Annotated in this window: 47 protein-coding genes (1 of these 47 only partly in view); 32 read left to right on the forward strand and 15 right to left on the reverse strand. The window is 57.0% G+C overall.

Annotated features, from left to right (window positions below; all coding sequences use genetic code 11):
* Positions 1 to 1,866, forward strand: partial view of a type I restriction endonuclease subunit R gene (locus C8273_RS02475; RefSeq protein WP_106626236.1) — the 3' portion only. It extends 1,275 nt beyond the left edge of the window; only the last 1,866 of its 3,141 coding nucleotides appear in the window; the start codon falls outside the window, past its left edge; its stop codon occupies positions 1,864 to 1,866.
* 87 nt (positions 1,867 to 1,953) lie between these two features.
* Entirely contained in the window at positions 1,954 to 2,856 is a 903-nt protein-coding gene (locus tag C8273_RS02480; protein ID WP_106626237.1) for an RpnC/YadD family protein, read from the forward strand.
* 83 nt (positions 2,857 to 2,939) lie between these two features.
* Here C8273_RS02480 and C8273_RS02485 read toward each other — a convergent pair whose 3' ends face one another.
* Together C8273_RS02485 and pfkB are read right to left on the reverse strand one after the other, a co-directional pair.
* Positions 2,940 to 4,841, reverse strand: a complete 1,902-nt coding sequence (locus tag C8273_RS02485; protein ID WP_106626238.1) for a PTS fructose transporter subunit IIABC — start codon at positions 4,839 to 4,841, stop codon at positions 2,940 to 2,942.
* A 279-nt stretch (positions 4,842 to 5,120) separates the two neighbouring features.
* Positions 5,121 to 6,029 carry a 1-phosphofructokinase gene (pfkB, locus tag C8273_RS02490; RefSeq protein WP_106626239.1) on the reverse strand — a complete coding sequence of 303 codons (909 nt, stop codon included), beginning with the start codon at positions 6,027 to 6,029 and terminating at the stop codon, positions 5,121 to 5,123.
* Positions 6,030 to 6,193: 164 nt separating this feature from the next.
* On the opposite strand from pfkB, the gene C8273_RS02495 reads away from it, so the two are divergent.
* Entirely contained in the window at positions 6,194 to 7,111 is a 918-nt protein-coding gene (locus tag C8273_RS02495; protein WP_106626240.1) for a YitT family protein, read from the forward strand.
* Between the two features lie 62 nt (positions 7,112 to 7,173).
* Here C8273_RS02495 and C8273_RS02500 read toward each other — a convergent pair whose 3' ends face one another.
* Positions 7,174 to 7,950, reverse strand: a complete 777-nt coding sequence (locus C8273_RS02500; protein ID WP_106626241.1) for a DeoR/GlpR family DNA-binding transcription regulator — start codon at positions 7,948 to 7,950, stop codon at positions 7,174 to 7,176.
* A gap of 533 nt (positions 7,951 to 8,483) precedes the next feature.
* Between C8273_RS02500 and C8273_RS02505 the strand changes: the two genes are divergently transcribed.
* The 11 genes from C8273_RS02505 (at position 8,484) to C8273_RS02555 (ending at position 23,465) form a co-directional block, all read left to right on the forward strand.
* A complete protein-coding gene (locus C8273_RS02505) occupies positions 8,484 to 9,647 on the forward strand; it encodes an iron-containing alcohol dehydrogenase (protein ID WP_106626242.1) in 1,164 nt (387 codons plus the stop codon).
* A 24-nt stretch (positions 9,648 to 9,671) separates the two neighbouring features.
* Positions 9,672 to 10,514, forward strand: coding sequence for a class II fructose-bisphosphate aldolase (locus C8273_RS02510; RefSeq protein WP_102493390.1), 843 nt, complete (start codon positions 9,672 to 9,674; stop codon positions 10,512 to 10,514).
* A gap of 11 nt (positions 10,515 to 10,525) precedes the next feature.
* Entirely contained in the window at positions 10,526 to 11,560 is a 1,035-nt protein-coding gene (iolC, locus tag C8273_RS02515) for a 5-dehydro-2-deoxygluconokinase (protein WP_106626243.1), read from the forward strand.
* Positions 11,557 to 12,348: a 5-deoxy-glucuronate isomerase gene (locus C8273_RS02520; protein WP_106626244.1), complete on the forward strand. Its 792-nt coding sequence runs from the start codon at positions 11,557 to 11,559 to the stop codon at positions 12,346 to 12,348. Before iolC ends, C8273_RS02520 begins: the two co-directional genes overlap by 4 nt.
* A gap of 102 nt (positions 12,349 to 12,450) precedes the next feature.
* Positions 12,451 to 14,403, forward strand: a complete 1,953-nt coding sequence (iolD, locus tag C8273_RS02525; protein WP_106626245.1) for a 3D-(3,5/4)-trihydroxycyclohexane-1,2-dione acylhydrolase (decyclizing) — start codon at positions 12,451 to 12,453, stop codon at positions 14,401 to 14,403.
* Positions 14,404 to 14,483: 80 nt separating this feature from the next.
* Positions 14,484 to 15,371, forward strand: coding sequence for a myo-inosose-2 dehydratase (gene iolE, locus C8273_RS02530; protein WP_106626246.1), 888 nt, complete (start codon positions 14,484 to 14,486; stop codon positions 15,369 to 15,371).
* Positions 15,372 to 15,622: 251 nt separating this feature from the next.
* The gene (locus C8273_RS02535; protein WP_106626247.1) at positions 15,623 to 17,038 is read left to right on the forward strand and encodes a GntP family permease; all 1,416 of its coding nucleotides are present in this window, start codon (positions 15,623 to 15,625) and stop codon (positions 17,036 to 17,038) included.
* Between the two features lie 73 nt (positions 17,039 to 17,111).
* Positions 17,112 to 17,969 carry an Rpn family recombination-promoting nuclease/putative transposase gene (locus C8273_RS02540; protein WP_106626248.1) on the forward strand — a complete coding sequence of 286 codons (858 nt, stop codon included), beginning with the start codon at positions 17,112 to 17,114 and terminating at the stop codon, positions 17,967 to 17,969.
* Positions 17,970 to 18,108: 139 nt separating this feature from the next.
* The gene (locus C8273_RS02545) at positions 18,109 to 19,008 is read left to right on the forward strand and encodes a DMT family transporter (RefSeq protein WP_106626249.1); all 900 of its coding nucleotides are present in this window, start codon (positions 18,109 to 18,111) and stop codon (positions 19,006 to 19,008) included.
* Positions 19,009 to 19,199: 191 nt separating this feature from the next.
* Positions 19,200 to 20,546, forward strand: coding sequence for an MFS transporter (locus tag C8273_RS02550; RefSeq protein ID WP_106626250.1), 1,347 nt, complete (start codon positions 19,200 to 19,202; stop codon positions 20,544 to 20,546).
* Positions 20,547 to 20,549: 3 nt separating this feature from the next.
* Positions 20,550 to 23,465, forward strand: coding sequence for a purple acid phosphatase family protein (locus C8273_RS02555; RefSeq protein WP_106626251.1), 2,916 nt, complete (start codon positions 20,550 to 20,552; stop codon positions 23,463 to 23,465).
* Positions 23,466 to 23,582: 117 nt separating this feature from the next.
* On the opposite strand, the gene C8273_RS02560 is transcribed toward C8273_RS02555, so the two are convergent.
* Positions 23,583 to 24,437 (reverse strand): helix-turn-helix transcriptional regulator, encoded by an 855-nt coding sequence (locus C8273_RS02560; protein ID WP_106626252.1) that lies wholly within the window; start codon positions 24,435 to 24,437, stop codon positions 23,583 to 23,585.
* Positions 24,438 to 24,681: 244 nt separating this feature from the next.
* Here C8273_RS02560 and C8273_RS02565 point away from each other — a divergent pair, with 244 nt between their 5' ends.
* The 14 genes from C8273_RS02565 to C8273_RS02630 all read left to right on the forward strand — a co-directional run bounded on the left by C8273_RS02565 (position 24,682) and on the right by C8273_RS02630 (position 42,650).
* A complete protein-coding gene (locus C8273_RS02565; protein WP_106626253.1) occupies positions 24,682 to 26,070 on the forward strand; it encodes an MFS transporter in 1,389 nt (462 codons plus the stop codon).
* Between the two features lie 2 nt (positions 26,071 to 26,072).
* Positions 26,073 to 26,897: a PI-PLC domain-containing protein gene (locus C8273_RS02570; RefSeq protein WP_199820985.1), complete on the forward strand. Its 825-nt coding sequence runs from the start codon at positions 26,073 to 26,075 to the stop codon at positions 26,895 to 26,897.
* Between the two features lie 5 nt (positions 26,898 to 26,902).
* Entirely contained in the window at positions 26,903 to 29,806 is a 2,904-nt protein-coding gene (locus C8273_RS02575) for a metallophosphoesterase (RefSeq protein WP_106626255.1), read from the forward strand.
* Between the two features lie 426 nt (positions 29,807 to 30,232).
* Positions 30,233 to 31,621: an MFS transporter gene (locus C8273_RS02580; protein WP_106626256.1), complete on the forward strand. Its 1,389-nt coding sequence runs from the start codon at positions 30,233 to 30,235 to the stop codon at positions 31,619 to 31,621.
* 44 nt (positions 31,622 to 31,665) lie between these two features.
* Positions 31,666 to 32,265 carry a cytidylate kinase-like family protein gene (locus C8273_RS02585; protein WP_106626257.1) on the forward strand — a complete coding sequence of 200 codons (600 nt, stop codon included), beginning with the start codon at positions 31,666 to 31,668 and terminating at the stop codon, positions 32,263 to 32,265.
* 193 nt (positions 32,266 to 32,458) lie between these two features.
* On the forward strand, positions 32,459 to 34,048 hold the full coding sequence (locus tag C8273_RS02590; RefSeq protein WP_106626258.1) for a solute:sodium symporter family transporter: 1,590 nt from the start codon (positions 32,459 to 32,461) through the stop codon (positions 34,046 to 34,048).
* Between the two features lie 125 nt (positions 34,049 to 34,173).
* A complete protein-coding gene (locus C8273_RS02595) occupies positions 34,174 to 34,377 on the forward strand; it encodes a hypothetical protein (RefSeq protein WP_106626259.1) in 204 nt (67 codons plus the stop codon).
* Positions 34,337 to 34,894, forward strand: a complete 558-nt coding sequence (locus C8273_RS02600; RefSeq protein WP_159060730.1) for a GNAT family N-acetyltransferase — start codon at positions 34,337 to 34,339, stop codon at positions 34,892 to 34,894. The genes C8273_RS02595 and C8273_RS02600 overlap by 41 nt, the downstream gene beginning before the upstream one ends.
* 200 nt (positions 34,895 to 35,094) lie before the next feature.
* Entirely contained in the window at positions 35,095 to 36,102 is a 1,008-nt protein-coding gene (iolG, locus tag C8273_RS02605) for an inositol 2-dehydrogenase (RefSeq protein WP_106626261.1), read from the forward strand.
* A 13-nt stretch (positions 36,103 to 36,115) separates the two neighbouring features.
* Positions 36,116 to 36,895, forward strand: a complete 780-nt coding sequence (locus C8273_RS02610; RefSeq protein ID WP_106626262.1) for a TIM barrel protein — start codon at positions 36,116 to 36,118, stop codon at positions 36,893 to 36,895.
* Between the two features lie 18 nt (positions 36,896 to 36,913).
* The gene (locus C8273_RS02615; protein ID WP_106626263.1) at positions 36,914 to 38,314 is read left to right on the forward strand and encodes an MFS transporter; all 1,401 of its coding nucleotides are present in this window, start codon (positions 36,914 to 36,916) and stop codon (positions 38,312 to 38,314) included.
* A gap of 103 nt (positions 38,315 to 38,417) precedes the next feature.
* A complete protein-coding gene (locus C8273_RS02620; protein ID WP_106626264.1) occupies positions 38,418 to 40,160 on the forward strand; it encodes a sensor histidine kinase in 1,743 nt (580 codons plus the stop codon).
* A 10-nt stretch (positions 40,161 to 40,170) separates the two neighbouring features.
* Positions 40,171 to 41,115 (forward strand): substrate-binding domain-containing protein, encoded by a 945-nt coding sequence (locus tag C8273_RS02625; protein ID WP_159060731.1) that lies wholly within the window; start codon positions 40,171 to 40,173, stop codon positions 41,113 to 41,115.
* Positions 41,115 to 42,650, forward strand: coding sequence for a response regulator (locus C8273_RS02630; RefSeq protein ID WP_106626266.1), 1,536 nt, complete (start codon positions 41,115 to 41,117; stop codon positions 42,648 to 42,650). Before C8273_RS02625 ends, C8273_RS02630 begins: the two co-directional genes overlap by 1 nt.
* Positions 42,651 to 42,869: 219 nt before the next feature.
* On the opposite strand, the gene C8273_RS02640 is transcribed toward C8273_RS02630, so the two are convergent.
* The 9 genes from C8273_RS02640 to C8273_RS02680 form a co-directional block, all read right to left on the reverse strand.
* Positions 42,870 to 43,475: a cytidylate kinase-like family protein gene (locus C8273_RS02640; RefSeq protein WP_106626826.1), complete on the reverse strand. Its 606-nt coding sequence runs from the start codon at positions 43,473 to 43,475 to the stop codon at positions 42,870 to 42,872.
* A 16-nt stretch (positions 43,476 to 43,491) separates the two neighbouring features.
* Positions 43,492 to 43,671: a hypothetical protein gene (locus C8273_RS12970; protein WP_159060732.1), complete on the reverse strand. Its 180-nt coding sequence runs from the start codon at positions 43,669 to 43,671 to the stop codon at positions 43,492 to 43,494.
* Positions 43,672 to 43,967: 296 nt separating this feature from the next.
* Positions 43,968 to 44,978: a Gfo/Idh/MocA family protein gene (locus C8273_RS02650; protein ID WP_106626267.1), complete on the reverse strand. Its 1,011-nt coding sequence runs from the start codon at positions 44,976 to 44,978 to the stop codon at positions 43,968 to 43,970.
* 249 nt (positions 44,979 to 45,227) lie between these two features.
* Complete coding sequence (locus C8273_RS02655) at positions 45,228 to 46,061, reverse strand: sugar phosphate isomerase/epimerase family protein (protein WP_106626268.1); 834 nt, start codon at positions 46,059 to 46,061, stop codon at positions 45,228 to 45,230.
* Between the two features lie 205 nt (positions 46,062 to 46,266).
* Positions 46,267 to 47,175, reverse strand: coding sequence for a helix-turn-helix domain-containing protein (locus tag C8273_RS02660; protein ID WP_106626269.1), 909 nt, complete (start codon positions 47,173 to 47,175; stop codon positions 46,267 to 46,269).
* Between the two features lie 205 nt (positions 47,176 to 47,380).
* Complete coding sequence (locus tag C8273_RS02665; RefSeq protein WP_106626270.1) at positions 47,381 to 48,769, reverse strand: sugar porter family MFS transporter; 1,389 nt, start codon at positions 48,767 to 48,769, stop codon at positions 47,381 to 47,383.
* Between the two features lie 310 nt (positions 48,770 to 49,079).
* Positions 49,080 to 50,237 carry a Gfo/Idh/MocA family protein gene (locus tag C8273_RS02670; protein WP_106626271.1) on the reverse strand — a complete coding sequence of 386 codons (1,158 nt, stop codon included), beginning with the start codon at positions 50,235 to 50,237 and terminating at the stop codon, positions 49,080 to 49,082.
* Positions 50,238 to 50,258: 21 nt separating this feature from the next.
* Positions 50,259 to 51,185: a TIM barrel protein gene (locus C8273_RS02675; RefSeq protein ID WP_106626272.1), complete on the reverse strand. Its 927-nt coding sequence runs from the start codon at positions 51,183 to 51,185 to the stop codon at positions 50,259 to 50,261.
* Positions 51,186 to 51,335: 150 nt separating this feature from the next.
* Positions 51,336 to 52,073: a sulfite exporter TauE/SafE family protein gene (locus tag C8273_RS02680; protein WP_106626273.1), complete on the reverse strand. Its 738-nt coding sequence runs from the start codon at positions 52,071 to 52,073 to the stop codon at positions 51,336 to 51,338.
* 134 nt (positions 52,074 to 52,207) lie between these two features.
* Between C8273_RS02680 and C8273_RS02685 the strand changes: the two genes are divergently transcribed.
* The 3 genes from C8273_RS02685 (at position 52,208) to C8273_RS02695 (ending at position 55,197) form a co-directional block, all read left to right on the forward strand.
* On the forward strand, positions 52,208 to 53,128 hold the full coding sequence (locus C8273_RS02685; protein ID WP_106626274.1) for a sugar phosphate isomerase/epimerase family protein: 921 nt from the start codon (positions 52,208 to 52,210) through the stop codon (positions 53,126 to 53,128).
* A 44-nt stretch (positions 53,129 to 53,172) separates the two neighbouring features.
* Positions 53,173 to 53,499 carry a PTS lactose/cellobiose transporter subunit IIA gene (locus C8273_RS02690; protein ID WP_106626275.1) on the forward strand — a complete coding sequence of 109 codons (327 nt, stop codon included), beginning with the start codon at positions 53,173 to 53,175 and terminating at the stop codon, positions 53,497 to 53,499.
* 180 nt (positions 53,500 to 53,679) lie between these two features.
* Positions 53,680 to 55,197 (forward strand): CoA-acylating methylmalonate-semialdehyde dehydrogenase, encoded by a 1,518-nt coding sequence (locus C8273_RS02695; protein WP_106626276.1) that lies wholly within the window; start codon positions 53,680 to 53,682, stop codon positions 55,195 to 55,197.
* Positions 55,198 to 55,283: 86 nt separating this feature from the next.
* Here C8273_RS02695 and C8273_RS02700 read toward each other — a convergent pair whose 3' ends face one another.
* The gene (locus C8273_RS02700) at positions 55,284 to 56,117 is read right to left on the reverse strand and encodes a helix-turn-helix transcriptional regulator (protein WP_234343804.1); all 834 of its coding nucleotides are present in this window, start codon (positions 56,115 to 56,117) and stop codon (positions 55,284 to 55,286) included.
* 127 nt (positions 56,118 to 56,244) lie between these two features.
* The gene (iolG, locus tag C8273_RS02705; RefSeq protein WP_106626277.1) at positions 56,245 to 57,270 is read right to left on the reverse strand and encodes an inositol 2-dehydrogenase; all 1,026 of its coding nucleotides are present in this window, start codon (positions 57,268 to 57,270) and stop codon (positions 56,245 to 56,247) included.
* A 190-nt stretch (positions 57,271 to 57,460) separates the two neighbouring features.
* Here iolG (C8273_RS02705) and C8273_RS12980 point away from each other — a divergent pair, with 190 nt between their 5' ends.
* Complete coding sequence (locus tag C8273_RS12980) at positions 57,461 to 57,610, forward strand: secretion protein HlyD (RefSeq protein WP_234343807.1); 150 nt, start codon at positions 57,461 to 57,463, stop codon at positions 57,608 to 57,610.
* The last annotated feature ends 61 nt before the right edge of the window (positions 57,611 to 57,671 follow it).

Genomic DNA, 57,671 nt, shown 5'->3' on the forward strand with positions numbered 1-57,671 from the left:
ATCGGGTTCACGGGGACGCCGCTGCTCTCGCATGATGCGATTACGGCGCGGACGTTCGGCGGCTATGTGTCTGTCTATGACTTCAAGCGGGCGGTGGAGGACGGCGCGACGGTGCCGCTCTACTATGAGAATCGCGGCGAGCGGATTGTTGATCTGCAGAACCCTGAGATCACGGATGAGATTCTGGATGCGATCGAGCGTGCCGATCTTGATGTGGATCAGCAGGACAGGCTGGAAGCCGAGTTTGCAAAGGAGATTCACCTGCTGACGGCAGAGCCGCGTCTGCGGTCGATTGCGCGGGATTTTGTGCGGCATTATTCGGATCTCTGGACGAGCGGCAAGGCGATGTTCGTGTGCCTGAACAAGGTGACGTGTGTGCGGATGTATGACTATGTGCGGGAGTACTGGGAGGAGGCGATCCGAGATCTCGCGGCACGCGTCAAGTCCGCCACGCAGCAGGAGGCACAGGAACTCACACGCCGATTGGAGTGGATGCGGGAGACGGAGATGGCGGTGGTCATCAGTCAGGATCAGAATGAGATCCGGACATTTCAGGCGTGGGGGCTGGACATCCGCTCGCATCGCGTGAAGATGACGAAACGCGCACTGGACAAGGAGTTCAAGGATGCAGGGAATCCTCTGCGCGTAGTGTTCGTCTGTGCGATGTGGCTCACGGGGTTTGATGTGAAGTGTCTCTCGTGTCTCTATCTGGACAAGCCGCTCAAGGCGCATACGCTGATGCAGACGATTGCGCGTGCAAACCGTGTGAGCGAGGGCAAGAGCAACGGGCTGATCGTGGACTATGTCGGGATTGTGAAGGCGCTCCGCAAGGCACTCGCGGACTATACGGCGGATGCGGGCGGCGCGGGTGGTGCTGATCCGACGGTGGACAAGGCTCTCCTCGTGGCGCGTATCATCGAGACGGTGGAGCAGGCGCGTGCACTGCTCGCGGAACGCGGTTTTGCTCTGGCGGATCTGGTCGAGGCGATGGATTTTCAAAAGCTCGCCCGTCTGCAGGAGGGGGCGGATGCGGTCTGCGGCACGGTGGCGGATCGAAAGACGTTTTCGACCTACGCTGCTGCGCTGAACCGCCTGATGAAGTATGCGGATCGGGACGATGTGACGGCGGAGCTGCGGCGGCAGTACGAGGCGATTGCGGCGATCTATGGGCAGCTGTCGGCAAGGCGGCGGCACAGCGACCATCTGGATTTGAGGATTGAGATCGACCATATTATCAGTGCTCATGTTGTGATGGATGGGGCATCACTGGAGGCGGAGGAGGAGAGTCGCCGCTTTGACATCAGTGCGATTGATTTTGATCTGCTCCGCAGGGAGTTTGCCCGTGTGCGGACGAAAAATCTGCTCCTGCGGGATTTGGAGGAGCTGATTCAGCAGAAGCTCGACCGCATGATGTTTCGCAATCCAAATAGAATCGACTACTATGAGCACTATCGGGAGATCATCGAGGCGTACAATGCGGAGCAGGATCGTGCGACGATTGAGAAGACGTTTATGGAGCTCATGGATCTCGCGGGCAAGCTGAGCACAGAGGAACAGCGGTATGTGCGCGAGGGCTTTGCAAGCGATGAGGAACTGTCCTTCTATGATATGCTGTTTCGCGATGATTTGAAGAAGGACGATATTAAGAAACTGAAAGAAGTTGCTGCTGCACTGCTTGAAAAGGTGAAAAGAAAAATCGCCACGCTTGACAAGTGGACGGAGAAGAAGGAGACGCGGGCGCAGGTGGGCAATCTGATCCGTGAGACGCTCTGGAAAGAGCTGCCGGAGTGCTACGATGATGCCAGTGTCGCGTCGTATGGTCAGAAGGTCTATGCGTATGTGTATACGAGATACAAGGTGGCGTAGGGAGGAGGCGCCTTTCGGCGGTTTTTCTTGCGATTTTTTTGAAAACAACGTACAATATAGGAAAGAAATGCAAACGAGGGAGCGGCTATGAGCAGAGGTGAGCACGGACGGCAGTATCAGGACAGTGTTTTTCGTGCGTATTTTAACAATGTAGATCGCCTGCGGGAGTTGGCGGGGGCACTGCATGGGAGAACGTATACAGCAGATGATGCCGTGGAGATTGTGACTCTAGAGGGGACGTTTCTCTCACAGGTCAAAAACGATATTTCATTTTTGCTTGCGGGGCGGCATCTGGTTTTCATCGAGCATCAGAGTACGCCGAACGAGAATATGCCATTGCGTTGCCTCTACTACACCTGTGAGCAACTGCGCAAGGAGTTTGACAGCAAACAGATCTACCGCACCCGTCGGATTCTCCTTCCCATACCGGAGTTTCATGTATTCTATACAGGTGTGAAGGAACTGCCCGAGGAGTTCGATATGCGTTTCTCGGACACCTATCGGCATGAGGGTGATGAGAAGGTGTACCTTGAACTGCTGGTGACCGTGCACAACGTCGCCTATCGCGCACAGAATGCACTGCTCATGAAGAGCCGCGCGCTGCATGACTACAGCTGTTTTATCGGAGAAATCAAAACGAACGTCGCCGCAGGAACGCCATTGCCGAACGCCATCCGTGCAGCGATGCGCATCTGCATCGAACGTGACATTATGAGAACCTTTTTGGAAGAACATGCGAGGGAGGTTGTTGACATGGTGAACTTTGAGTGGAATCAGGAATTGTTCGAGGCGGCGAAATTTGAGGAAGGACTTGAGCAGGGGCTTGAGCAGGGGCTTGAGCAGGGGCGTGCGGAAGGCCGTGACGAGGAGCGAGGGATCATGATCCTCAATATGCTGCGCGAAAAGATGCCGCTGGAAATGATAGCAAAGGTCTCGAATCTCTCTCTTGAGAAGGTACGCGAACTCGGCAGAGTACACAGCCTGCTCTGAGCTTTGCGTCAAAACACGAACAAATGAAAATCCCGTCGTACCTGTGAAGTGGTACGGCGGGATTTTGTTATGTTGTGATTTCGTTACTCCTTGATCGGTTTCTTGAGCAGGGAGAGGATGACGGCACCGACGACGGCGCCGATGAGGATGCTTACAAGGTACATGAGCGGGTTGCCGATGGTCGGGACGACGAAGATGCCGCCGTGCGGGGCACGCAGGGTGCAGTCAAAGAACATGGTGAGCGCGCCCGCGAGTGCAGAGCCCACGACCATGGAGGGGATGACGCGCACGGGGTCGGATGCCGCGAACGGGATCGCGCCCTCGGTGATGAAGGAGAGTCCCATGACGTAGTTCGTAATGCCTGCTTTGCGCTGGCTCTCGGTGAAGCGGTTCTTAAAGAGTGTGGTCGCAAGCGCAATCGCCAGCGGCGACACCATGCCGCCCGCCATGACTGCCGCCATGACGTGATACTCGCCCGAGGCGAGGAGTCCCGTGCCCGTGACGTATGCCGCCTTGTTGATGGGACCGCCCATATCGACTGCCATCATGCCGCCGACGATCAGCCCCATGAGGACGCGCGCCGAGGGATCCATGCCGCCGAGGGTCTCGATCATCCAGTTGTTGATGGCAGAGACGGGCGGCGCGATGATGAAGAGCGAGATCAGCCCCATGATGAGGATACCGAAGAACGGATAGAGGAGAATGGGCTTGATGCCGTCAAGGGAGGCGGGCAGTCCCGCGAATACCTTCTTGAGGGCGTTGACGGCGTAGCCGCCGACGAAGCCCGCGAGAAGCGCACCGAGGAATCCCGTACCCGTCTGTCCCGCGAGTGCACCGCCGACAAAGCCGACTGCAAGTCCCGGACGGTCGGCGATGGACATACCGATGAAGCCGGCGAGGACGGGGAGCATGAAGCCGAACGAGGCACCGCCGACATCCATGAAGAACTTTGCAAGCGGGGTGTTCGAGCCGAACTTCGACGGGTTGATGCTATAGTCGTCAAAGAGGAAGGCGAGTGCAATGAGGATACCGCCACCGACGACGAACGGGAGCATGTGCGAGACGCCGTTCATGAGGTGCTTGTAGATCTGGCGCGCAAGGCTCTCGTTCTCCGCTGCATCCGCTCCCTCTGCCGTGTCGGTACCGCTTGCACGGTAGACGGGGGCGCTGCCGGAGAGGGCGCGGTCGATGAGTTCGTCCGCCTTGTTGATGCCGTCCGCGACCTTCGTGATAACAACGCGATGCCCGTCAAAGCGGGACATGGCGACGTTCTTGTCCGCCGCGACGATGATGCCATCGGCGGCGGCAATCTCCTCGGGGGTGAGGACGTTCTTGACGCCCGCCGAGCCGTTTGTCTCGACCTTGACGGTGAGCCCGCGCTTCTTCGCGTGCTGTTCGATGCTCTCCGCCGCCATAAAGGTGTGTGCGATGCCCGTGGGGCAGGCGGTGACGGCGAGGATCTGGATGTGGTCGGCGGCGGGCTTCGTCTCCTCGGCTGCCGCGTCGGCATCGGGGGCGACAAAGCGGTCATTCTCCTTGTCGTCGATGAGCTTGCGGAACTCATCGACGCTCTTTGCGGCGATGAGCGCTTCCTTGAAGTCGGGATCCATGATCATGGTCGCGAGCTTCGAGAGAATGGCGAGATGTTCGTCGTTCGCGCCGTTCGGAGCTGCGATCATGAAGAAGAGGCGGCTCGGGTTGCCATCCATCGCGGCAAAGTCCATGCCAGCGGGCACGGTCATCGCGGCGAGTCCCGCCGCTTTTACGCCGTCGCTCTTGGCGTGGGGCGTTGCGATACCGTCGCCAAGCCCCGTGGTGCCGCTTGCCTCACGGGCGAGCACGTCTTTTACATACTGCTCTTTGTCGTTGAGATTGCCGCCCTTTTCCATGTAGTCCGCGAGCAGGCGGATCGCCGCCTCCTTCGAGGCGGGAGCTTTAGCGCCGAGGGCGATGCTCTCAGGCTTCAAAAGGTCGTTGATATGCAAGGGAAATCCCTCCTTTTTCATTGTGCTGTGTTTTATTCACCGTGCATACTCCTCGCAAATATCCGTATTGTTTGGAGTGGTGTGAAGTCCCTTAGCAAACCCTAGTGGAGCGAGCGGCGCAGAGTGTGCGACCCGCCCCCCTGCGGATTTTATTCGTTCAAGCGCAGCGCGTTTGGAATCCGCAGGTATTTAGGCGGACGAGCACACGACCGCTTGCGTAACGAGGGTTCTGCGTGGGACTCACGCCACATAGTATTGCACAGCTGCGATGCGTTTATATCATACGATGGTTTTCAGCAGCGCAAGCGCCTCCTCACGCGTGGCGAGGTTCTCCGAGAAGGCGGAGGCGGAGCCGGTTGCAACGCCCATGTAGAAGGCGCGCTCGTAGTCGCCGTCCGACTCCATGAAGCCCGCGAGGAAGCCCGCGACCATCGAGTCTCCCGCGCCCACGGAGTTGACGAGCGTGCCCTTGGGCGCGGCGGAGCGGTAGAAGACGCCCTCCGAAGTGAGGAGGATTGCGCCGTCGCCCGCCATGGAGATGAGCACGTTCGTCGCGCCCTCCTCCTGCAGTTTCTTTGCGTGGAAGATGATGTCGTCGTCGGTCTTGAGTTCGATGCCGAACATCTCGCCCAGCTCGTGATTGTTCGGCTTGATGAGGAAGGGACGGTACTTGAGGACGCGCCGCAGCAGATTCTTCGTTGCATCGACTACGATGCGGATGCCGCGTCCCGCGAGATGCTCCATGATACGCTCATACATATCGTCGGGCAGCGTGTTCGGAATGGAGCCGGCGAGGACGAGCGTGTCGCCGCGCGTCAGGCGGTCGAGCTTTGCAAAGAGTGCGCGCTGCGCCTCCTGCGTGATGACGGGACCCTGCCCGTTGATCTCGGTCTCACGCTCTGCCTTGATCTTGACGTTGATGCGCGAGAATCCGTCGTCTAAGCGCACGAAATCATCGGTGACGCCAAACGTGTGCAGCATCTGCTGCATAGCAACGCCCGTGAAGCCCGCGAGAAAGCCGAGTGCCGTACTGTCGTGCCCGAGGTTTTTCAGCACGATGGAGACGTTGATGCCCTTGCCCCCCGGCAGAATCTGCTCGTAGTTTACGCGGTTGATTTCCCCCGGCGTGAACTGCTCCAACCGCACGATATAGTCAATCGACGGGTTGAAGGTGACGGTGTAGATCATTCATATCCCTCCCTCAAAATTTCCTACAATTATAATTCCTCAAAAACATCATATACGCCACAGCGGGGAAAGTCAAGAAATCCATTCTCATATCAGCGGACTTGTCAGGGCTTTTTCTTTCCACTATAATGGGAACAGAAATTACATTGGAACAGGGGAGTATTATGACTGCAGAAATGGATGCGACGGAACAGGGGAGCGTACCGACGACGGCAAAGCCGAAGAAGGCAGCACCGAAGGGGATCATGTTCTACATCAAGAAGGGGCTGTGGTTGATTCTCGGCGCACTCATCACCGCCGCAGGATTGGAACTCTTTTTGATTCCGAACAATGTCATCGATGGCGGCGTGGTCGGTCTTTCGATCATGTCGCAGACGATCACGGGGATGGGGCTGGGGGTCTTCCTCGTGATCTTCAATATCCCGTTTGTCTACATGGGCTACAAGCAGATCGGCAAGAGTTTCGCACTCTCGACCGTCTTTGCGATCATCATGCTTTCGATCTGGTCGGGCGTACTGCACGACGTGCCGCAGGTGACGAACGATCCGTTCCTTGCCGCGATCTTTGGCGGTGTGGTGACGGGACTCGGCGTCGGCATCGTCATGCGCACGGGCGGCTGCTTCGACGGCACGGAGATTGTCGCCATCATCATGGACGCGCGGACGCAGTTCTCCGTCGGCGAGGTCGTCATGTTCATCAACCTCTTTATTCTCTCGTCCGCAGGCCTGCTCTACGGGTGGGACAAGGCGATGTACTCGCTCTTTGCGTACTTCGTCATCGCAAAGATGATTGATGTCGTTCTCAAAGGTCTGGATGAATCGTACGCCGTCATGATCGTCACGAGCGAGCATGAGGAGATGACGGAGGCGCTCAACGAGCGTCTCGGGCGCGGCGTGACCCTGCTGCACGGCGCGGGCGGCTATACGGGCGAGCCGAAGGAGGTTCTCTACTGCGTCGTGACGCGCCTGGAACTCGACAAGCTCAAGGAGATCGTCCTCGACAAGGACGAGCGCGCCTTCGTCACGATCAACGCCGTGCATGACATCGTGGGCGGCAGGTTCAAGAAAAAGGCAATACACTAAAAAGATGGGCTATTGTACGAAGCCGGAAAGCTTCGTACAATAGCCCATCGTCATCTGTCTGATTATAGGTCGTCTTGTTCGGGTACGATCAGTTGTACGTTGTTTTCTGCAGCGTGGCGTACATACGCTGCAGGCGGCATCTCGTTTGTGACGATAGAGTCAAGATCCTTCAGCGGCGCATAGCTCATCAGCGTCGCATGGTCGAATTTGGAGCTGTCCACGAGCAGAAAATGCGGACAGTCCTTGTGCATCATGCACTGCTTGATCTCACATTCGAGCGGCGAGGTGTTCGTCGCGCCGTGTTTGATGGAGAGTCCCGTGCTTGCGAGGAATGCCTTTGTGACGTTGTAGCGGTGCAGGCACTCGATGACCTGCGGTCCGACGAATGCCATGGACGGCGCATAGAAGGTGCCGCCCGTGGAGATGACGTTCAGACGGTTGTAACTCGCCGCCATATTGATGACGTGAACGCTCGCGGTGACGATGGTCAGCCGCTTCCGTTCGAGCAGATACGGGATCATGTGCACTGTGGTCGTGCCGGAGTCAATGTAGATCACGTCGCCATCCGTGACCTGCGCTGCAGCAAGCCGTCCGATGAGCTTCTTCGCGGCGAGGTTGCGCGCCTCGCGAAAGGCGAACGGCTCGGGCGCATCGTCCGGCGTCTCGGCGAGCACGATGCCGCCGTAGACCTTCTCAATGATGCCCTTCTCTTCGAGATCGGCGATGTCGCGTCGGATCGTGTTCTTGGACACGCCGAACATATCGCACAACTCATTGATGGAGATGTTGTGGCGTTCTTTCAGTGTTTCGTGGATTTTTCGTCTGCGGTCAATCTTCATACATTCACCTGTGAGCGGCTGAAAACACGGCATAATTTATGTGTATTTTAATCCGCATTATAATATAATTTTGAAAGATATACAAGAGTAACATGGAAGCTGTCCGATCATAAATCATGTGCATTGTTCTTCCAAACGTGTTGAGAATTGTTCCTTCTCCTGTATTTTCAAGGGCTGTTGGAATTGAAAAAAGGGAATGTTACGGACAAAAGAAGATGCGGTACTCCTAAGCAAACCCTAGTGGAGCAAGCGGCGTAGAGTGTGCGACCCGCCCCCTGCGGATTTTAATCGTTCAAGCGCAGCGCGTTTGGAATCCGCAGGTATTTAGGCGGACGAGCACACGTCCGCTTGCGTAACGAGGGTTCTGCGTGGAGTACGCATCGCGAATCTGTAACAGTTGCCCTAGACTCAAAAAAGTATAAAAATATATAGATTTTCTTGACAACGGAGAAGAAAAGGTGTAAATTATATCCATAAGGTAATCAAAACTTTATCAAAAAAGTCATCATCGTCAGAATAGGAGAGTGGATACGATGGGTTACACGTTTATGGTTCCTGCAAAGATCATTTCCGGCACCAATGTCATTGATGAGCTGGGTGAACACATCAAGGGCAAGGGAACAAAGGCGCTGATCGTCACGGATCCGTTCATGGTGAAGTTCGGCAATGCGGCGAAGGTGGAGGCTGCACTCGATGCGGCGGGCATTCCGCACGTCATTTACGACGGTGCGAGCGCGGAGCCAACGGATACGATGGTGTATGACGGTCTTGCGGTCTACAAGGCGGAGAAGTGCGACTTCATCGTTGCGCTCGGCGGCGGCTCGCCGATGGATGCGGCAAAGGCGATTGCGTTCATGTCGGTTGCCAAGGGCAAGATCAGCGACTATATGCACGTCAGCATCGATATGCAGGTTCCCTATCTCGTGGCGATTCCGACGACGGCGGGCACGGGCTCCGAGGTGACGAAGAACACGATCATCACGGATACGGAGAACAATGTCAAGATGCTGCTCGGCGGTCCCTCGATCATCCCTGCACTCGCGGTGGTCGATCCCTCGTTTACGATGACGGCGCCGCCCGCCGTGACGGCAGCGACGGGCGTGGATGCCCTCTGCCATGCGATTGAGGCGTACACGTCGCGCCGCGCACAGCCGCTGACGGATACGTTTGCACTCTCCGCCATCAAGAAGATTCACAAGAATCTCCCGCTCTGCTATGCGGACGGCAAAAATGTCGAGGCGCGCCTTGCCATGTCGATTGCGGCGACGGAGGCGGGCATTGCGTTCAACAACGCGTCGGTCACGATTGTCCACGGCATGAGCCGCCCCATCGGCGCCCTCTTCCACATCGCGCACGGCGTTTCAAACGCGATTCTCCTGCCCGCGTGCATGAAGTTTGCGATTGAGGAGAACACGGATCGCTTTGCGACGATCGCACGCATCATGGAGGTTGCGGACGACACGACGCCCGACCATGATGCAGCCGTTGCGTTTGTTGCAGAGGTGGCGCGCTTCTGCAAGGAGGTTGGTATCCCAACGACGGAGGAGTGCCTTGCGCAGCGCGGCTTCACGAAGGAGGACTTCCTCGCGCAGACGGACAAGATGGCGGCAGATGCACTTGAGAGCGGCAGCCCCCAGAACACGATGCGCGTTCCGACGAAGGAAGAGATCATCGCGATTTACAACGAGCTGTTCTAACGAGCATATACAGGAGGGAATGCCATGCCACTTGTCAAATTGTCCGATCTGGTGACGAAGCCGGATCACACGTATGCGGTGGGCGCGTTCAACGTCTCCGACATGGAGATGGCGATGGGCGCGATCAGAGCCGCCGAGGAGATGAACGCACCACTCATCCTGCAGGTGGCAGAGGGGCGGCTGCGCTATTCCCCGCTTGACCTCCTGGGGCCTGTGATGGTCGCGGCGGCGAAGAAGTGCAAGATGCCGACAGCGGTGCACCTCGATCACGGCGGCACGATGGAGACGATCCAGCTTGCGCTCGACCTCGGCTTTACCTCGGTCATGTTCGATGGCTCGAAGTATCCCCTCGATGAGAACATCGCACGCACGCGCGAAGTCGTGAAGCTCGCGAAGAGCTACGGTGCGGATGTCGAGGCGGAGATCGGTCGCGTGGGCGGCGCCGAGGGCGACTACAAGAGCGTGGACATCCTCGTCACGAGTGTGGAGGAGGCGAAGCGCTTTGCCGCGGAGACGGAGGTCGACGCGCTCGCCGTCGCCATCGGTACGGCGCACGGGAACTACAAGGAGCAGCCCGTCCTGCGCATCGACCGCCTCAAGGAGATCGCAGCGGCCGTCAAGACCCCGCTCGTTCTCCACGGCGGCACGGGTCTGACGCATGAGGATTTCCGGCAGTGCATTGCAAATGGGATTCAGAAGATCAACATTGCGACGGCATCCTACGACTCCTCGGCGAACCGCATCCGCAAGGTGGCGGCGGAGAAGCCCGACGCCCGCTACTTCGACTTCAGCGAGGCAATCGTGGAGGGGACGTACGAGAACGTCAAGAAGCACATGGAGATCTTTGGCATGAAGGATAAGGCATAAGGAGAGGAACGATGGCACTCATTACCTTTGATGCAAACAAGAAGCGCGACGTGGTTCTGATCGGACGCGTGACGCTGGACTTCAACCCGAATGAGCTGAACCGCACGCTGGACAAGGTGGAGACGTTCTCCATGTACCTTGGCGGCTCACCGGGCAACATGGCGGTCGGCATCAACAAGCTCGGCAAGAAGGTCGGCTTCATCGGTGCTGTTTCAAACGATCAGTTCGGTGATTTTGTGCTGAACTACTTCAAGGAGCGGGATATCGACACGAGTCAGATGGTGCGCGCGAAAAACGGCGAGCGCATCGGGCTGACGTTCACGGAGATCAAGAGTCCGACGGAGTCGAGCATCCTCATGTACCGTGACGATGTGGCGGATCTCACGATTGCGCCCGAGGATGTGGATGAGCAGTACATCGCTGACACGAAGATCCTCATCATATCGGGCACGGCACTCTCGGCAAGTCCGTCGCGCGAGGCGTGCCTCATCGCCGCGCAGTATGCGAAGAAGCATGGCACGCGCATCATCTTCGACGTGGACTACCGCCCGTACAGCTGGCGCACGAAGAAGGACATCCAGATCTACTACTCGCTCGTAGCGTCGATGGCGGATGTCATCATCGGCTCGCGTGACGAGATCAACCTCACCGAGGGCTATGACGAGGATGCGACGGAGCCGGCGGATCACCTCATCGCGGACAAGTACATCGCGCAGGGCACGAAGATTGTCGTCATCAAGCACGGCAAGGCAGGCTCGATTGCCTACACGGCGGACAAGAAGGCGTACAAGGTTTCGTCCTACAACATCAAGCTGCTCAAGTCCTTCGGCGGCGGCGATGCCTACGGCAGTGCGTTCGTCTATGGGCTGCTTGAGGGCTGGTCTGTGGCGGACTCCCTGCAGCACGGCACGGCGCACGCGGCGATGGTCGTTGCGAGCCACAGCTGCTCGAACGCGATGCAGACCGTGGAGCAGATCGGTGCCTTTATGGCAGAGCACAAGGACGAGAAGGTCATCGCGGAGATCGCATGGGAGGCGACAATATGAAGTTTGGACGTCTGGGCGCGGAATTAAAGCACGGCTACAATGCCATGACGACGCGCGAGAGCGATATGTTGATGGATATCGGCTATCAGCTGATGGATGAAAACGAGGTCGTGGAGTTCGAGGATGTGCTGCAGGAGACGGCGTTCGTCATCCTGACGGGCGATGTCGAGGTACACTGGGACGGCAAGAAGGAGATCATGCACCGCACGTCTCTCTTCGACGAGGCTCCCTACTGCCTCCATGTTCCGCGCGGCAAGAAGGTCGTGCTGAAGGCACTGAAGCGCTCGACGGTGCTTGTGCAGAAGACGGAGAATGACCGTGACTTTGCGCCGGTCTTCTATCGCCCGGCAGACATTCAGTCGCCCGTTTTTGGGAGCGGCATGTGGTACCGCACGGCGGAGCGCACGGTGCGCACGATCTTCGACTATGAGAATGCGCCGTACTCCAACATGGTCAACGGCGAGGTCGTGAATACGCCGGGCTGCTGGTCGGGCTACATCCCGCACAACCATCCGCAGCCGGAGGTATACACCTACCAGTTCGACAAGCCGCAGGGCTTCGGCGCAGCGTTCATCGGCGACAATGCCTTTAAGATCGAGCACAACAGCTGGTCGGAGATCACGGGCGGCTATATGCACCCGCAGGTCGCAGCGCCCGGCTACGCGATGTGGTACAGCTGGATGATCCGCCATCTGCCCGGCGACCCGTGGAAGAAGACGCGCACGGATCTGCCCGAGCATACGTGGCTGCTCGACGAGAACGCAAAGATTTGGCAGCCGAACCGCTGAGAATATTTCGGATTGCAGCTTTTGTGAATGTGATATGTGCTCCCTAAGCGTTCGCGTGGGGGCACATCACAGACGGTTCCTATATTGAGTGGAGGAGAGCACATGGAAAAGACGATTCGCCTTACAGTCGCACAGGCACTCGTGAAGTTCCTCAACAACCAGTACATTGAATTCGATGGCAAGCAGAATCCGATGTTCGAGGGCATCTTCGGCATCTTCGGCCATGGCAACGTGGTCGGCATCGGACAGGCGCTTGAGCAGGATGCGGGAAATCTCATCATGCGCATGGGGCGCAACGAGCAGGGCATGGCGCACGCAGCAATGGGCTTTGCAAAGCAGAAGCGCCGCAAGCAGATCTACGCCTGCACCTCGTCCGTCGGCCCCGGCGCGCTCAACATGGTGACGGCGGCAGCAACGGCGACGGCGAATTGCATTCCCGTCCTCTTCCTGCCCGGCGATACCTATGCGGATCGCCAGCCGGATCCCGTGCTGCAGCAGATGGAGCAGCCGTCGAGCCTTTCCATCACGAGCAACGATGCCTTCAAGGCAGTCTGCAAATACTGGGATCGCGTGACGCGCCCCGAGATCCTCATGACGGCGTGCATCAACGCCATGCGCGTCCTCACCGATCCGGCAGAGACGGGTGCAGTCTGCATCGCGCTTCCGCAGGATGTCGAGGGTGAGGCGTATGACTACCCCGTGCATTTCTTCAAGAAGCGCGTCCATCGCATCGAGCGTCCTGCGCCCTCCCCGTATGCAATCGAGGAGGCGGTACAGCTCATCACGCGCAAGAAGAAGCCGATCATGATCTTCGGCGGCGGCGTGCGCTACTCCGAGGCGGAGGATACGTTCCGCGCATTCGCGGAGAAGTACGGCATCCCGTTCGGCGAGACGCAGGCGGGCAAGGGCACCATCGTCTGGGATCATCCGCTGAATCTCGGCGGCATCGGCGAGACGGGCAGCCTCGGTGCGAACCTCATCGGCGCGGATGCAGATCTCGTCATCGGCGTCGGTACGCGCTATACGGACTTTACGACCTCCTCGAAGTGGCTCTATCAGAATCCCGAGGTGGAGTATCTCAACATCAATATCTCGCGTTTCCATGCGTACAAGATGGACGCCGTGCAGGTCGTCGCGGATGCGCAGGAGGGGCTGAAGGCGCTCGATGCTGCGCTCGAAAAGACGGGCTGGAAGGTCAGCGCGGACTATGCGGCAGCCGTAAAGGATGCCAAGGCAAAGACGGATGCCGAAGTCGACCGCATCTATCATCTTGAGTACACGGGTGAGGACTTCGTGCCCGAGGTCAACGATGCGTTTGACTTCAAGAAGGCGAGCAAGGAGTTCATCGAACTGACGGGTTCGTCCCTCCTCCAGACGCGCGTGCTCGGTGTGCTCGATGAGACAATCGACAAGAACGCCATCGTCGTCTGCGCGGCGGGCAGCCTCCCGGGCGACCTGCAGCGTGCATGGCGCACGAAGGAAGTCGACGGCTACCATGTCGAGTACGGCTTCTCCTGCATGGGCTACGAGCTGAATGCCTCCCTCGGTGTCCGTCTCGCCGCACCCGACCGCGAGGTCTATGCACTCGTCGGCGATGCGGGCTACATGATGCTGAACTCCGAGCTTGCAACGGCGATTGCCGAGGGCATCAAGGTCAACATCATTCTCTTCGACAACATGACGAACGGCTGCATCAACAACCTTGAGATCGGGCATGGACAGGGCAGCTACGGTACGGAGCTCCGCTTCCGCAACCCGAAGACCGGCCAGCTCGACGGCGGATACGTTCCCGTGGACTTCGCGATGAACGCCGCGTCCTTTGGTCTGAGGACCTACAAGGCGAACACCGCTGAAGAGCTGAAAGCCGCGCTTGAGGATGCGAAGAAGCAGAACGTCTCGACGCTGATTGACTGCAAGGTGCTGCCGAAGTCCATGGTACACGGCTACGGCAACTGGTGGCGCGTCGGTGTTGCACAGGTCAGCACGATGGACGAGGTCAACCGCGTGCAGCGCGAGCGCATGATCCCGCATCTGGATGCGGCGCGGAAGTACTGAGAAAATTTAGCTTCCCCCGTGCGGCACGGGGGAAGCTGATATGAGAAGTTTTCATTCAGTCAATGATGGAGGTCAGAAACATGGCAAAGATTCGTTTGGGCATTGCCCCGATTGCGTGGACCAATGACGACATGCCGGATCTCGGCAAGGAGAACACCTTTGAGCAGTGCGTCAGCGAAATGGCGCTTGCAGGCTTCACGGGCTGCGAAGTCGGCGGCAAGTATCCGAAGGATACGGCTGTCCTCAAGAAGGCGCTCGAGCTGCGCGGCATGAGCATTGCCAGCGCGTGGTTCAGCTCCTTCCTCCTCACGCAGCCGTATGAGCAGGTGGAGAAGGACTTCATCGAGCACTGCGAGTTCCTCAAGACGATGGGCGCGGAGTTCTGCAACGTCGCCGAGCAGGGCAACAGCGTGCAGGGCAAGCTGGATGTCCCCGTTTTCGACGGCAAGCCCTACAACACGGAGGAGCAGTGGAAGACGCTCGCCGAGGGGCTGAACAAGCTCGGTGCGGTTGCGAAGAAGATCGGTCTTACGATGACCTATCATCATCACATGGGCACGGGCGTCCAGACCACGGAGGAGATCGACCGTCTCATGGAGATGACCGATCCCGCACTCGTCTGGCTGCTCTATGATACGGGACATCTCGTCTGCTCGGGCGAGGATCACATCGCCATCCTCAAGAAGTATATGCCGCGCATCCGCCACATCCACCTCAAGGATGTGCGCGCCGATGTCCTGAAGGAGGTCAAGGCGAAGAAGATGAGCTTCCTCGACGGCGTGCGCGCGGGCATGTTCACCGTGCCGGGCGACGGCTGCATTGACTTTGCGCCGATCTTTGACATCGTGAACGCCACGGACTACGACGGCTGGTTCATCGTCGAGGCAGAGCAGGATCCCGCAAAGGCAAATCCGCTTGAGTACGCCATCAAGGCGCGCAAGTACATCAAGGACAAGGCGCATATCTGATCCAATTAAGGAACTGTTGCATAAACGCCCCTATCGGCTCGCGATGCTCGCCACTTCCCCCGCCCGGCGGGGGAAGCTAATATGCCATAATCCCAAGCCTCCCCCGTGCGGCACGGGGGAGGGGGACCGCGCAAGCGGTGGAAGGGGCGCTTGTAGCGATATATCTGACATAAAGACAGGGGCTGCTCACGAAGTTTTCTACCTTCGTGCGACAGCTCCTTCTTTTATGAACGTATGAAAGGGGAAGTGGCATGGAACTCTCCATGATCTTCATCAGCCTCATCCTGCTCATGGTCTTTGCCTACCGCGGCTACTCCATCATCTTCATTGCGCCGCTCTTTGCCGTCGTCGCAGCGCTCGGCAGCGGGCACTCTCTCATGCCCGTCTACAGCGAGATCTATATGACCAAGGCGGCGGAGTACATTAAGACCTACTATCCCGTCTTCCTCCTCGGTGCGGTCTTTGCAAAGATCATGGAGCAGGGCGGGCTTGCTGCCGCCGTTGCGGATAAGATCGTCAAGACGCTCGGGCAGGACAAGGCGGTGCTCGCCGTGCTCATTGGCTGCGGCGTATTGACGTACGGCGGACTCTCTGTATTTGTGGTGGCGTTCGTCATGTATCCGTTTGCGGCGATCCTCTTTCGGCAGGTGGACATCCCGAAAAAGCTTCTGCCGGGGCTGCTCTGGATGGGCATCTTCACCTACAGTATGGTCGCCATCCCCGGCACGCCGCAGATCCAGAACATCATCCCGACATCGTTCTTCGGCACAACTACATGGTCGGGACCCATCCTCGGCATCATCGGCGCCGTCCTCTACTTCCTCATCGCGTGGGGGTGGATCAGCTATCGCCAGCGCACGCTCAATGCCAAGGGCGAGGGCTATGGACAGCACATCCTCAACGAGCCGGAGGAATCGACGGAGGCACTGCCCGACTGGCGGCTCTCGGCACTCCCGCTCGTCATGGTCATTGTCCTCAACCTCATCATCAGCAATCCGTTTCACTGGGCGTGGGCGTATTCGTGGGCGGCAGACAGCCTTGAGAGTCTGCTCCCGATGAAGCTCAGCCTCATGGCGAGCGGCATTGACAAGGTGCAGGCAATCTGGTCGATCAACGTCGCCCTCCTCCTCTCGACCGTCGCCGCCGCCATCATCGGGCGCAAACGCCTGAGCCTCAAGGGCGGGCTATCGAATCCTGTCAACACGGGCGCCGTCGGCTCGACAACGGCCGTCCTCAACGTCGCCTCGGGCTATGCGTATGGCTGCGTCATCGCCGCGCTGCCCGCATTTGCCATCATCAAAGAGGCGCTGCTTGGCTTCTCCATCGGTGACAGCCCGCTCATGAGCGCCATCATCACAACGAATATCATGACCGGCGTCACGGGATCGTCCTCGGGCGGCATGACCATCGCACTCGGTATGCTCGGGACGGAGTGGCTCGCGTGGGCACAGCAGGTCGGCATCAGCGCCGATGTGCTCCACCGCATCATCTGCCTCGCGTCGGAGTGCATCGATACAGGGCCGCAGTCGGGCGCACTCGTCACGCTGATGGCGGTCTGCGGGCTGACGCACAAGGAGTCCTACTATGACGTGATCGTCCTCACCCTGCTGAAATCCGCCGTCGTCTTTATCTGTCTCGGCATCTTCCTCGTGACGGGGCTTGCGTGAGACAGCGGACATTTTTCTTGTGCAGATGGTGAAAAGACGATAGAATGTATACCATAACAAGGAGGTGGCACGCATGAATCGTCAGAACTACAACCCGTTGAACGATTATCTCTTCAAATTTATTTTTGGAAGAGAGGAGCGTAAGCGTATCACGCTCAGCTTTCTCAATGCTGTTTTAGATCGCAAGGAAAGCAAAGAACTCACGGACATCACCTTTATTGACCGTGAATTTGATCCGCAGTTTGAGGAGGACAAGCTCTCGCAGCTCGACATATACGGCATAGCGAGCGACGGCAGTCAGATCAATATAGAGGTTCAGCTGATGAACCTCTACAATATGCAGAAGCGCACGCTCTACTACTGGGCGCGGATGTATCAGACCCTGCGCAAAGGGGAGGCCTATCAGCAACTCAGCCCGTCTATTACGATCAATCTGTTGAATTTTTCGTTGCTCCCGCAGAAAAGTCCGCACAATATGTATGGACTCTATGATATTGTGAGCGGACATCGGCTGACAGAGGATCTGGAAATACATTTTCTTGAAATTCCGAAGTTCAAGCTGAAATCGGTGAAGGAGATGAAGCGCCTCGAAAAGTGGCTTGCTTACTTTTCAAACAAACTGAATGAACGTGAAACGGAGGAACTGGCGATGAGCGAGGCAGCGATCAAAGAGGCGATACAGGCGGAGCACATCTTTATGCAGAGTGATGTGGAGCGGTGGCAGTACGAGCAGCGCGAAAAGGCGATGCGGGACTATCTCAGCGCGATGACCTCCTCGCGTGATGAGGGGCTGCAAGAAGGACGGCGCGAAGGAATCCTCGATATGGCACGTTCCCTCCTCGCGCTCAACGTTCCCGTGGATGTGATCGAGAAGTCGAGCGGCATGACGCGCGCGGAGATCCTGGCGCTGCAGCAGAGCGTTGGCGAGTAGGCGGTGCACACGGTTTTTCCTCCAAACGGGGTGGGCACGCTCGCGCGATATCGAAAGAAGTCCTCTGCGTGAGATAAGACGTTATCGCGACGAATGGGGCATGTTTGAAGCGGGAAAATTCAAAGAAAGGAACACATAGATGGACGACACAGCTGCAAAGCGCAGGATGTATCTCCTGCTCGCCCTCACGGCGGTGATCTGGGGCATTCAGCCGCTGTGCATCAAGTGGCTCGTTACGGAGTGGTCGCCCGTCACCATCTCCGCCATGCGCTACATCTTCATCTCTGCGGGGCTTATCGCCATCGCAGGGCGGCGCGGCGAAGCGCTCCTGCCGCCGCCCCATACCCTGCCAGCGCTCATCGCGATGGGCGTCACAGGCATCCTGATGAACGGCTGTATGCAGTTCACGGGGCTTCAGTACTCAACGGTGACGAACTGCACCCTGATCGCCGCCGCCTCGCCTGCCATCACAGCGTTCTTTGCTGCCGTCTTTCTGCGCGAGCGACTGAACGCAATCGCGTGGGGCGGCATCGCCGTCTCCTTCCTCGGTGCACTCGCCGTCGTCAGCCACGGCTCATGGCAGGTACTCGTCGGGCTTTCGTTCAACTACGGTGACATCCTCTTTCTACTCGCGCAGGTCGCATGGACGATGTACTCCATCCTCGCTGTGCGCGTCATGCAGTGCATCTCCGCCGCGCTTTGCACGGGATGGGCGGGCATCTTTGGGGCGCTTGCGACGATCCTCTACGGCGTCCTCACCGATGACTTTCATCCGACTGCGCTCTCCACGCCACTCCTTGCAGCGTTTCTCTACACCGTCGTCTTTGGCGGGGTCATGGCAATGCTCTTCTGGAACCTCGGCGTGCGCCGCGTCGGTCCCTCCGTTACCTCCATCTTTCAGAACGTCACCCCCGTCGTCGGCATGATCGGCGGTATGCTCCTCTTTGCCGAGCAGATCGGTATGCTCCAAATTCTTGGCGCAGCCGCCATCTTCGGCGGTGTGTATCTCACAACACACAGTAATTTTGCAGAGAAGTAATCCGCATCAAAAAGCAACAAATTTGAGTTTGCAATTCGCATAAAAACAAAAATTCAGAGAATAAGAAATCAGAACCTTGGTATAATGATCTCGTAATCAATACCTTGGTTCTGATTTCTTATTATTTGACAGAGGAGGCGAACAACTTCGATCTGCCGTGTTTTTAGGAGCAGCAAAGGAAGGTGCTGAAAATGCTCAAATGGTTTCTGACGAATCCGGACAAACCCCGTATTGAGGATCCGAATACCGTCAAGAAGATGTATCATTCTGCACGCGTGCAGGCCGTTACGGCAATGATCATCGGCTACGGTATGTACTATGTGATGCGCATGACGCTTGGCGTTGCGAAAAAGCCGATGATCGAGGCGGGCTTTACCCCGACCGAACTCGGTGCGATGGGCGCGGCGATGATGGTCGCCATCGCCATCGGAAAATGTGCGAATGGATTTATTGCCGACCACTGTAACATCAAGAAAATTGTTCCCATCGGACTTCTTGGTGCCGCAATCGTCAACGTCATCCTTGGCTTCAGTGATGCCTACTGGGTGTTCCTTGTCCTGTGGGGCGTCAACGGCGTGTTCCAGAGCATGGGCGCCGCCCCCTGTATCGTTTCCCTTGCCCAGTGGTTTTCTAAGAGCAAGCTGGCAACCTACTACGGCGTTTTCAGTATCGCGCACTACCTTGGTGAGGGTGCAACCTATCTCGGCACGGCGATGATCATTGTCGCATTCGGCTGGCACGCGGCATTCTTCCTGCCGGGCGTTGCCTGTATCGTACTTGCCTTCATCATGTACCGCTTTATGCGCGACCGTCCGGAGACATACGGACTCCCGTCCGCGAATGAATTCGAGGGTGAGGTTGCGCAGGAGAAGAAGGAGCAGACAGTTTCCACGAAGGAAGCCCAGCTCATGGTTATCCGCAACCCCTATGTGTGGCTGCTTGCTGTTGCAGCAATCTGTCTCGGTATTTCGCGTTACTCTATCAGCAGCTGGGGCGTTATCTTCCTGCAGGAGGCAAAGGGGCTGGATCTCGTTACGGCGGGCAGCATCATGTCACTCTCCCCGATTCTCGGTGGTGTCGGTTCATTCTTCTCGGGCATGATCTCCGATAAGTATTTCAAATCACGCCACTCGCTGACTACCATCGTCTTCGGTATCGTCATGCTTATCGGCATTGCCGGCGTCTGCTTCGTCCCTGCGGGATCGCTCGCACTCACAACGGCATTTATTTCCATCTTCGGCTTCGGTCTCGGCGTTATCCTCTGCTTCGTCGGCGGACTGCTCGCAGTTGACCTCTGCCCGCGCAAGGCGACGGGCGCGGCGATGGGCGTCATCGGACTCCTCGCCTATGGCGGTGCGGCGGCGCAGGATATCGTCAACGGACTCCTCATGGATCATGCAAAGGTCGTTGTGGACGGTGTGACCACCTATCATTTTGAAACCATCATGGCGTTCTGGATCGGCAGCGTTGCACTCATGACGCTTCTCGTTGTCCCGACCCTGTGGGCGAAGAAAGTCAAGGAAGAAGAGGAAGGGTAAGCCATGACGAGCGGAAGAATTTGCAACGGCCCGTACCTGCTTGCTCCCGGCACACGGCAGATCACTGTCGCGTGGGAGACGGAAGAGCCTGCAAGCTTCTACGTCACTTGCAGAGCCTCGGATGGTACGGAACTGCGCCGGGAGGCGGAGGCAGCGCGTGAGCCTTCCTGTCCCGAACATCCAGGTGGAGCGCTGATTTACACCGCAGTTTTGACGGCGCTGTCACCGGACACGGAGTATGCCTACGAGATTTGTTCCGGAGAGGAGCGCTGTGCAACGGCGTCGTTCCGCACACTGAAGGAGGCACCGAAGGCGCTTCATCTCATGACCATTTCGGATTCGCATCTCTTTCACGCATCGGAGGCATTCCGGCGCGCGGCAGAGCGCGAGCAGACCGAGTTCCTGCTGCATGCGGGGGACATCTCGTTTGGGACGGGCTATCAGCACGACCAGTATCCGAACAACTGGTTCGAGAAGATTCCGGAACTGCTTGCACGTATGCCTGTCTTCTATGCACACGGCAACCACGACGACGGACCCTTCTTCGATTCCTTTATCGGCGTCCCTCAGATGAAGGGACTGCACGGGATGGAGAGCGGGGAAGCCTTCTCTTTTGACTACGGCATGGCGCATTTCACCATCGTGGACAGCAATCCGTGGGGACTTCTCGAGATGAACGGCATCAACGCGGGCATCGCGGCAGATGCGCCTCTGCGCGCACGGATCGAGTCCATCCTCTCATGGATGGAGGCGGATCTCGTAAGCGAGAACGCGAAGCGGGCTGTGTGGCGCATCCTCGTCACACATCATCCCTATACGGATGCGTTCAACAACCGGTATGTTGTACCGATTGCGGAGCGGTGCGGCGTGGATCTCGTCCTCAGCGGGCATCTCCACTACTACATCAAATCCGTCTCGGCACAGCCGACCGTCGGGGCACGTACCGTCTATATCTGCCAGGGAAGCACGCAGGATCCTGCGGCGGGCTACGAGGAACTGGACGGCTCGAAGCGACTCCTCACCGAGTTCCCCGAATCCGTGGCGGTGGGCAACAACAACTACGGTATCCTCGATATCACAAAGGACGCCATCGACTACAAACTCTACGGCTTTTTGCCGGATGGCACGGAGCAGGAAATCGATGCCATCCATATCACCAAGGATGAACCGGACATCGTCTTTGCCGAAGTCCGTCTGCGTGCGCTCGATGAAAACGGGAACGTCGAGATCACGGGTACTGCCGAAAATGTCGGCACAGGGATTGCCGCCGCCGTCCTGCCCATCGCGGACAATGGCGCGGAGCATCTCATCAATATGTTCGGTACGGGCGCGGACACACAGCTCATCGTTCTGAATCCCGGTGAGAAGAGATCGTTTACCGCATACTACTGTGCGGATGCGGTGGGGGCACACAGCCTCCGTGCGGCAGGTGCCCAGCTCACGCTTGACACGCGTGAACCGCAGGCATTCTCATACGCGCATCTCTTCCTTCAGATTGGCGCAGGCGCGGATATCGACTGCCTCTTTGCACGCGCAGAGGTGACGAATCATCTGGATCGTGCCGCCGATGTCGAAATCCCTCTTGTGATGGACGGCACGACCGTCGCGGTTCAGCGCTTCCACTTTGCCGTGCATGAGCGGCGCTCCGTGACGTTCTGTCATCGCTTCGAGCGCGCCGGCACCTACTGGGTCGGCGTCGCCGATCTCCCACCGAAGGAAGTGACCATCGAAGGCGCCGTTCGCATCGTTCCGCGCATCCATGACAAGTCGGGCAAGGGGCACACGGCACTCCTCCATGGAACACCAAAGGTTCTGGAAAAGAACGGCCGCATGGAGGTTGCGCTTGCGGAATACGGCGACTATATCGAGATCCTGCCGCGCGCGGATCTTGCGACGCCCAACGGACTCACGGGCGTGGTGACGGCAGATATGTACCGCTTCGCACGCGCGGACGAGATGGGGCACAGCCCTCTCATGATCCGCGGCAAGTCCATCGGCTGGGGCGCAGGCTACGCACTGCGCATGGCAGTCGAGCGCAACGGTACGATCAAATGGGGCATCTGCCACGGTGTTGAGGAATACTTCTGGCAGGGCGGATCTGCCGAAGTCGATGTCCGCCACCAGTACGCCATGACCTTTGACAAGGAGCGCGGCGGCGCATCCTTCATCGACGGCGTCCGGCGCGGGCGCGTCGGGGGAATCAACCCTGCGAGCGAGCTGCGGCAGTGGGCGGATCAGCCGATCTTCGTCGGCTACTCCTACATCGGTCACGTCATTCCGGAGCTGGGCAAGCCCAAGTATTTTACCCATCTGCCCGCAAATGTCTCTGAGGTGCGCTTTTACACCGAGGGACTGACCGCAGAGGAGATGCGTGAGATATACGAACACCCCGATGAGACGGGGCCGCGCAGCGACGCGCTCGGCGTCTGGCTCGACTTCCGCCGGATCGAGAGCTCGGGGGCGCATACGACCGAGTGGCGGCATCCCGCCGTCTATGCCCCCGCATACCTTGCAGAAAAGATCTGCTGGGAGTTCCGGACACTCGAGGCGGAGGCACATATTCCCGCGCATGCGGCAATCCGCACCGTGGTTGAGGTCTCGGACGACGGCGTCTCCATCAAGGATCGGAAAGAAATTGTCCTTCAAGACGGCGGGAACAGCATCGATCTCACGGGGCTTGCCCCAGCGCAGTACCTGCGCGTCAAGACGGAGCTGACGGGAGAGGTCGGTGCCGCAGGTACCTTCATCCCTGAGATCTGTTCCTATGAAATCGCTGCCGCACATGGGAACCTGCGTGCCGATCTTGTCTGGTCGACACGTGCCCAGTGGGAGCGCGGCACATTCACCGGTGCGGCGGACTTCCCACCCGTCGATCGTCTGCGCGACTACCCCGAATACACGGACATTATTCATGGTTAGGGAATCGCTGATGCAATGAAGCGCATCAGACTGATGCTGGGTTTATCAATGCGTCCCTCGTGCCCTTACGTAAAAAGCCGCTGCATGAAATCGTTTTGATTTCATGCAGCGGCTTTTCTATGTGCGCCACATCTTTCGATATTTTCCCGGCGTTGTGCCGACGAGGTTTTTGAATACGGATTGAAAGTAATTGGAGTTGTTGTATCCGCATTCCATCGCGACTGCAGTGATGCTCAGATTTGTCGTCAGCAGCAGGTTTTGTGCCTCGTCGATGCGGCGGCGGATGATGTAGGACATGGGGGAGACCCCCATCAGATCCTTGAATGTATGTGAGAGGTAATAGGGGTTGATGTGGAGGGCGGAGGCGATATCGGTGAGCTTCAAATCCTCCAGATAATGCGCATCGATGTATTCCTTGATGCGTGCGCCAATGCCGTGCAGAGCGTTTTCGTCGGGGTGGGTTCTGCGTTCGTCAAGGAGGGCAATGAGCATGAGGACGAGTGCCCGTGCGAGATGCGCCCCCGCCTCTGAGCGATAATGGTGCTCCTCCTCCAAGGCAAGCAATTTGATGCTCTGCAGAAGAGTGAAGAGCATTCTCTTGGCTGAGGCGGTGTTCAGTGCAATCAGGACAGGGGCTTCTTCCGGAACAAGCTGTGCCGCAGGCAATCCACGCAGGTGAATGTTCCCCATGCGGATGATGAGAGCATTCAGGTTCTTCCTGTTCTTGAAACGGTGAAGAATACCGCTCCCGATCAGCACGAGGCTGTCCTTTCGCAGGGGGTGGACAGTGTCATCCCCTGCGATGAGACGGCATGTGCCCTTTTCGATGAGAACGACTTCGACGATTCCATAATGAACGTTTTGTGTGTCCGCATCATCCGCATCTGTGAGATTCCCGACGGACTCCAGATAGGGGGAACTGCCGACCTCAAAGGAGGATTGGTCAGGGACGCCAAATGGAAAGGAGGACATAAGAAAACCCCTTCTGAAAATTCGCTCATAGAAGAATGCAAAAAACAAGATAAAATAGTTTTATCCTGCAACGGAACAAAAAAATGGAGAATACGCCGTTTGCATTCTTATATAATAATATTCAGAAAGGTGCCTAAATAATGGAGTGATGGATTTTTCCTGCCAAAGAAATACATCATATTATCATTATACAGGCACCTGAAGATAAAATCCAGTCTTTGCACATGAAGGAGGTACGAAAATTATGAAAAAATTCTTAGCGAAGTATGGATTTTCGGAGGCGGCATTTTTTCAACTGATCCTCATCACGATCAACGCACAGCTGATCTATGCGTTCTGGGATATCCGCAATAGTGTGCCGGGCGGATTTCCCGCCGCACTCGGCGTGACGGATCAGGAGGCCGGCTATCTGTATTCGATGCAGGGGCTGGTCATCCTGCTGGGTACCATCGCACTCGGTTGGGTCGGAGACCGCTTTTCCATTCGTGCAATCATGATGCTGTCCACCATTGGCGTCGGTGGGATTTCTATGTTTCTGACATTAAATTCGCCGGGGCTGAGTATGCCGGTGCTGCTCACGTGCTTCTTCTCGATGCTGTTCTTCAGTGAGGTTCTGTTCAAACCGGCGAACTTCAAGGCACTGCGGCTTTCAACGACAAAGGATCATCAGGGGGCGGCTTTCGGCCTCTTCGAGTTCGGGCGCGGTGTTCTGGCCTTTCTCGTCTCGATGCTCTGGACGGCGATGCTCTACTTTGAGGCGGGGCCGCACACGATGATGGCGACTGCTTGTGCTATTATCATCATTGCAGGAATTGCGGTCTTCTTTGCCGTACCCAAGGGCGCAAAGGTGGGCGATGATGATACGCAGACAAAGACGAATGCGGAGGCAATCAAGGGGATTGCGAAGGTGGCTCGTCTGCCCGTCGTCTGGATTGCGGGTATCAATGTCTTCTGCATCTATGGTGCATTCGTTGCGGCGGGGACGTATTTTGCGCGCTTCCTGCAGGGCGGCTATGGCACGAGCGCCGTTGCGGCAGCGGTTTTTGCAACCGTTGTCATCGGGCTGCGCATGCTGCCCCTTGTATCGACAGTTCTCGTGGAGAAGGTGTTTCCGTCGACTGCGCATTTCATGCGTACGATGGAGTGTGTTCTCGTCCTGCTGTTGGCGGTAATTGGCGGGATTTTCTTCTTTAACCATCCCGATGTCACACTGTATGCTGCGGGCTATGCCCCCGGCGAGACGCCGGACGGTCTGATCTCCTCCTCTACGTTCTACCTCCTCCTCGTCCTCCTGCTTGCTGCATCGGCTTGCGTATTCATGGTGCGCGGCGTTTACTATGCGCCCATCGGTGAGGCAAATGTGCCGAAAAAGCATTCCTCTGCTGCGATGTCGTTCGCGATTACCATTGGATATTTGCCGGCGCTGATCGCACCGATTGTATTGGGCGGACTGGTGCGCTCGCCGGAGAAGGATGCGGCGGGGCAGATTGTGCGCTCCTACCTGACGGATACTCATGTCCTCGCGATGGCGTTTTGGGGACTTGCCGCGCTGGCTCTCGTTGCCGTCGTTATGTCCCACCTCCTGATTCGTCTGCGGGAGAACCAGTCGGATCAGGAACATGAGGAGGCATGACGATGCGTGCGGTTGAAAGTGCGGCGTGGATGTCATGCTGCAGTCCAGAGACGCTGATCACGCGGCTCCTTCTGCCGGGGACGCATGATACGATGACGGCAGCCTGCCCCGAGCGATACTACCATACACAGACCATGGCGCTGGAGGAACAGCTGACGGCGGGTGTCCGCTTTCTCGATCTGCGTCTGCGGCGGGAGATGAAGGCGGCGCACCGCGAGTGGATCAGCGATATTGACGCCGATCAGATCTTTTCGGCCTGTGCGGCGTTTCTGACGCAGTACCCGACAGAGATGCTGCTCGTGCGCATACAGAATGCCAATGAGAAAAAGGATGACTATGAGGCGTATGGGGCAGCCCTGAAAGAAAAAATTGAAAAATGGTCGGAACTGTTTTATCATTGGGAGGAAGGGCAGCCCGCATGGATGACGCTGCGGGAATGTGCCGGCAAGATCGTAGCCATTGAATGCTCTCCGCCCGCCATGCACTTTGGTCGGATCCATGCGCGCAAATGGGCGGAAAACTGGCATGACAATGCAGCCATCTCCCTTCAGGATCTGTGGGACGGACCAACCATTGCGGAAAAGCAGGAGGCTATTCGTGCGCAGATGGAGGCATCATGCTGTCTGCCGCATACCGTTCTCTCGTTGAGTCACATCAGTGCGACGAACGGGGCACCGGGCTTTCCCGACGCGTTTGCAGATGTGTTGAACCCATACAGCCTTGCACTTATGGGCGAATACCCGAAGGCGCGCGGCGTTTTGATCTATGATTTCATCACGCCCGAGATTTGCAGGGAGGTCTTTGAAAAGAATCACATGGAAGGATAGAAACGATGACAAGAAAAAGGCGGCTCCTCAATGGTCCCTATTTGCTCAGCCTCACAGATCATGCCGTTACGATTGCATGGGAGATGGCGGAGAAGTCGGATGCTGCCGTACACTGCGGGGAGGGCACAGGCTTCCATCAGGTCACAGCGAAGCGGCAGCGTGTAGGCAAGGAGCTGGACGTATGGCTCTATACCGCACGCCTGACACAGTTGACAGAGGCGACTGCGTATCGCTATGCTGTCTGCGTCGGAGAGGAGCGACTTTGCGAAGGAGCGTTTCGAACACTTGCGGCTGCCCCGGAGCAGCTGCATCTCGTGACGATATCGGATACGCAGCTCTTTCACCTCAGTGAACATTTCGCCGCAATGGCCGCAGAGGAGCGGCCGGATTTCATCCTGCATTGCGGGGACATTTCATTCGGGACGGGATATGAGCACGATCAGTACGAGGCGAACTGGTTCCGGCGCATCCCCGAGATTCTGGCGTCTACCCCCGTGTTCTATGCGAAGGGCAATCACGATGATGGTCCGTTCTTTGAGACGCTGTTTACAGAGCCGCAGGCAAAGTCTCTGAATGCTGCACCGGATGGGCACAGCTTTTCCATGGACTACGGCATTGCGCATATTGTCATGGTGGACAGCACTCCGTGGGGACTCTTTGAGATGAATGCGGAGAATGCCGGCTGCACGTTGGATGCAGAAAACCGGCAGCGCATACAGGAGACGCTCGCATGGGTGGAGTCCGATCTGATGAGTGCAACGGCGCAGGCAGCGCAGTGGCGCATCCTCATGATGCACCATCCCTATACGGATGTATTCAACAACCGCCACATTGTCCCCCTTGCCGAAAAGTGCCGCGTCGATCTCGTCGTGGGCGGGCATCTCCACCGCTATGTCAAGGCGGTGTCGGTCAATCCGGAGATTGGGGCGCGAACGGTCTACGTCATGCAGGGCAGTCTGCAGAATCCGGCTGAGGGCTGCGACAAGGGGCTGCCGGAACGCCGCCTCCTCGAGGAGTTCCCTGAGGTTGTTGCCATGGGCAGAAACAACTATGGCATTTTGGACATCTCGGCGGATGCGCTGGACTATCGCTTCTATGGATTTCGTCCCGACGGTACGCGGATTCTTGTCGATACCGTTCGCATGGAGCACGGTGAGCCACAGCTCGCCTTTGAGAACATTCATCTGCGCCGCCTCGACAACAATGGACATATCGAGATTCAGGCGGATGTATCAAATGTCGGGACGGTGCTTGCTGCCGTCGTCATGAAACTCTCGGACAACGGCTGCAAAAAAAAGCTGAATCTCTTTGGTGAGCCTCGTCAGAGTCGCGTCGTGCTCCTTGAACCCGGGGAACAGCAGGCGGTGTCTGCCGTCTATCAGGCGCGGACGCCGGGCGTGCACCGCATTGAATGCGGCGGTGTGCAGGAAGAGATCTTTGTCTTTGAGCCGAAGGAACTCTCCTTCTCCCACATGCACATTGCTCCGCTGCAGGCGGATAAGGCAGACTGTATCTATGCGACCATCGAGGCGGTCAACAATCTCGACCGTGAGATCTATACGACCGTTCCCCTTTACGTCGATCAGCGCATTGCAGCTACGCAGAGCAGTTTCTTCCGTGCACGCGAGCGGCGGCTTTTGAGCTTCTGTCATGCCTTCCGTCGGGGCGGCACCTATCAGGTCAGTATTGCGGATCAGCTGCCCGAGGAGATCTGCGTCGAGGGCAGTATCCGCGTGATCCCGCGCGTATTGGATAAGTCCGGGAGCGGACACTATGCGCTGCTGCAAGGATCGCCCAAAGTTGTGGAGATCGACGGGCAGCGCGAAGTACACTTGGAATCCTATGGAGACTATATCGAGATTCCACCGTCGCCGGGACTTGTCGCCCCGCAGGGCTTTACCGGCATGGTTAGGGCTGCCGTCGACCGACTCGCCAACGAAGATGAGATGGGGCATAACCCCTTGATGATGCGTGGTATTTCCGTCGGATGGGGCGCGGCGTACACGTTGCGCATGGTCGTTGATCGTAGCGGCAATCTCAAATGGGGAACGTGCTACGACGTGACCGAGTATCAGTGGCAGGGCGGTGCGGCAAGAGTAGGCACGTGGGCGGACTATGCCATCTCGTTCGATAAGCGGCGTGGCGGTACGTCCTACTGCGACGGGCAGGCGGTGGCGCATGTGCCGGGCATTCCTGCGAAAGCGGAGATTCGCCAGTGGGAGAATCAGCCGATCTTCATCGGGTATTCCCATATCGGTCACGTGATTCCGGAGCTGGGCAAGCCCAAGTATTTCACGCATCTTCCGGGGCGCATCGGAGGGGTGCGCTTCTACCGTAAGGGTCTGACGGGGGAGGCTGTGCGCGCCGTGCTTGCCGCACCCGAAGAAGCGGGAGCGGATCGAGGGCAGCTCGCCGTATGGCTCGATTTCCGTCACATTCTGACGGTCGGTACCCATACGACGGAGTGGCGCCATCCTGCGATCTACGATCCGGCGTTCAAGGCACAGAAGAAATATTGGCGCTTCCGTCAGCTCCGCGCCAAGACGAAGCTGCCCCCGCAGGTGACGCTTCGGGCGAATGTAGAGGTATCGGATGATAAAATCTCCGTGAAGGCGCACATGAAAATCGTGCTGAAGGACGGCACGAACTACATCGAATTATCGCAGCTGCCGGAAGCGCAGTACCTGCGCATTGTCACGGACTTCTCGGCAACCGTTGGGGAGCAGGGGACATTCGTGCCCGTGCTCTACGAGTATCAGATTACGGCAGAGAATGAGGTCGATTTCGCGGATATGCTGTGGGCGACGCGCCCCGACTGGGAGCGCGGCACATTCTCCGGCGCAGTGGGGTTTGCACCCGTCGACCGCCTGCGTGACTATCCGGCATATACGGATATCATTCACGGGTAGAAAAACGATTCCAAAGAGGCTGCTGCATGAAGCTTTGGCTTCATACAGCAGCCTTTTTTGGTGCATATTCTTATCATGGGAGGCACAATATTACCGGAATTGTTCAAAAACTCCATAAAAGTGTTTTCCTATTTTAGCGCGAAAGCAATATATTATAGTTTTGAATCGAAAAATTTCAGAGATTTTTCATAAAACTTGTGATTGCCCGTGTTTTATATGGACTTTTGCGCGGTATCGCAGATTTTGCTTTCTGCCATGGAAAGCAAGATTTTATAGAATACAAAACACAAAAAAATATAAAATAGATACACATGAAATGATAAAGATGTTATAAAAAGCTAACTATTCCTGTGCGGAGGTGATGAGGGCGGGGAAGTTCGGAGTATTTCAAATATCTCGTTTTGTGGATGGTAAGGAGGAAAAGTGATGAGTAATACTCAGATGGCTGCGGCCGCCGGCGGTAAGCTGCCGTGGATGACACGTATCGCTTACGGTCTCGGCGACACTGCTCAGAACGTCGTATGGGGTGCAATGGGCATTCTGACGTTCTTCTACACGGACTACGCTGGGATTGACCCCGCGATGGTCGGTATGGTCATGTTGATTTCGCGCTGCTTTGACGGTGTGTCCGACGTTATCATGGGATTTATCGTCGAGAAGACGAACTCCAAATGGGGGAAATCTCGCCCTTGGATTCTCTGGGGAAGCATACCGTTCGCGATTTCTATCGTACTTATTTATACGGTACCACAAGGCTCGTCGGCGATGCAGTTCGCCTATCTGTTTGTTACCTACAACTTCTGTACGACGGTCTGCTACACAGCGTTGAATCTGCCGTATGGCTCGCTGTCGGCGATGATGACGCGCTCCTCACGTGAGCGCGATATGCTCTCAATCACGCGTATGTGCCTCTCCCCGTGGGGGCGTATCCTCTCGGTCTCGGCGACGCTCCCGCTCGTCAAGGTCTTTGGCGACACGCAGATGGCATGGGTTCAGGTCATGAGCATCTGGGCGGTTGTCGGACTCGGACTCCTGCTCTTCTGTTTCTCACGCTGCAAAGAGACGGTTGTCATCGAAGCGCGTGAAAAGGTCGCAAAGATTCCCGTCGGGAAGGCACTCAAATGTCTCGCTGTCAACCCTTACTTCTGGGCGGGCATGACGGTCTGGATGATGCAGAACGTCATCTTCACCATCACGGGCACGATTCTCCCGTATTACTGCAAGTATATCTTTGCCGATGATACGATCTACGGCAGCCTCTATCTCATGGAGACACTCATTACAATCTTTGTCATGGCAGTCTTCAGCCCGCGTCTGCTGCAAAAGTTCGGCAAACGCAATATGTCCCTCGCAGGCGTTGTGCTCTGTTTCGTCGGTCATGCGATCTTCTTGATCAATCCGACGGATCTCAACTGGGTTATCTTTAGCTGCGTCATTCGCGGCATTGGATTCGCTCCGGTGCAGTCCGTTATCTTCGGCTTCCTTGGCGATGCGGTTGAGTATGGACAGTGGAAGACGCATGTGCGTCAGGAAGGTCTCATCTTCTCCGGCGGCTCGGTCGGTACGAAGGTCGGTTCGGGTCTCACGAGTGCATTCCTCACGGGTCTGCTCTCCTATGCAGGTTATGTTGCGTCGTCCTCCGGCTCCATCATGCAGAGCCAGCAGGTTATTGACATGATCGTCAGCATCTATATGTGGGGACCGATCTTTGTCTGGGCTGTCCTTGTTGTGCTTCTCTACTTCTATCAGTTGGACAAGAAGTATCCAGAGATCATGCGTGAACTCGTTGCACGCGAAGCGCGCGGCGAGATGTAAGCATCTGAGGGCATTTTGCCCTCAGGTATGAAAGGAGAGAAATGATGGATCAGAAAACACTTATCACGATCACGCGTCAGTACGGCAGCGGTGGACGTGAGGTTGCGGAGTTGGTTGCCAAAAAGATGGGCGTGCGCCGCTATGACCGCAAGATCGTCGCGATGGCGGCGGAAAAACTCGGAACAGCGGATGACTTTCACGCGGTTCTTGAAAGCTCTTACAATGCACCGGGCACGGGATTCGGCGATCTGGGCGACTATGCCTATGACCGTATGCCGCAGCACAACCGCATGTACATCGAGCAGGCAAAGACGATCCTGAAGATTGCTGAGACGGAGAGCGCTGTTTTCCTCGGACGCTGTGCCGACTACATTCTGAAGGACAATCCGAATGCGTTCTCGTTCTTCATCTATGCGGATGAGGCGTATCGCAAGGAACGTTCCAAGACGCATTACGGCGAGCGCACACTCAAGGAACTGGATGCAGAGGACGCGATCCGCAAGCAGTACTATGCCTACTACACGGGGCAGACATGGGGCGCGCCGGAGAACTATGATCTCCTCATCAATACGAGCCAGCTCTCACTGGAAGCAGCGGCAGAGCTTATCCTGAGCTATGTTGAGCTGCGTCGTCGCGGAAAATAATAGAAGCAGCTGGGCTGCATTACGAGAAAATAAAAATCTCGTAATGCAGCCTCTTTTTTATTTTTTTTGGGACTTGTCAATCTTTTTGAAGTATGTATAATAATGCTTGGTTATCTTATTATTATGTTTGTAGTCTTTAATGAGCTTGTCATGATAAGCTTTAGACTACAAAAATTCCATGGGGGGAATAGCAATGATTCCAATTCTTTCATTCCTCGTGATCGTCGCTGGCATCTGGATTTTTGCATGGTATCGGACGAGGAACATCAACAAGGAGAATACCGATGGGTATTTCTTCAGCGGTCGCAGTCTCGGTGGGCTTGTCATCGCGGGCACAATGCTCATGGCAAATCTCTCGACGGAGCAGATTGTCGGGCAGAGCGGGCTTGCGTATGCGGTTGGCATGGAGGTTATGGCGTGGGAGATCATCGCCTGTTTCTCGATTCTGACGCTTGCCTTTGTCTTCCTGCCGAACTATCTGCGGCACGGTGTCTCGACGATTCCGGAATTCCTCGCGCTGCGCTACGACAATCAGTTTCGGCTTGTCATCTCGTTCCTGATTCAGACGAGCTATGCCTTTATCCTCCTGCCCGGCATTCTCTACTCAGGTGCGCTCGTGTTCAATCAGCTGTTCAGTGTGAGCGAGCTGCTCGGCATCTCGCAGTATGAGGGCATCATGGTGACGGCGGCGATCGTCGGCATTGTGGGACTCGCCTATCTCCTCATGGGCGGCATGGGCATCAGTGCGGTGAGTGACAGCGTCTATGGCGTGGGGCTCCTCGTCGGCGGCATCAGCATTCCGTTCATCGGACTCTATATGCTCGGCGACGGCAGCATCGTCGATGGGTTCTCGCGCATGGCTGCGGCAGCACCGGAGAAGCTGAATGCCATCGGAGCGATTGACTCAAAGGCGGTGCCGTGGCCGACACTGCTGCTTGGGCTGCTCTTTAACACGATGTTCTACTGGAACACGAACCAGTTCATCGTACAGAAGACCATTGCGGGGCGCAATCTTGCCGAGGGGCAGAAGGGCGTTTTGACGCTTGCGATTTTCAAACTCTTTGGGCCGCTCTTCCTCGTTTTGCCCGGCATCATCGCCTTCGTCATGTTCGACGGCTCGCTGCCCCTGCCGGATGCCGCCTATCCGACGCTCGTGAAGGCGATTTTGCCGCCGTGGATGTACGGCATCTTCGGTGCAATTATCTTCGGTGCGATTCTCAGTACGTATGTCGCCGCACTCAACAGCGCCGCGACGCTCTTCTCGCTCGACTTTTACAAGGGGATCTTCCGCAAGGATGCCTCTGAGCGGAGTGTTGTGCGCGTGGGCAGGATCACGAACATCGTCATTGCCCTCGTCTCCATCGGTCTTGCACCGCTCCTCATCAACGCGCCGACGGGGCTGTATAACTTCCTCCAGGAGTACGTGGGCTTCTACAATATCCCGCTCATCGTCATCATCCTGTTTGGCTTCTTCAACAAGAGCGTCTCGGCGGTGGGGGCGAAGATCTGCTTCACCTTCCACATCGTCGTCTACATCATCGCGAAGTTCCTCTTCGGCGATCTGAACTTCCTCTACATCCACAGTGTACTATTCTTCCTCGACATCCTCGTCATGTGGGGATCGACGAAGTTCGCACCGCTCGCGGGCGGCTATTCGTTCACGCCGAATGCGAACAAGGTCGATCTCACGCCGTGGAAGTATCGTAAGTACGTTGCCGTCGTCGTAGTCCTCGGTATCTTCACCGTCTATGCGATCTTCTCCCCGCTTGGGATTGGGCGGTAAAGCGTAGATTTCATATTGTGCAAAAAGCTGCTCCGACCTTCTGGAGCGGCTTTTTCGTTTGTCATCGAAAAATATATGTGCTAAAATATAATCGACAATAAACAAGTACAAGGAGGTGTTTGACCATGGCCACTATCAGTTTTGACCGCGAGATACGCGTGCGGCCGGAGGATATGGATCGGTTTTTGGATGCAATAAAAAAGCCGCCAAAGCATAAGTTTGTCGTGTATGATATTGAAAAAGAGATGAGAGAAAGTCGAAGGTTATTAGAAAATGCCTTTCACTCCGTTGAAAACTCTGCAAGAAAAGATACCGATTCAGACGATTGAACAGGCTTTCTCGCGATTCTCATGCAAAAGAGATATGGATATAGAGAGCTTTTTGAAGAATCGAGCCATACAATTTGAAGAACTGGCAAAAAGCAGGACATATTTCTTTATTGACCAGAGCGCAGCGGAGAACAGAGAAATTGAAATATGGGGCTTTTTCTCAATCGCCCCGCAGATTCTGCATTTGCCGGAAGGATTGTCGATCCGAGCCAGAAAGGAACTGGACGGATTTTCCGGGAAGATTCACGGGGAAAAGATTTCTGTCCTGCCGGTCATGCTCATCGGTCAAATTGCAAAAAATGATCAATATGAAAACGTCATAACGGGAAAAGCGCTTTTAGCGCACGCATTGACTGTCGCTCAGTCAGTGCATGAGATGATAGGCGGCAGGATCGTTATGGTTGATGTAAAGTCGGATGCCAAGGGCTTAATAAGGTTCTACGAAGAGAACGGCTTTGTGCTGATCTCGGAGGATCCCGAGACGGGGCTGTCCCAGATGATCTATATGCTGTGTTGATACAATCTAAAAATAAGACACCTTGACGGAGTTTTTCGTCAGGGTGTCTTATTTTTGTCTGCTCTTCGTAAAAATTGCCAAAGAAGAAACAACGATTCAAAAAATAGGAAAATTACATTTGTGTTCACAGCCCCTATAATAGAACCAGAAAACGGAACAGTAGATCACCAGATCACCAGACACAGAAAGGGGCTTTCACCATGAAGATCGGCATCATCGGCGCGGGGCGCATCGGTAAGGTTCACATCCGCAACATTTCGCTCTTTGTTCCCGGCATGGAGATCAAGACGGTCGCTGACCCGTTTGCGAATGACGAGACGGCGGCGTACGCGAAGCAGTTCGGCATTCCAAATGTGACGAAGGATGCGGCGGAGATTCTGAACGATCCTGAGATCGAGGCAGTCGTCATCGCGTCCTCCACGGACACGCATGCGAAGTACATCATCGAGACAGCACAGGCGGGCAAGCATATCTTCTGTGAGAAGCCGATTGACTATGACATTGCGCGTGTGCATGAGGCAATCGACGCGGCAAAGACGGCGGGCGTGAAGCTGCAGATCGGTTTCTGCCGCCGCTTCGATCACAACCATCGCGCGGTCTATGAGATGGTACGCGCAGGCAAGGTTGGTGAGCCGCATCTCATCCGCATCAGTTCGCGTGACCCGGAGCCGCCCCCGATTGCTTATGTGAAGGTATCCGGCGGCATCTTCTACGATATGATGATTCACGATTTCGATATGGCGCGCTTCCTTGCGGGCGATGAGGCGGAGGAGGTCTACGCCGCAGGAGCAGTGCTCGTGGATCCTGCCATCGGGGAGGCGGGCGATGTGGATACCGCCGCCGTCACGGTAAAGTTCCGCTCGGGTGCGATTGCGACGATTGACAACAGCCGCAGGGCAGTCTATGGCTACGATCAGCGCGTGGAGGTCTTTGGCTCGAAGGGCGTTGCGATGAACGGCAACGATGTACCGAACACGGCGACGTTCGCGGATGCGGCGGGCACGGTCGGCGGCACGGCGTTCCAAGTGATGTGGGATCGCTACGAGCGCGCGTTTGTCGAGGAGATGAAGGCGTTCGCGGAGGCGGTCGAAAATGATGTGGAGACGCCGGTGACAGGGATGGACGGACTCTATCCCGTACTGATGGCGGCGGCTGCGACGAAGTCACTGAAGGAAGGCCGTCCGGTGAAGATTTCCGAAATTGAGTAAGGAGGCGGGAGCGATGAAACGCTGTGCATGTATTGATACGCTCTATACGGAGCTGCCGTTTGAGGAGCGCTTTGCCGCCGCCAAGGCGGATGGGTTCGAGTCGGTGGAGTTCTGGGACTGGCGCATTCGCGATCTCGACCGCGTAAAACAGGAAGTCGACAAGACGGGAATCGTCGTCAGCGGGTTCAACGGCGATGCGGACTACTCCCTCGTCGATCCGACGCACAAGGAGCAGTATCTGGCGGCTCTGCGGGAGTCGATGGAGGCGGCGAAGAAGGTCGGCGCACCGACGGTGACAATCCACTCGAACGCGCTCGGCGAGGGCGGCGTCGTGGTGAATCACTATACGGAGCTGTCGGACACGGTGAAGCTCTGCTCTATGTACGATACATTGCTCGCTGCGGTGAAGATTGCGGAGGAGTACCAGATTCGCATGAACCTTGAGGCACTGAACATCAAGGTGGATCATGTCGGGAACTTCCTCCAAACGACGCAAATGGCGGCGGAGATCACGCGCCTCATCGGTTCACCGTGGCTCAAGGTGCTCTTTGACGCCTACCACATGCAGTATAATGAGGGCGCACTATCGTATCAGATTGAAACGTACTTCGATCAGATTGGGCACATCCACATTGCAGACTGTCCGGGGCGGCATGAGCCGGGCACGGGCGAAATCAACTATTCGTCCATTTACAAGCTGCTGGATCGCCTCGGTTACGTGTACCGTGTGGGGTACGAGCTGTTCCCAGAGACGGATACGAAGACTGCCGTTGCGGCGATTATGAAGGACTAAGACGAGAGGAGGACGCTCATGAGCACGCAGCAGGCTGTTGCCGTCCCCACAGGGGCGGGCAACGAACGACTTTCATGGTTCACACGCATTTCCTATGCGCTTGGCGATACCGCGACGAATATCGTTGCGGGCGCAATGACGATTCTCACATTCTTCTATACGGACTATGCGGGGGTTGCGCCGACGATGGTCGGTCTCGTCATGCTCCTCTCGCGTATCTTTGACGGGATGTCCGACCTCTTGATGGGCTTCATCGTGGAGCGGACGAACTCCCGCTGGGGCAAGTCGCGCCCGTGGGTGCTCTGGTCGAGTGTCCCGTTCTGTATCTCGATCGTCCTCATCTACATGGTACCGCAGGGGTCGGATTTCCTGCAATTCGTCTATCTCTTTATCACGTATAACTTCTGCAACACGATCTGCTACACGGCGCTGAATCTTCCGTACGGCTCGCTCTCGGCGATGATGACGCGCATCTCGCACGAGCGCGACATGCTCTCGATCACGCGTATGGCGCTCTCGCCGATCGGCAAGATCATCTCCATCTCTGCGACATTGCCGCTCATCAAGATGCTCGGCGACAATCAGGCGGCGTGGATCAAGGTCATGGCGATCTGGGCGGTGCTCGCGTTCTTCCTGCTCCTCCTCTGCTTCTGGAAATGTGAGGAGAAGGTCGTGATCGAGGCGCGTGAAAAAGGTCCGAGCATCCCCGTCAAGAAGGCACTCAAGTGCCTCCTGATGAACAAGTATTTCTGGATGGCGATGACGATCTGGATGATGCAGTGTATTATCCAGATGGTGACAGGAACCCTCCTGCCGTACTACTGCAAATACATCTTCAACGATGGCTCATTGTTCAGTATTCTGCTGCTCCTCGAGGTGGTTGTCACCATCGTCTTTACCCTGCTCTTCTGCCCCACGCTTCTCAAGCGGTTCGGCAAGCGCAATATGTCCATCATCGGTGTCTCGGTCGCGCTCGCGGGGCATCTCATCTACTGCCTGAATCCGCTTGATTTCAACTGGGTGGTCTTCAGCTGTGTGATCCGCGGTATCGGCTTTGCTCCGCTGAACTCTGTCATCTTCGGCTTCCTCGGCGATGTCGTGGAGTACGGCCAGTGGAAGTTCCATGTGCGTCAGGAAGGTCTGATCTTCTCCGGCGGCTCGGTCGGCTACAAGGTCGGTACGGGCGCGACGGGCGCACTCATCACGGCACTCATGTCGTGGTCGGGCTACATCGCCTCGAGCACGGCGGATGCGGTACAGCCGCAGTCGGCAATCGACATGATCGTCCACATGTATGAGTTGGGCATCATCCTGATCTGGGTGATCCTGCTTGTCGTCCTCTTCTGCTACAAGCTGGATAAGCTCTATCCGACCATCATGAAGGATCTCATCGAGCGCGAGGCGCGCGGGGAACTCTGATTCCTTGAAAATGACGTTTTCGAAATCCCCCGAACACATGCTGTTCGGGGATTTCCTGCGCTCTGTGTTATAATAAATCCATCGATGCGAAAGGGGGCTGCCCATGGCAATATTCGGAACGCTGCGTATGAAGACGTTTGTCGCCGTCATGTTCGTCAATTTTCTCGCTATCGCGCTGATTGCGGTGTTCTTTCAGCAGCGCGCAACCTCATTTTTCGAGGAAGAGTATGCGGACTCCCTCTATGGCGGCATACACATCGGCGGCAAGGCACTCGACGAGGGGTTTCAGACGGTCTACCGCCTTGCGCTTGAGGCAAGCTTTGACGCGCGTATACGGACACTTGCGGAGGCAGGGGATGCGGCGGCGCTGCAGGAACTGTCACTGCTCCTGCAGCAGTACAAGGCACGGAGTCCTCTCGTCGACGCCGTCTATTGCTACCTGCCCGCGCATGGGATCCTCGTCAAGGCGAACGGCTATCGTCCGGTCGCACTTCTGCCGCCGGAAGAACGTGCTATGTGGGCGGAGACGATTGCCCGGCAGACGGGGCTGCGCCCTCTGGCGGCAGAGGATGTACTCGGCGCCGCACGAAAGAAGGTCTTTCTCTATCATGCCGCCGTCCACAGCGGAGATGCGGTGATCGCCGATCTCACATATACCGTTAGTGAACGCGGACTATACTATGCGTATCTCGATGATTTCAGCAGGGATGCGAGCCGCGATGTCCTGCTGCTCGATGGGGCTCAGCGCATCGTGTCGGGCAGCCGTCTGCCCGATGCGGCAGAGACGGCAGAGATCGGGGCGCTCGTGCAGGATGCTCCGGCAGGACGGGGGAGCGCACGAATTGACGGTGAGCGCTGTACCATCGCGTGGGCAGAACTCCCCTTCTCCGGCATGACACTCCTGCTCGTGGAAAAACAGGATCGTCTGCTTCACCAGATCCTGCTCATGCAGCTGATGACGGTGCTCTGTGCGCTCGTCATCGCAGCGCTTTCCGCCGTCTTTCTGTATGCGGTCTCGGCGCGCATCAGTGCGCCCGTAGAGGAACTGGCGGAGACGATGAAGGCGGTCGGCAGAGGTGATCTCGATGTGCGCGCTGCGGTGCGCGGCAAGGATGAGATTGGCTATCTCGCCGCTGCGTTCAATCGTATGCTCTCGCATATCGAGAGCCTTGTGGAACGGTTGGCGGGGGAGCGCGTCCAAAAGAAGGAGGCGGAGCTGAAGGCGCTGCAGTATCAGATCCGACCGCATTTCATCTACAATACGCTGAATGCGATCCGTCTCGCGGCACTGATGCAGGGGGCGAAGAACATCGCTGCGCTCCTTGGCAGCTTCATCGAGGTACTGCGTGTGAGTACGAACCGCGAGGGCAGCTTTGCTCCGCTCCGCGATGAGATCGCGACGCTCCGCAGCTACATTGCTCTGCAGGAGTTCCGCATGATGGACGTGTTCTCCGTGACGTTCGACCTTGCACAGGAGAGTCTCGCATGCTGTGTACCGCGTCTCATCTTGCAGCCACTCGTGGAGAACAGTATCCTGCACGCGCCGTCGGAGGAACGCCCCTCCTGCCGTATTGTCGTTCGCTCTGTGGTCGAGGGAGATGTGCTGCGCCTCACGGTGGAGGACGATGGACAGGGGATGCGTGTGGACGCGGTGGAGCGGATGGCGGGCGCAGATGCGTCTTCCCCCGGAGGCATGTCCGGCGTGGGGGTTGCAAACGTGCGCGAGCGTCTGCGTCTCTACTACGGCGAGCGCGGTACGCTGCAATATGAGAGTGATGGCTGTTCCTATACACGCACTATTATCATGCTGCCTGTTTCGTATGATATGGACGAATACGGGAGATAGGAGGTGTATGATGAGCCGTTGGATTGTGCTTGGCGTTTGGGTAACCGTCGCGTTTCTTGCCGCCCTTTTCTACGGGCAGCTGAATTTCTCAGCGCGTTCTCTGCCGCAGGAGTACAAGGTGGGGGTCGTGCTCAAGGCGATGGACAGCGAGCATTGGCTTGCCGTGCGCTCGCGTATGGAAAACACCGCGCGTGAAAAGGGGATGCGGCTCATCGTCATGGCACCCGAAAATGAAGCAGCCTACGCAGAGCAGGAGCAAATCGTACGGGATCTCCTCGCGGCGGATGTGGACGCGCTTGTCATCGCTCCCGTGGACATTGATCGAGCGGACGTGTATGTGGGGATGGCGGCGGAGAGGGCGGTGCCGCTCCTGACCATCGATGAGAAAATCACGGACGTACCCTATATTGGCTCGGACAACTACGCCATCGGGCAGATGGCTGCGGCGTACATGGTGGAACATATTCCGGAGGGGGGGACGGTCGGCATCCTTGCAGGGGTCGCGCAGCAGGACGCGCATCGACAGCGCGTCGCAGGCTTTCGGGACTATGTGCGAGAGCATGGCGGTCTGCGCCTCGTTGCAGTTACAATGGATGCAGCACAGTATCGGGAGGCGGCGCTGCAGACGGAGCGCATGATCGAGGAGCATCCGGATCTCGCTGGACTGTTTGTCACGAGCGCGATCATGTCGCTCGGCGCGGTCGATACGCTCTCCGCGCACGCGGCACATCCCGTCCTCGTCGGCGTGGACACGCAGAACGATGCGCTGCGCGCGCTCCGCGACGGGCGTATGGATGCCATCATCTCTCAGGACGGAAACGATACGGGGCGCGCGGCGATTGAGGCGGTGTCCGATGCCCTTGCAGGGCGCACGATCCCTGCCAACAGTTATATTACAAATGCGCTCATCACGGCGGCGAATGCACAGGACTATCTGCTGCAGGAGGACTTCTGATGAAAAAGATCGTGATTGCGGATGATGATTTCCTCGTACGAACCTACTTGAAGCAGATGCTTCCATGGGAGGAGATGGGCTTTGTCGTTGCCGGCGACGCGAGGAATGGCAAGGAGGCGCTGACTCTTGTGCAGCAGGAGCAGCCAACCCTCCTCATCACGGATATATGTATGCCTGTGATGAACGGCATCGACCTCATCAAAGCGCTCAAGGCGGCGGGCAGTCCTGTCCATATTCTCGTACTGAGCTGTCATGATGATTTTGCCTATGTGAAGGAGGCGATGCAGCTCGGCACCGACGACTACATCCTCAAGACAGATCTGACACCGGAGAAGATGGAGGAGTTCCTAAGCCGCTGCGTGCAGGCAAGTGAGGGAGAAGTGTCGGAGACGCTCGGCACGGACGATCTCGTACGCATTGGACGCGGGAAGCTGCGGCAGGACTTCTTTGCCGCCTTTACACGCGGTGTGGGGGAAGATGAATTGCGTGCGCTGGCGCGTGCGGGCGGGATCGATCCGGAGATTCAGCTCGCAGGGGCGATGCTCATTCACATACGGGACTGGGGACGGCGCCGGCAGGAACTTTCGTCGGACGGATTCGCGTCATTTTGCCGTGCGTTTCACGATCTGTGCCGTGATCTGTGCGGCCGGGACGGAACGGTGCTGCGCATGGAACTCTTTCAGCCCGTCGAGGAGGCGGCAGACTGGGGGCTGCTTGCGGACTACACGCTACGCGGCGGCTCCGCGCACGCCGATCGGGCGCTCCAAGAGATGGCGGCAAAGCTGCGGCACATGATGGAACGCTATCTCGGTGTGGAGACGATCATCGTCACAGCTGCACCCGTACGCAGCTTCATGGCACTGCAGGATGTATGGCAGCGCCTCTATGCGGAGCGCGATGCACTCTTTTATGAAGCGCCCGGCTGTATTTCGGCACAGACGTTGGTGCCGACGGGGGCGGTCGGGGCGGTGCACGAGGATGCGCTTACACGTCTTGTGCAGGCGGTGCAGGAAGGCAGTGCGGAGGAGATTCGGGCAGAGGAGGAGGCTTTTTTTACCCTTCTTCAAGTGCAGCGGATCGCGCCGCAGGAACTTGAGCGCCTGCTTCGGGAACGACTGGCGGGCTGGGAGGGTGGAGCGTTCGAGATGTCCGTGCAGCTCCGTGCGGTACTCGGCGCGTGGCTCACGAAGAAGGGAGCGGAACATCGGCTCCCGCATCCTGCGATCCGCAGTGCTCTGCGCTATATGGAGGAACACTGCCATGAGGAGCTTTCTCAAACGGAGGTTGCCGATCATGTACACCTGAATGCGGCGTATTTCTCGACGCTCTTCAAGAAAATGACGGGGATCAGCTTCAGCGAGCATCTTGCACGTCTGCGCATCGGACGTGTGCAGCAGCGGCTGCGCGCCGAGGACGGGCGCATCAAGGACATCGCCGAGGCGGATGGCTTCGCGGACTATCAGTATTTCTGCAAGCTCTTTAAGCGTATTGTCGGCATCAGTCCGGGGAGCTATCGGCAGCGGCCGAACGCATGAAAAAGTTCCCCGTCTTGCGGAATATATCCGCAGTGCGGGGAACTTTCTGTTTCTGAGGGTTAGGAAACCACTGATAATTCAGCTTACGTCCCTTAGTGCATCTTTTTCCCGCACTTCGGCGGAAAATCCTCCACAGAGCATCGCTCTGCGCCCGGTTTTCCACCTTGTTCGAATAAAAAATCTACACCAATCGGAGAGGCTGCTTTCTCAGCGCTTCCTTTACTCTCCTTGACAGAATTCGACGTAGCTGAGGATGAGGTCGGCGGCCTTCTCCAGCGGCACGCGGCTCGTGTTGATCGTGAGGTCGAAGTTCAACGGATCGCCCCACGTCTTGCCCGTGTAGAAGGAGTAGTAGTTCTTGCGTTTGTTTTCGATCTCGTTGAGCTGTTTGAGGCTCATGCCGCCGTAGTGGGTCTGCGCACGCCTTGTGCGGAACTCATCGTCGGCACAGATGAAGAAGGAGTAGACGTCGGGCTGTCCCGCGAGGACAACATCGGCGCAGCGGCCAAGGAAAACAGCACCCTCACCCTTTGCCGCGATGGCGCGGATGATCTTGCCCTGCTCAATGTAGAGCTGGTTGTATGCGGGCACGCGGTCGAACGACGCTGTGCTGATCGCACCGAGACTAGCTTCTGGCACCGAGTAGGAACGGTTGATGACCTCCTCGATCTGGTCGCCGGCACCAAGGCTCTCCGCAGCCATGGCGACGACCGTCTGGTCATAGCGCTTGACGCCCATCTTCTCCGCGAGGAGACGTGAGATCTGACGGCCGCCGCTGCCGAACTGGCGGCTGATGGTGATAACGGTGTTTTTTCTCATGTGTATTACCTCCTTCTGCTCATTATACCGCATTCTTTGGGTCGCGCGCAATCAGATCACGCATAATTGTCGGATAAAATTTGTCGACATCCTCGCGGCGGGGCAGTACACGATGCAGGGGGAGACGCTGCACTCCCATCGCATCGACCGTATCCTGACGGCGCCAGTCTAAGCGACTCCTGCAGGCGACGGAGGACTCCATCGAGGCGATCGCGGATGCCTGCGGTTTTAAGGAAGCACTGATAAATTCAGCCCCGTCATCTTAGCGCATCTTTTTTGCCCGCACTGTGCCCTAGAATCCTCCACATAGCCCTTGCAGCGTTAGGTTTGCCTCCTTGTTCGGACGAAAAATCTACGCCAATCTAACGGACTTCATTTTATCAGCGATTCCCTTATTTTGAAACTGATTCGGACGGGATCGCACAGCGACCTCTTTTGAAAGACGCACAAAAAGACACGACAGATGTGTTTCTGCCGTGCCGTTTTTATGCGTACTTTTTAGTTGTAGAAATCAGGTTTTTCCTGTGCGGGCTTGATCTCCTCGATCGCGCCGCTCTTCTGCGCGCGGACGAGGGCATCCGCCGTGATAGCGGCGAGGTAGCCGTCCCATGCGGTAGGCCCGTTGATGACGCCGGCGGCGGCATCGTTCACCCAGCCCTGCACCTCGGCGTCGTAGGCGTCGTGGAAGCGGACGAAGCAGTCGGTGTCGATCGTGGTCGCGACCTTTGCACCCTTGCGCACATCGGGGTAGGAGGGCTGCGCCATCTTGAGCGCGCCGTCCTCGCAGACGACTTCGCAGTTGATGTCATAGCCGAACTTGCAGTTGACGAAGACCTCATCGTCGACGCAGATACCGCTCTTTGTGCGCAGGAGCATGATCTGCGGATCCTTCAGATGTGCCGCTGCCGCGCCCGTGACGCGCGGGAAAAGCACCTGTGCGGAGACGAAGTCGTCGTCGACGAGCCAGTGAATGACGTCGATCTCGTGAATCGCCGTGTCGTGCACCGCCATCTCGGTGGTGTAGCTGTCGGGCACGAGCGGGTTGCGGTGCGTGCAGTGGACGATGAGCGGCGCGCCGTACTCGCCGGACTTGATGGCTTCCTTGATCTGCAGATAGCCCTTGTCATAGCGGCGCATAAAGCCGAGCTGGATGAGGTGCTTGCCGCTCTTTACCTCTGCGTTGATCACTTCGAGGCAGTCCTCTGCGGTCGTGCAGAGGGGCTTCTCACAGAAGATGCGCTTGCCCGCGCGGATGGCGGAGAGCAGTGCGTCCTTATGCGCAAAGCCCGGAGTGACGATGAAGACGGCGTCGACATCGGGGCAGTTGATGAGGTCGTCCGCATTCTTGAACTTCTTGCAGCCGGAACCCGCAATCGCTGCGCCCTGATCGAGCAGCTGATCCACCATGTCGGCGACGGCGGTGACGGTCGCACCCTGTGTGCGCTCCGTGAGGCGTTTGATGTGGTCGCGGCCCATGCCGCCGCAGCCGATGACTCCAACTTTCAACATAGGTAGTTCCTCCTCGTTTGTTCTCTGGAACATGTTACGGAATCTTTCAAGTGTGAGCCCCACGCAGAACCCTCGTTGCGCAAGCGGTCGTGTGCTCATCCGCCTAAATACCTGCGGATTCCAAACGCGCTTCGCTTGGACGATTAAAATCCGCAGGGGGCGGGTCGCACACTCTTCGCCGCCTGCTCCACTAGGGTTTGCTTAGGGGCATCACATGTCTGCCCCATAACATTCATAGAACCCTTTTTGTCAGAAATTGCGCTTGATAACAGCGTCGACCTTTTCCTTGCCGATGCGGTAGACATCCTCGGGATCCATCCGGTAGTATTCGGGACGGAAGAGTTCGAGCGATACGGCATCCGCCGCCCAGCCGATCTTCTTGAGCGTCTGGAGGATGTCGTCGAGCGGGATGCAGCCCGTGCCCGGCCAGACGCGATCCTCGTCGAGCAGGGAGCCGATGGGGAAGTCCTCCGTGTCGTTCAGATGGACGATGAAGATCTTCTTGCCATCTGCCTGCGCGAGATCCTCAAGGCGCGAACCCATGCCGTAGAAATGGAAGCAGTCGACCGTAAGACCTACGTTGTCCCTGTCCACATCCTGAATGATCTTGTACGCCTGTGCAAAGGTGTTGATGGATGCCGCAGGATGGCCGAGGAACTCGACCGAGATGCGCATGCCGTACTCTGCCGCAATCGCGCCCATCTCCTTGAGACATTTGACGGCGGAATCGTGGATCTCCTGCATTGTGACCTTCTTCAGCTCGACGGTCGGCACCGTGATGACCGTCGAGCAGCCGATCACCTTGCCCCACTCGCACATCTGGCGCAGCTCGTCGAGTACCTTTGCGTAGTCCTCGGGACTGCGGTTGTTGAAGAAGCACAGGGTGTTGAAGGCAAGCGGCTCGAGCTTGTGCCTCTTGAGGTCGGCGGCAAGATCCTCGATCGTGTGGTTCTTGAGATAGTTCGGGATGCCGTCCATCGTGCGCGGTTCGATCATGTCGAATCCGTACTTTTCGCAGAGTTCCATGTCTTTCGCGAGACTGGATTTCTCCAGGCAGGTCGCCTGATTCATGCTGATCTTCATAGTCTGTGCTCCTTTTTTCAGATGATGAAAACCAATGATAAGCTGTCCACTTCTTATCGTGATTCTATTGTAGTGCAGGTGCGGCATTCGCGCTTTCCCGTTTCTGTCTGTTTTTTCGCAAAAAAAAGAGTGCAAGCCATGGAACTTGCACTTTTCTGCAAAAGGGGAGGCTGCAAGGGACGTTCCGTGTGCCGCTTTCGGCACACTAGCGGCGACGCTCCTGCCCTGCGATCTCGCCGAGCTGCTTGTATTGGTTCATGCCGACCTTGTACTTGCGGTAGCTCTGCGGGGACATCCCTGTGAACCTCTTGAACTGGTTGTTGAAATAGCTGATGTTGTCATAGCCGATGCGCGCGCTGACCTCCGTGATGGAGAGATCCGTCGAGACGAGCAGCGCCTGCGCCTCGCCGATGCGGCGGCGAATGATGTACTGGATGGGCGCGAAGCCAAAGCGCTTCTTGAACTGATGAGCAAGCCCCGAGGTGCTCATGTGGACACGCGCGCTGAGCGTTTCGACAGACAGCTCCTCCATAAAGTGACGATCAATATAATCCTTGAGCGCGATGAAGAGGCAATCCTTTTCGCGTACGGGTGCGATTGGTTCATGCGGCAGCTGATAGAGGAGAATTTGCAAAAGTGTTACGAGGAGGGAGGCGGTGACGGCGTCGCTGTCCGCGTGCCTGTATTGCACCTGCCCATAGAGGATGCGGAAGAGGGAGCGGAGCGTCGGCATGAGGTTGCCCGCATGCAGAAGCGGCGCGGTCGTTTCGGGCAGGAGAAAGTTTTCGGGCAGTCCCTTCAGCTGCAGTCCCTTGATGCCGCAGTTGTAGAACCACAGCCCCGTCGCGGGATCTGCACTCTCGTCGTGGAGGACACCCTGATTGTAGACGAGGACATCGCCGCGCTGCACGTCATACATACGGCTGCCGATGCGGATGTGTCCGCGCCCCTGACAGATCAGTTGGAGTTCGAGGTTGTGTTCATGCCGGTGGAAGGCGGAGGGCATGAGTGTTTCCTCGCGGTCATTGTAGCCAATGTAGATGAGGCGGAGTGCCTCGCCGAACGCCGGCGGGGGCGGCAGCTTTTTTGCCGCCTTGTAGTAGAGGATCGTCATGGCACAGCACCTCGCTTTCCATTGAATAATATCAGTATAGCACAAAAAATCTGCCGGATGAAAGATTTATGCTTTTGCAGTCTGCGTTCTTTCGTAACATTTATGATAGAGCCGCTTTGTCCTTCTGCAACAAAAAGCCTCCCTCATCGAAACGGGGGAGGGGAACCACGCACAGCGTGGAAAGGGCGCCTTTATCGGCAGTGTGCTATGCCGTCGCTTCGCCGTGGTGGCGGAAGTCGTGCTCGATCTGCTCAAGCGAGCGTCCCTTCGTCTCGGGTACAAACTTGAAGACGAAGGCGAGTCCGAGCAGCCCGACGGCGGCGAACATATAGAACGTGAAGGACAGGCCGAAGGTGAAGAGGAAGTACGGGAACGCCGAGCCGATGCAGAAGTTTGTGAGCCAGAGGCAGAGGACGGCGCAGCCCATGCCCATGCCGCGCAGACGCAGCGGGAACAGCTCGGAGAGCAGCAGCCACGTCACGGGGGAGAGGAAGCCCTGCTGGAAGAAGAGGAAGGTGACGGTCAGCGACAGTACGACGTAGGGGAGAGCCGTCGTGCCCTCAAGTGCTGCCGAGAGAATGCCGATGGCGAGCAGACACGCCATGGTGCCGATCTGTCCCGTCATGATGAGCGGACGGCGTCCGTGGCGCCCCATCATCCAGATGCCGAAGAGCGTGGCGAGGACGGAGATAACACCGTTCGCAACGTTGCCGATGAGCGCCGCCTCGGTCGAGAAGCCCGCCTCGGTGAGGATCTGCGTGCCGTAGTACATGATGGAGTTGACGCCCGAGATCTGCTGACAGATAGAGACGCCCATGCCGATGAAGACGATGCGGCGGATCCACGGGGTTGCGAGGTCGCTGTAGGAAGCCTTCTCGATATGCTTCTCGGCTTCGAGGTTGTCCTGAATCTCGTTGAACTCGGAGATCGCGCCCTTTTCGGAGCGGATCTTCTTGAGAACCTCCAGCGCGTCGCTGACGCGTCCGTTGAGCACCAGCCAGCGCGGACTCTCGGGCATGGCGAGCATACCGAACCAGAGGACGATGGCGGGCAGGGACGCAATCGCGAGCATGTAGCGCCAGATGTGACCCGTCTCACCGAAGGTGACGCCGAGGATCGCGTTGAGGACGAAGGCGAGGAGCTGACCTGTGACGATCATTAGCTCGTTCTGTGTCACCATGCGTCCGCGTCGGTCGGCGGGCGACATCTCCGCGAGGTAGGCGGGAACGGTGACGGAGGCACCGCCGACGGCAAGTCCGAGGACGAAGCGGCAAGCGATGAGAATGGGCGCGGTCGGCGAGGCTGCGCAGCCGAGTGCCGCAAAGAAGAAGATGGCGGCGAGGACGAGGAGCATCCTGCGGCGCCCCTGTGCATCGGCGATTCGTCCGCCGAGGAACGAGCCGATTGCCGCGCCGAAGAGCAGCCCGCTCGCGACGAAGCCTTCCACGGCCGGCGTCAGATTGAGCTGATCGGGGCGAGACATATAGGCGAGCGCACCGTTGATGACACCGGTGTCGTAGCCGAAGAGAAGTCCGCCGAAGGTTGAGACGTATGTGACGCGTCTTAGGTATTGCTTGTGCGTTTGTTCTGCCATGCTGCAATCCTCCCTATAAATGAATGCGGTCGGAAGCTCGGATAACATGAAGCCCTTATCAACGCTTCCTGTAAACCCTCGGTGCGTGGATCCGCTGCGCGCCGTTGAGGTTTTGTCTTGTGTTAAGTATAGGGGATTTTTGCTGCGTACGCTTTCACGTTTCTGCCTGTTTTCGTTTCAAAATTGATAGGTTTTGGTTATGTTTTTATATATTTCTGCAAAAGTTTATGAAAAATATGTGGTTTTGGAAATATAAAAATCTGCCGCACGATATTTTCACCATGCGGCAGACCGATGCTTACGCGATCTCTCAGTATGTTACCCAAGCACCTTCATTCTTGGCGGACTCGACGCACTTCTCAACCCACTTCACGCCCTCGGCGCCCGCATGGACATCGGGATACCAGAAGTCGATTGCCTCGCCCTTCGCGTTCTTTGCGATGGCGCGTGCGAATTTCGTGTAGAGGTTGCTCCACGCCTCGAAGAGTCCCTCGGGGTGACCACCGCCGATGCGGTCGTCCGCGCGTGCCTCGGCATAGAGATAGCCCGCGCCGCGCTGCATCGCACCCTGCATATTTCCCTGCACCTCGTATTGGAGCTGGTTCGGATGCTCGGCATCCCATGCGATTGACGCCTTCTCGCCGACGATGCGGAAACGTGCACCGAACTCGGAACCCGCATTGACGCAGCTCGACCAGATGTAGCCGATCGCACCGCTCTCGTACTCCATGATGGTCATGGCATTGTCCTCAAGTGCGCGTCCCTCGACGAAGCTCTGTGCCGAGCACATAAGGCGTCGGATCTTGATGTTCGGGACGATTGCCTCCTGCAAGTAGAGCATGTGCGTCCCAACGTCGCCGAGGACGTAGGAAAGACCCGCCTTCTTCGGATCGACACGCCATGCCGTCGCTGCCGACTTCTTTTCGACTGCGACGTTGTGTGCGCCGTGGGCGAACTGCATGTTGAGGATGCGGATGGAGCCGAGGTCGCCGCTAGCGACCATGCGGCGTGCCTGCTCGATCATCTGATGCCCGCAGTAGCCGTAGGAGAGGAACATGACGCGGTTCTTCTCCTTTGCCAGACGCTCCAGCTCCTGTGCCTCGTTGGAGAAGAAACACATGGGCTTCTCGCAGTAGACGTGCAGCCCTGCCTCAAGCGCTGCCTTTGCAATCTCGTAATGCGTGAAATTCGGCGTTGCAATGGAGACTGCCTCGATGCCGTCCTCCCGTTTTGCTTCTGCTGCGAACATCTCCTTGTAGTCTGTGTAGCAGCGATCAGGGGCGACATAGCATTTCTCGCCGAAGTCGCGTCCGCGCTCCGGATCGATGTCGAACGCGCCTGCAACGAGCTGGAAATTGTTGTCGCGCAGCGCTGCCGAGCGATGGATGTAGCCGATCTGACTGCCGCGTCCGCCGCCGATCATTGCCCAGCGAATGGGACGCTCCAAGAACTTTTCTCCGTCAATCATGATGATCCTCCTTTATGCCTCTCACTGAAACCCAAGTCCGTGCAGATAGTCGACGCTCGCCTTCACGTCGCGCAGACTTGTCGCGACATTGCGCGGGTCGCGTTCCTGCTCCACCGTGATATAGCCTGCGTAGTGCAGCTCCTCGGTGAGCAGCTTGTAGATGGCGGGGTAGTCGAGCATGCCTGTGCCGATGGGGCACATTGCGCCCTTGCCGCAGCCCTCGAAGAAGCGAATGTGCTCGGCGAGGACTTCGTTATAGACCTTCTCGTTGATGTCCTTGAAATGGATGTAGTCGAGCCGATCCGAATATTTGCGCAGCCACTCCACCGGATCCATGCCGGAGTAGCGCAGATGTCCCGTGTCGAGGCAAAGCCCCGCGACCTCGTCGGGGATGTCCTCTGCCAGACGGTCGATCTCGTCCGCGAACTCGATGTAGCCGCCCGCGTGCGGATGGATGACGGCGCGTACGCCCCACTTCGCCGCCTTCTCCGCAATCGCGCGGATGTGCTCCATCATGCGCCCCCAATCCTCATCGGAGAGGCGCGGCGCACGATCCGAATGCCCCGCCGCATAGTCACGCTCGTCATGTCCCCAATCCATGATGGTGAGATACGGCGTTGCGCGACGCTGACCCTCCTCGCGCGGCAGCGGCGGCAGCTTTGTGATGATGCCGCAGATATCGTCGACCTGCCGCAGGAGATTCTCGCGATTGTCCGCAGCGACAAGATCGTCAAAGATCGTGCCCGCCACGATTGAGATGCCGTTCTTCGACAGCTCCGCGCTCACAAGGTCGATGTCGAGCGGCAGATAGCCGTACGGTCCGAGTTCGATGGCGCGAAAGCCCGCCTTGCCCGCCTCCTCGAGCACCGTCTGCCACTTCGGCAGATAGGGATTCTTCACGTCATCCACGCCCCAGCAGCAGGGCGCACCCGTGATGTGAATTGCCATAGGAAAACCTCCTTCAAAACTGCAACACATACACAAGATTTACGCATTTATTATACGATACATTATCATTATGAACCTCTATTGGGTTGGTGCGATTCTGTGGGATTTTGGTATTTTGCGCGCGATTTCCTATAAAATCTTGCGATTCCGTCACGCGCGGAATATCAGCGACTTGATGAGGATGGACAGCCCGCCGAGGATAAAGATGAAGATGATGAAGCGCTTCGAGGCGCGTTCGCCCATGCGCCGGTCGATCATCGTGCCGATCCACACACCGAGGATGGCGGCAGGAATCGAGACTGCAGTCAGTGTCAGCGTGAACTCCGTAAAGATACCGTTTGCAAAGTAAGTCGCGGCACGGAATGCGTTCTCGATGAGGAAGATGAAGCATATACTGCCGCGGAATGCTGCGCGATCTGCGCTCACGCGCTCGATGTACGCGAGGAAGAGCATATTGATGCCAAAGAGCCCCGACATCACACCCGAGGCGAAGGAGAGGAGGTTGCGCAGCCAGCTGCGCGGCGTGATGCCGCGCGTGCGGTCGCGGAGCAGCATTTCGACGCCGAGGCCGATGATGAAGACGCCGAGCAGCGCCTTGATGATCCACGGCGTCCCGAGTTTCAGGAGCAGCGTGCCCGGGATGACGCCGAGCAGGATGGCGATGAGCACGGGCAGCACCTGCCGAATCCGAAAGGAGTGGCGTGCACGCCACGAGATCCACGCGTTGACGGGCAGGTCGAGCAGGATGTTTGTCGGCGTGATGACGACGTTGTCCAGCCGCATCGCCATCAGTGGATTCGTGAGGAGCGGATTGCCGAAGCCCGCCAGCCCCTTGATAACGAAGCCCGCAAGCTGTGACAGGAATACAATCGCAATGATTTCGTCCACAGATATCCCCTCCACCAAAATATTCTTAAAAACTCCCCTTGACAAACATTTTAGTCGATGATAGTTTATTAGGCAAGAGTTGTCCACCTCTATATCATGATTTTATCACAAATTCATCAGAGGAGGTTGTTTCCATGAAAATCGCATTCGATGTTGATGTTCTCGCCAAGCAGATGAGCATCAACGACATGGTACACAAGGTCGCGGACTGGGGCTACAAGTACATCGAGCAGTCCCCGCATCCGCGCATCAACCCGTTCTACAAGCACCCGCTCTTCTCCGAGGAGACGGAGGCGGAGTATCGCAAGGCACTCAAGGAAACGGGGGTTGAAATCTCCTCCTTCATCGTGGTCTATCGTTGGTCGGGGCCGACCGAGGAACAGCGTCAGCACGCGGTCGCCAACTGGAAGCGCATCATTGAGATCGCGGTCAGCATGGGCGTGCCCGTCATCAACACGGAGTTTTCGGGCGATCCGAACCAGCAGGAGATCTGCAACGGAATGTTCTTTCGCTCTATGGAGGAACTGCTGCCGATCATCGAGCGCGAGGGTCTGCGCGTCGAGATCCAGTCGCATCCCTACGATTTCTGCGAGCTGAACAACGAGGCGTGCGATATCGTGAAGTCGTTCCGCTCCAAGAATCTCGGCTATGTCTACTCCTCTCCGCACGGCTTCTTCTACGATGCGGGCAAGGGCGATGTGCGCTCCATGCTGAAATATGCGGGGGATGAACTCACGCACGTTCTCTTTGCGGACACGTTCAACCAGACGCTCGACTGCCGCTACATCGCAAATCCGCCTTGGCTCAACAATCATGGGCGTGCGGATATGACCATCCATCAGCATCTCGCGATGGGCGAGGGCGAGGTCGACTTCGACGGCATCTTCGAGACGCTGCGCGAGATGGACTTTGCAAATCGCCAGCTCCGTCCCGACGCACCGAAGGTCGGCGGCGACAACATCGCCTGCGTCTCCTATTTCGGCTTCCCCGAGAAGATGGATGTGCAGGCGCCCGAGGCGCTTGCGCGCATCAAGCGCGAACTGCTTGGCGCATAACAGAGATATTTACAGACAATAATAGATATGTGGAGGACAAACTCATGGCACAGACACATTTGGAAGAAATCGCATTCTCGATCATCGCTGCAGCGGGCGACGGTCGCGCAAAGGTTACAGAGGCTTTGAAGGCTGCGCGCGAAGGCAGCTTCGGACAGGCGCGCGGCGCACTGAAGGATGCAGATGCACAGTTCCTCAAGGCGCATCAGCTGCAGACCGCCGAACTCCTCAAGAAGGAGGCGGACGGCACGCTCAAGGATCCGTTCAACGTCCTCGTCGCGCACGCGCAGGACTATGTCATGACCGGCATGGCGATGAAGGAGATGGCGGAAGAAATCGTCAATCTCTATGAGAAGGTTGCAGCGAAGTAAGTACATACAGATAGGTTGGTGCCGTGTGGGAGTTTCCCATGCGGCACTTTTTTGTAGAAATACATAAAAAATATCTATGGATGATACTCTTTTGGGTTCTTGACAATAATGTTATGGTGAACTATACTTTGTATTATCTGATAGTTGTTTTCAGGCTTTCGTATGCGAAAGGAGCATATTATGGCAGAAGTGAAACGGATGGGGTACTGTATCGATGGTGAGTGGAAGCAGTCCACGAGCGACAAGTATATCTCGATCACGGATTCCAGCACGGGTGAGGTGATCGCTGAGGTTCCGAGCTGCACGGTAGAGGAGTGCGAGGCGGCAATCGCATCGGCGCAGAAGGCGTTCGAGTCGTGGTCGCAGCTCTCGATGGCAAAGCGCGTGCAGTATATGTTCCGCTGGCGCGATGTGCTCTACGCACACAAGGAGGAGCTGGCTGTCCTCTGCGCGAAGGAACTGGGCAAGACGCTGAACGAGGCGCGCGGCGATGTCCAGAAGGCAATCGAGCCGACGGAGGAGGCATGCGCTGCGCCTCTGCTCATCCAGGGCGACGGTGCGATGCAGGTCACGACGGGGTACGACACGACGTCCTACCGCTTCCCGCTCGGCGTCGTGACGGGCGTCGTACCGATGAACTTCCCCGCGATGATTCCGTGGGGCTGGATGGTGCCGCTTGCGATTGTCTGCGGCAACACGGTTGTGCTCAAGGCGAGCAGCCAGACGCCGCTCACGTCCATGCGTATGCTCGAACTCTTCTACGAGGAGGCAGGCTTCCCGAAGGGCGTCGTTAACATCGTTACGACGAGCCGTAAGGAGGCCGAGATTTTCCTCACCGATCCGCGTGTCAAGGCGGTTACGTTCGTCGGTACAACGGGCGTGGGCAAGCATATCTACTCGACAGCTGCAGCACACGGCAAGCGCGTACAGGCGCAGTGCGAGGCAAAGAATCACGCACTGCTGCTTGCGGATGCGAACCTTGAGGCATCCACGAACGCCATCATCAACTCGACGTACGGCTGTGCGGGGATGCGCTGCATGGCGCTGCCTGTGGTCTGTGTCGAGGAGAGCATTGCGGACGCATTTGTCGCCCTGCTGAAGAAAAAGGCGGAAGCACTCACGATCGGCTGTGCATACAAGGAGGAGACGCAGCTCGGTCCCGTGGTCAATGCAGGGCACAAGCAGAAGGTCAGCGACTGGATCCAGAAGGGTGTCGATGAGGGCGCGACCCTTGTGCTCGACGGGCGTAAGACCGTGGTGAAGGGCTATGAGAACGGCTTCTTCGTTGGTCCCACGATCCTCGATCATGTCAAGCCCGGCATGACGGTCGGCGATCAGGAGATCTTCGGACCTGTCACCTGCATCAAGCGCGTCAAGAACTACGAGGAAGGTATTCGCATCATGAATGCGAACCCGTTCGCAAACGGCTCGTGCATCTTCACGAGCAGCGGCTACTATGCGCGCAAGTTTGTCATGGACACGGACGGCGGCATGGTCGGCGTCAATGTCGGCATCCCCGTACCGAGCGCCTACTATCCGTTCTCGGGCAACAAGGATTCCTTCTTCGGCGATCTTCACGTCCTCGGCAAGGACGGCGTACAGTTCTTCACGCGTGCCAAGACCGTCACCACGCACTGGTTTGACGAGGAGGCCGGCAAGCGTGTCGTCGGCACATGGGAGGGCAGCACGGAGCAGTAATTTTCTGCACTGCGCTCGTATAAAAGCATAGAAAAATCCCCCGTTCGGGCTGTGTGGCACGGACGGGGGATTACTTATGTGGCGGATTAGAGCACCCAGCGCGCGCGGTATTCGCGCGGTGTCATGCCCATCGCGCGCTTGAAAACGGACTGGAAATAGTTGGAGTTGTTGTAGCCGACCTGCGCGGCGATCTGCGTGATGCTCATATCCGTATTGATGAGCAGGTTCTGCGCCTCGCCCATGCGGCGCAGCGCCACGTATTTCATGGGGGAGAGACCGATCTCCTCCTTGAAGAGATGGGCGAGATAGTACGAATTTGTGTGCGTGGCGGCGGCGATATCCGCGAGGCAGATATTCTCTTTATAGTTTTGGTCGATGTAGGCGCGCGCCTCCTTGACCAGTGTAGGTACGGCAGCTGCCTCGGGCTGACCGCGGTCGGCGAGCAGCGCCGCCGTCTTGGTCACAAGTGCGAGCGTGAGATAATGCGCCGTCTCGGGGTGACGCGGTGCCTCCTTTTCAATCGCTGTGAAGAGGGCGAAGAACTCATCGAAATCGTCCCCCGTTGGCTGCACGGGGGAGAGTGTAGGGGCGAGAATGTGATCCGGCGGAAGCCCGTCAATGACAAGACCCCGAATTGCTGCGCAGTATGTGCCGAGCGCACTGCCGCCGTGCTCATCGTGTACGACATGGCTGTTGTAGAGGATGAGGTCGCCCTTTCGCGCCGTATACCGGCGCCCGTCGATCATGTAGATGCCCGCGCCGCTGTAGAGGAGCAAAATCTCTGCCAGATATGGATGCTCGTGCAGGCTGCGCGGCATATACGACGCCTCCGGCCCCACGTTGCAGATATAGGAAAGGGAGGGCGATGCTCCTTTTTGAAATGTCGGGCGGTAGTTGCGCTTGGGAAAATATTGAAGCATCATGGCCTCCTTTCGTGTTTGCTATGAAATATCACCAAAATATGACTACATATTATCAATAAAGAGATAAAAACGCAAGAAAAAAGCCCTCGATGTGAGGGCTTTTCTATGAAACTCCATGAGAGGTTTAGAGATTGTATGCCTTCTTGATCTCGGCGAGGGTGACAGGACGACCTTCCTCGCAGGACTTCTTTGCCGCAAGTCCAATGAGAACGGGCTGCAGTCCGTCGTTCGCGTTGACGGGCGTCTCCGTGTTATTCACGATTGCCTCGACGAACTCGTCGATCTCGCGTGCATACGCCGCCATGTAGCGCTCGAGGAAGAAGAACATCGGCTTCTCGGCGATGACACCGTCCTTGCCGGAGAACACCGCATTCGAGTCGGAGTCGTTGCTAATCGCAATGGCTCCCTCCGTGCCGAACACCTCCGCGCGCTGATCGTAGCCGTAGCATGCCGCGCGGCAGTTGTCGATGACCGCTGTTGCGCCGTTCACGAGCTTCAGTGTGATGACGGCGGTGTCCACATCGCCCGCTTTGCCGATCTCGGGATCAACGGTGACCGATCCGACCGCGAAAACCTCCTCGACCTCAGAGCCGGAGAGATAGCGTACCATATCGAAATCATGGATCGTCATGTCCATGAAGATGCCGCCCGATACCTTGACATAAGAAATCGGCGGCGGCTCGGGGTCGCGCGACGTGATCTTGATGATCTGCTGCTTGCCGACCTTGCCCGCCTTGACCGCCTCGTGGATCGCGCGGAAGTTGTGGTCGAAGCGACGGTTGAAGCCCACCTGATACTTCTTGCCCGTCTCCTTGACGACCGCGAGAACTTCCTTGATCTTTTCGACATCGTGGTCGATGGGCTTCTCGCAGAAGACGTGCTTGCCCGCGCGCAGCGCCTCGATGGAGACGGGAGCGTGCTGATCCGTGGAGGCGCATATCAGTACCGCCTCGATCTCGGGATCGCTGAGGATGTCGTGATAGTCCTTCGTGATCGTCTCCACGCCGATGGACTTTGCCCACGCCTCGATCTTCTCGTTCATGAAGGGATCCGCAATCGCCTTCACCGTCGCGTTCTTGACGAACTTCGAGATGCTCTCTCCGTGGACATGGCCGATACGGCCGGCGCCAATGATACCGACTTTGATCATGTGGATAACCGCCTTTCTCTGTGTAGAGGAGTGTTTCCTTCTTTTTCTTATAGAAGTATAGCACAATCTGCACGAGAAAGACTTAAATATCTTGGTAAAATTTTGAGTACATTTGAATATTTTGTTGCATAGATCGTCTATATTTTTCAAGAGACTATAAAATCTTGCGTTTTGAGGAATCGCTGATAAAATGAAGTCCGTCGGATTGGTACAGATTTTTTGTCCTGCCAAGGAGACAAACCGGACGCATAGCCAAAGCTATGTGGAGGATTTGTCGACAAAGGCAGGGCGAAAAAGATGTGCTAAGACGGCGCGGCTGAATTTATCAGTGCTTCCTTGATCTCCTATTACACAAATTTTGTTGTTTTGCTATAATGGTAGTTATCAGGAGGTGGTGCATC

Origin of the sequence: Candidatus Centipeda massiliensis (genome assembly GCF_900290285.1) — a bacterium.
Taxonomy (GTDB): domain Bacteria; phylum Bacillota; class Negativicutes; order Selenomonadales; family Selenomonadaceae; genus Centipeda; species Centipeda massiliensis.

Bases quoted from the DNA above. Each gene is read 5' to 3' on its own strand.
- C8273_RS02540 (WP_106626248.1), top strand. From the start codon at position 17,112: ATGAATCGTCAGAACTACAACCCGTTGAACGATTATCTCTTCAAATTT.
- iolC (WP_106626243.1), top strand. From the start codon at position 10,526: ATGGCACTCATTACCTTTGATGCAAACAAGAAGCGCGACGTGGTTCTG.
- C8273_RS02625 (WP_159060731.1), top strand. From the start codon at position 40,171: ATGAGCCGTTGGATTGTGCTTGGCGTTTGGGTAACCGTCGCGTTTCTT.
- C8273_RS02505 (WP_106626242.1), top strand. From the start codon at position 8,484: ATGGGTTACACGTTTATGGTTCCTGCAAAGATCATTTCCGGCACCAAT.
- C8273_RS02690 (WP_106626275.1), top strand. From the start codon at position 53,173: ATGGCACAGACACATTTGGAAGAAATCGCATTCTCGATCATCGCTGCA.
- C8273_RS02555 (WP_106626251.1), top strand. From the start codon at position 20,550: ATGACGAGCGGAAGAATTTGCAACGGCCCGTACCTGCTTGCTCCCGGC.
- C8273_RS02700 (WP_234343804.1), bottom strand. From the start codon at position 56,117: ATGCTTCAATATTTTCCCAAGCGCAACTACCGCCCGACATTTCAAAAA.
- C8273_RS02675 (WP_106626272.1), bottom strand. From the start codon at position 51,185: ATGGCAATTCACATCACGGGTGCGCCCTGCTGCTGGGGCGTGGATGAC.
- C8273_RS02500 (WP_106626241.1), bottom strand. From the start codon at position 7,950: ATGAAGATTGACCGCAGACGAAAAATCCACGAAACACTGAAAGAACGC.
- C8273_RS02545 (WP_106626249.1), top strand. From the start codon at position 18,109: ATGGACGACACAGCTGCAAAGCGCAGGATGTATCTCCTGCTCGCCCTC.
- C8273_RS02660 (WP_106626269.1), bottom strand. From the start codon at position 47,175: ATGACGATCCTCTACTACAAGGCGGCAAAAAAGCTGCCGCCCCCGCCG.
- C8273_RS02665 (WP_106626270.1), bottom strand. From the start codon at position 48,769: ATGGCAGAACAAACGCACAAGCAATACCTAAGACGCGTCACATACGTC.
- C8273_RS02550 (WP_106626250.1), top strand. From the start codon at position 19,200: ATGCTCAAATGGTTTCTGACGAATCCGGACAAACCCCGTATTGAGGAT.
- C8273_RS12970 (WP_159060732.1), bottom strand. From the start codon at position 43,671: ATGGAGTCCTCCGTCGCCTGCAGGAGTCGCTTAGACTGGCGCCGTCAG.
- C8273_RS02695 (WP_106626276.1), top strand. From the start codon at position 53,680: ATGGCAGAAGTGAAACGGATGGGGTACTGTATCGATGGTGAGTGGAAG.
- C8273_RS02570 (WP_199820985.1), top strand. From the start codon at position 26,073: ATGCGTGCGGTTGAAAGTGCGGCGTGGATGTCATGCTGCAGTCCAGAG.
- C8273_RS02575 (WP_106626255.1), top strand. From the start codon at position 26,903: ATGACAAGAAAAAGGCGGCTCCTCAATGGTCCCTATTTGCTCAGCCTC.
- C8273_RS02510 (WP_102493390.1), top strand. From the start codon at position 9,672: ATGCCACTTGTCAAATTGTCCGATCTGGTGACGAAGCCGGATCACACG.
- C8273_RS02610 (WP_106626262.1), top strand. From the start codon at position 36,116: ATGAAACGCTGTGCATGTATTGATACGCTCTATACGGAGCTGCCGTTT.
- C8273_RS02670 (WP_106626271.1), bottom strand. From the start codon at position 50,237: ATGATTGACGGAGAAAAGTTCTTGGAGCGTCCCATTCGCTGGGCAATG.
- C8273_RS02560 (WP_106626252.1), bottom strand. From the start codon at position 24,437: ATGTCCTCCTTTCCATTTGGCGTCCCTGACCAATCCTCCTTTGAGGTC.
- C8273_RS02620 (WP_106626264.1), top strand. From the start codon at position 38,418: ATGGCAATATTCGGAACGCTGCGTATGAAGACGTTTGTCGCCGTCATG.
- iolG (WP_106626261.1), top strand. From the start codon at position 35,095: ATGAAGATCGGCATCATCGGCGCGGGGCGCATCGGTAAGGTTCACATC.
- C8273_RS12980 (WP_234343807.1), top strand. From the start codon at position 57,461: ATGAAGTCCGTCGGATTGGTACAGATTTTTTGTCCTGCCAAGGAGACA.
- C8273_RS02655 (WP_106626268.1), bottom strand. From the start codon at position 46,061: ATGAAGATCAGCATGAATCAGGCGACCTGCCTGGAGAAATCCAGTCTC.
- C8273_RS02585 (WP_106626257.1), top strand. From the start codon at position 31,666: ATGGATCAGAAAACACTTATCACGATCACGCGTCAGTACGGCAGCGGT.
- C8273_RS02580 (WP_106626256.1), top strand. From the start codon at position 30,233: ATGAGTAATACTCAGATGGCTGCGGCCGCCGGCGGTAAGCTGCCGTGG.
- iolE (WP_106626246.1), top strand. From the start codon at position 14,484: ATGGCAAAGATTCGTTTGGGCATTGCCCCGATTGCGTGGACCAATGAC.
- C8273_RS02595 (WP_106626259.1), top strand. From the start codon at position 34,174: ATGGCCACTATCAGTTTTGACCGCGAGATACGCGTGCGGCCGGAGGAT.
- C8273_RS02650 (WP_106626267.1), bottom strand. From the start codon at position 44,978: ATGTTGAAAGTTGGAGTCATCGGCTGCGGCGGCATGGGCCGCGACCAC.
- C8273_RS02685 (WP_106626274.1), top strand. From the start codon at position 52,208: ATGAAAATCGCATTCGATGTTGATGTTCTCGCCAAGCAGATGAGCATC.
- C8273_RS02615 (WP_106626263.1), top strand. From the start codon at position 36,914: ATGAGCACGCAGCAGGCTGTTGCCGTCCCCACAGGGGCGGGCAACGAA.
- iolG (WP_106626277.1), bottom strand. From the start codon at position 57,270: ATGATCAAAGTCGGTATCATTGGCGCCGGCCGTATCGGCCATGTCCAC.
- pfkB (WP_106626239.1), bottom strand. From the start codon at position 6,029: ATGATCTACACCGTCACCTTCAACCCGTCGATTGACTATATCGTGCGG.
- C8273_RS02495 (WP_106626240.1), top strand. From the start codon at position 6,194: ATGACTGCAGAAATGGATGCGACGGAACAGGGGAGCGTACCGACGACG.
- C8273_RS02480 (WP_106626237.1), top strand. From the start codon at position 1,954: ATGAGCAGAGGTGAGCACGGACGGCAGTATCAGGACAGTGTTTTTCGT.
- C8273_RS02535 (WP_106626247.1), top strand. From the start codon at position 15,623: ATGGAACTCTCCATGATCTTCATCAGCCTCATCCTGCTCATGGTCTTT.
- C8273_RS02520 (WP_106626244.1), top strand. From the start codon at position 11,557: ATGAAGTTTGGACGTCTGGGCGCGGAATTAAAGCACGGCTACAATGCC.
- iolD (WP_106626245.1), top strand. From the start codon at position 12,451: ATGGAAAAGACGATTCGCCTTACAGTCGCACAGGCACTCGTGAAGTTC.
- C8273_RS02590 (WP_106626258.1), top strand. From the start codon at position 32,459: ATGATTCCAATTCTTTCATTCCTCGTGATCGTCGCTGGCATCTGGATT.
- C8273_RS02630 (WP_106626266.1), top strand. From the start codon at position 41,115: ATGAAAAAGATCGTGATTGCGGATGATGATTTCCTCGTACGAACCTAC.
- C8273_RS02565 (WP_106626253.1), top strand. From the start codon at position 24,682: ATGAAAAAATTCTTAGCGAAGTATGGATTTTCGGAGGCGGCATTTTTT.